59 protein-coding genes, 1 tRNA gene and 3 pseudogenes (1 of these 63 running past the window's edge) are annotated in these 57,671 nt (G+C 39.2%); 31 read left to right on the forward strand and 32 right to left on the reverse strand.

Annotated features, from left to right (window positions below; genetic code table 11):
* The 3 genes from DWW91_RS15035 to DWW91_RS15045 form a co-directional block, all read left to right on the forward strand.
* Window positions 1–957: helicase associated domain-containing protein (locus tag DWW91_RS15035; RefSeq protein WP_199722591.1), on the forward strand; the 957-nt coding region annotated here is incomplete at its 5' end.
* 57 nt (window positions 958–1,014) lie between these two features.
* Entirely contained in the window at window positions 1,015–1,749 is a 735-nt protein-coding gene (locus tag DWW91_RS15040) for a hypothetical protein (protein WP_122328197.1), read from the forward strand.
* A gap of 217 nt (window positions 1,750–1,966) precedes the next feature.
* Window positions 1,967–2,485, forward strand: coding sequence for a GNAT family N-acetyltransferase (locus DWW91_RS15045; RefSeq protein ID WP_122328327.1), 519 nt, complete (start codon window positions 1,967–1,969; stop codon window positions 2,483–2,485).
* Window positions 2,486–2,527: 42 nt separating this feature from the next.
* On the opposite strand, the gene DWW91_RS15050 is transcribed toward DWW91_RS15045, so the two are convergent.
* Window positions 2,528–3,091: a DapH/DapD/GlmU-related protein gene (locus DWW91_RS15050; RefSeq protein ID WP_028728333.1), complete on the reverse strand. Its 564-nt coding sequence runs from the start codon at window positions 3,089–3,091 to the stop codon at window positions 2,528–2,530.
* A gap of 28 nt (window positions 3,092–3,119) precedes the next feature.
* Entirely contained in the window at window positions 3,120–4,190 is a 1,071-nt protein-coding gene (locus tag DWW91_RS15055) for an alpha/beta hydrolase (protein WP_122328198.1), read from the reverse strand.
* Between the two features lie 504 nt (window positions 4,191–4,694).
* Between DWW91_RS15055 and DWW91_RS28080 the strand changes: the two genes are divergently transcribed.
* From DWW91_RS28080 to DWW91_RS15070, 5 genes and pseudogenes are all read left to right on the forward strand, one after another.
* Window positions 4,695–5,228 carry a Fic family protein gene (locus DWW91_RS28080; protein ID WP_233584497.1) on the forward strand — a complete coding sequence of 178 codons (534 nt, stop codon included), beginning with the start codon at window positions 4,695–4,697 and terminating at the stop codon, window positions 5,226–5,228.
* A 21-nt stretch (window positions 5,229–5,249) separates the two neighbouring features.
* Window positions 5,250–5,345: pseudogene (locus DWW91_RS28325) on the forward strand (Fic family protein); the annotation flags it as partial.
* Between the two features lie 93 nt (window positions 5,346–5,438).
* Window positions 5,439–5,789, forward strand: a complete 351-nt coding sequence (locus DWW91_RS28090; RefSeq protein ID WP_233584498.1) for a Fic family protein — start codon at window positions 5,439–5,441, stop codon at window positions 5,787–5,789.
* Window positions 5,790–5,806: 17 nt separating this feature from the next.
* The gene (locus DWW91_RS15065; protein WP_158599451.1) at window positions 5,807–9,490 is read left to right on the forward strand and encodes an AAA domain-containing protein; all 3,684 of its coding nucleotides are present in this window, start codon (window positions 5,807–5,809) and stop codon (window positions 9,488–9,490) included.
* Window positions 9,487–10,626, forward strand: a complete 1,140-nt coding sequence (locus DWW91_RS15070; protein ID WP_122328200.1) for a hypothetical protein — start codon at window positions 9,487–9,489, stop codon at window positions 10,624–10,626. The genes DWW91_RS15065 and DWW91_RS15070 overlap by 4 nt, the downstream gene beginning before the upstream one ends.
* A 279-nt stretch (window positions 10,627–10,905) precedes the next feature.
* On the opposite strand, the gene DWW91_RS15080 is transcribed toward DWW91_RS15070, so the two are convergent.
* Window positions 10,906–10,979 (reverse strand) — tRNA-Asp (locus DWW91_RS15080).
* Between the two features lie 137 nt (window positions 10,980–11,116).
* On the opposite strand from DWW91_RS15080, the gene DWW91_RS15085 reads away from it, so the two are divergent.
* Window positions 11,117–12,430: a pyridoxal phosphate-dependent aminotransferase gene (locus DWW91_RS15085; protein ID WP_122328202.1), complete on the forward strand. Its 1,314-nt coding sequence runs from the start codon at window positions 11,117–11,119 to the stop codon at window positions 12,428–12,430.
* Between the two features lie 119 nt (window positions 12,431–12,549).
* The gene (locus tag DWW91_RS15090; protein WP_122328203.1) at window positions 12,550–13,146 is read left to right on the forward strand and encodes a YqgE/AlgH family protein; all 597 of its coding nucleotides are present in this window, start codon (window positions 12,550–12,552) and stop codon (window positions 13,144–13,146) included.
* A gap of 4 nt (window positions 13,147–13,150) precedes the next feature.
* On the opposite strand, the gene DWW91_RS15095 is transcribed toward DWW91_RS15090, so the two are convergent.
* The 6 genes from DWW91_RS15095 to DWW91_RS28330 form a co-directional block, all read right to left on the reverse strand.
* Window positions 13,151–13,684, reverse strand: coding sequence for a GNAT family N-acetyltransferase (locus DWW91_RS15095; RefSeq protein WP_122328204.1), 534 nt, complete (start codon window positions 13,682–13,684; stop codon window positions 13,151–13,153).
* 1 nt (window position 13,685) lies between these two features.
* The gene (locus DWW91_RS15100) at window positions 13,686–14,861 is read right to left on the reverse strand and encodes a glycosyltransferase family 2 protein (RefSeq protein WP_122328205.1); all 1,176 of its coding nucleotides are present in this window, start codon (window positions 14,859–14,861) and stop codon (window positions 13,686–13,688) included.
* Window positions 14,862–14,871: 10 nt separating this feature from the next.
* Window positions 14,872–15,495, reverse strand: coding sequence for a recombination mediator RecR (recR, locus tag DWW91_RS15105; protein ID WP_122328206.1), 624 nt, complete (start codon window positions 15,493–15,495; stop codon window positions 14,872–14,874).
* Between the two features lie 64 nt (window positions 15,496–15,559).
* Complete coding sequence (locus tag DWW91_RS15110) at window positions 15,560–17,791, reverse strand: glycosyltransferase (protein ID WP_122328207.1); 2,232 nt, start codon at window positions 17,789–17,791, stop codon at window positions 15,560–15,562.
* Complete coding sequence (locus tag DWW91_RS15115) at window positions 17,788–18,819, reverse strand: pesticidal protein Cry7Aa (RefSeq protein ID WP_122328208.1); 1,032 nt, start codon at window positions 18,817–18,819, stop codon at window positions 17,788–17,790. The genes DWW91_RS15110 and DWW91_RS15115 overlap by 4 nt, the downstream gene beginning before the upstream one ends.
* Window positions 18,819–18,953, reverse strand: a complete 135-nt coding sequence (locus DWW91_RS28330; RefSeq protein ID WP_255419980.1) for a hypothetical protein — start codon at window positions 18,951–18,953, stop codon at window positions 18,819–18,821. Before DWW91_RS28330 ends, DWW91_RS15115 begins: the two co-directional genes overlap by 1 nt.
* A 341-nt stretch (window positions 18,954–19,294) precedes the next feature.
* Here DWW91_RS28330 and trxA point away from each other — a divergent pair, with 341 nt between their 5' ends.
* The 4 genes from trxA to DWW91_RS15135 all read left to right on the forward strand — a co-directional run bounded on the left by trxA (window position 19,295) and on the right by DWW91_RS15135 (window position 22,925).
* The gene (trxA, locus tag DWW91_RS15120; protein WP_122328209.1) at window positions 19,295–19,789 is read left to right on the forward strand and encodes a thioredoxin; all 495 of its coding nucleotides are present in this window, start codon (window positions 19,295–19,297) and stop codon (window positions 19,787–19,789) included.
* Window positions 19,790–19,972: 183 nt separating this feature from the next.
* Window positions 19,973–20,788, forward strand: coding sequence for a transglutaminase-like domain-containing protein (locus DWW91_RS15125; RefSeq protein WP_122328210.1), 816 nt, complete (start codon window positions 19,973–19,975; stop codon window positions 20,786–20,788).
* A gap of 5 nt (window positions 20,789–20,793) precedes the next feature.
* Complete coding sequence (locus tag DWW91_RS15130; RefSeq protein WP_122328328.1) at window positions 20,794–21,363, forward strand: YdeI family protein; 570 nt, start codon at window positions 20,794–20,796, stop codon at window positions 21,361–21,363.
* Between the two features lie 233 nt (window positions 21,364–21,596).
* Entirely contained in the window at window positions 21,597–22,925 is a 1,329-nt protein-coding gene (locus tag DWW91_RS15135; RefSeq protein ID WP_122328211.1) for an ATP-binding protein, read from the forward strand.
* A 152-nt stretch (window positions 22,926–23,077) separates the two neighbouring features.
* Here the strand turns inward: DWW91_RS15135 and DWW91_RS15140 are convergent, their stop codons facing one another.
* The 4 genes from DWW91_RS15140 to DWW91_RS15155 are packed head-to-tail and all read right to left on the reverse strand — an operon-like array spanning window position 23,078 to window position 24,638.
* Window positions 23,078–23,521, reverse strand: coding sequence for a hypothetical protein (locus tag DWW91_RS15140; protein WP_122328212.1), 444 nt, complete (start codon window positions 23,519–23,521; stop codon window positions 23,078–23,080).
* A gap of 12 nt (window positions 23,522–23,533) precedes the next feature.
* Complete coding sequence (locus tag DWW91_RS15145) at window positions 23,534–23,944, reverse strand: D-Ala-D-Ala carboxypeptidase family metallohydrolase (RefSeq protein ID WP_122328213.1); 411 nt, start codon at window positions 23,942–23,944, stop codon at window positions 23,534–23,536.
* Complete coding sequence (locus DWW91_RS15150; protein ID WP_007659354.1) at window positions 23,925–24,143, reverse strand: hypothetical protein; 219 nt, start codon at window positions 24,141–24,143, stop codon at window positions 23,925–23,927. Before DWW91_RS15150 ends, DWW91_RS15145 begins: the two co-directional genes overlap by 20 nt.
* 51 nt (window positions 24,144–24,194) lie before the next feature.
* Window positions 24,195–24,638: an HU family DNA-binding protein gene (locus DWW91_RS15155; protein WP_122328214.1), complete on the reverse strand. Its 444-nt coding sequence runs from the start codon at window positions 24,636–24,638 to the stop codon at window positions 24,195–24,197.
* A gap of 377 nt (window positions 24,639–25,015) precedes the next feature.
* Here DWW91_RS15155 and DWW91_RS15160 point away from each other — a divergent pair, with 377 nt between their 5' ends.
* The 3 genes from DWW91_RS15160 to DWW91_RS15170 are packed head-to-tail and all read left to right on the forward strand — an operon-like array spanning window position 25,016 to window position 26,499.
* Window positions 25,016–25,240: a helix-turn-helix domain-containing protein gene (locus DWW91_RS15160; RefSeq protein ID WP_044214648.1), complete on the forward strand. Its 225-nt coding sequence runs from the start codon at window positions 25,016–25,018 to the stop codon at window positions 25,238–25,240.
* On the forward strand, window positions 25,237–25,551 hold the full coding sequence (locus tag DWW91_RS15165) for a HipA N-terminal domain-containing protein (protein ID WP_122328215.1): 315 nt from the start codon (window positions 25,237–25,239) through the stop codon (window positions 25,549–25,551). Before DWW91_RS15160 ends, DWW91_RS15165 begins: the two co-directional genes overlap by 4 nt.
* A 9-nt stretch (window positions 25,552–25,560) precedes the next feature.
* The gene (locus tag DWW91_RS15170) at window positions 25,561–26,499 is read left to right on the forward strand and encodes a HipA domain-containing protein (protein ID WP_122328216.1); all 939 of its coding nucleotides are present in this window, start codon (window positions 25,561–25,563) and stop codon (window positions 26,497–26,499) included.
* Between the two features lie 215 nt (window positions 26,500–26,714).
* Here DWW91_RS15170 and DWW91_RS15175 read toward each other — a convergent pair whose 3' ends face one another.
* On the reverse strand, window positions 26,715–27,155 hold the full coding sequence (locus DWW91_RS15175; protein ID WP_122328217.1) for an HU family DNA-binding protein: 441 nt from the start codon (window positions 27,153–27,155) through the stop codon (window positions 26,715–26,717).
* Between the two features lie 453 nt (window positions 27,156–27,608).
* Window positions 27,609–28,712 (reverse strand): Fic family protein, encoded by a 1,104-nt coding sequence (locus tag DWW91_RS15180; RefSeq protein WP_122328218.1) that lies wholly within the window; start codon window positions 28,710–28,712, stop codon window positions 27,609–27,611.
* Between the two features lie 121 nt (window positions 28,713–28,833).
* On the opposite strand from DWW91_RS15180, the gene DWW91_RS15185 reads away from it, so the two are divergent.
* A complete protein-coding gene (locus DWW91_RS15185; protein WP_122328219.1) occupies window positions 28,834–29,856 on the forward strand; it encodes a hypothetical protein in 1,023 nt (340 codons plus the stop codon).
* Window positions 29,853–30,407: a hypothetical protein gene (locus DWW91_RS15190; protein ID WP_122328220.1), complete on the forward strand. Its 555-nt coding sequence runs from the start codon at window positions 29,853–29,855 to the stop codon at window positions 30,405–30,407. Before DWW91_RS15185 ends, DWW91_RS15190 begins: the two co-directional genes overlap by 4 nt.
* Window positions 30,408–30,680: 273 nt before the next feature.
* On the opposite strand, the gene DWW91_RS15200 is transcribed toward DWW91_RS15190, so the two are convergent.
* From DWW91_RS15200 to DWW91_RS15255, 12 genes are all read right to left on the reverse strand, one after another.
* A complete protein-coding gene (locus tag DWW91_RS15200; RefSeq protein ID WP_122328222.1) occupies window positions 30,681–31,169 on the reverse strand; it encodes a hypothetical protein in 489 nt (162 codons plus the stop codon).
* Between the two features lie 105 nt (window positions 31,170–31,274).
* Window positions 31,275–31,553 carry an HU family DNA-binding protein gene (locus tag DWW91_RS15205; RefSeq protein ID WP_122328223.1) on the reverse strand — a complete coding sequence of 93 codons (279 nt, stop codon included), beginning with the start codon at window positions 31,551–31,553 and terminating at the stop codon, window positions 31,275–31,277.
* Window positions 31,554–31,672: 119 nt separating this feature from the next.
* Window positions 31,673–34,234 carry a BACON domain-containing protein gene (locus DWW91_RS15210; protein ID WP_158599452.1) on the reverse strand — a complete coding sequence of 854 codons (2,562 nt, stop codon included), beginning with the start codon at window positions 34,232–34,234 and terminating at the stop codon, window positions 31,673–31,675.
* Between the two features lie 58 nt (window positions 34,235–34,292).
* Window positions 34,293–36,848 (reverse strand): BACON domain-containing protein, encoded by a 2,556-nt coding sequence (locus tag DWW91_RS15215; protein ID WP_122328225.1) that lies wholly within the window; start codon window positions 36,846–36,848, stop codon window positions 34,293–34,295.
* A 27-nt stretch (window positions 36,849–36,875) separates the two neighbouring features.
* Window positions 36,876–38,051, reverse strand: a complete 1,176-nt coding sequence (locus tag DWW91_RS15220) for a fimbrillin family protein (RefSeq protein WP_122328226.1) — start codon at window positions 38,049–38,051, stop codon at window positions 36,876–36,878.
* A gap of 31 nt (window positions 38,052–38,082) precedes the next feature.
* Window positions 38,083–39,204 carry a fimbrillin family protein gene (locus DWW91_RS15225; protein ID WP_122328227.1) on the reverse strand — a complete coding sequence of 374 codons (1,122 nt, stop codon included), beginning with the start codon at window positions 39,202–39,204 and terminating at the stop codon, window positions 38,083–38,085.
* A gap of 21 nt (window positions 39,205–39,225) precedes the next feature.
* Window positions 39,226–40,518, reverse strand: coding sequence for a fimbrillin family protein (locus tag DWW91_RS15230; protein ID WP_122328228.1), 1,293 nt, complete (start codon window positions 40,516–40,518; stop codon window positions 39,226–39,228).
* Between the two features lie 61 nt (window positions 40,519–40,579).
* On the reverse strand, window positions 40,580–41,533 hold the full coding sequence (locus DWW91_RS15235) for a fimbrillin family protein (RefSeq protein WP_122328229.1): 954 nt from the start codon (window positions 41,531–41,533) through the stop codon (window positions 40,580–40,582).
* A 22-nt stretch (window positions 41,534–41,555) separates the two neighbouring features.
* Window positions 41,556–42,512, reverse strand: coding sequence for a fimbrillin family protein (locus tag DWW91_RS15240; RefSeq protein ID WP_122328230.1), 957 nt, complete (start codon window positions 42,510–42,512; stop codon window positions 41,556–41,558).
* A 30-nt stretch (window positions 42,513–42,542) separates the two neighbouring features.
* Window positions 42,543–43,463 (reverse strand): DUF5119 domain-containing protein, encoded by a 921-nt coding sequence (locus DWW91_RS15245; RefSeq protein WP_122328231.1) that lies wholly within the window; start codon window positions 43,461–43,463, stop codon window positions 42,543–42,545.
* A gap of 14 nt (window positions 43,464–43,477) precedes the next feature.
* A complete protein-coding gene (locus DWW91_RS15250) occupies window positions 43,478–44,737 on the reverse strand; it encodes a DUF3575 domain-containing protein (protein WP_233584499.1) in 1,260 nt (419 codons plus the stop codon).
* A 551-nt stretch (window positions 44,738–45,288) separates the two neighbouring features.
* Entirely contained in the window at window positions 45,289–46,209 is a 921-nt protein-coding gene (locus DWW91_RS15255; RefSeq protein ID WP_122328233.1) for a site-specific integrase, read from the reverse strand.
* Between the two features lie 446 nt (window positions 46,210–46,655).
* Between DWW91_RS15255 and DWW91_RS15260 the strand changes: the two genes are divergently transcribed.
* Window positions 46,656–46,847, forward strand: a complete 192-nt coding sequence (locus tag DWW91_RS15260; RefSeq protein ID WP_122328234.1) for a hypothetical protein — start codon at window positions 46,656–46,658, stop codon at window positions 46,845–46,847.
* 236 nt (window positions 46,848–47,083) lie between these two features.
* Here DWW91_RS15260 and DWW91_RS15265 read toward each other — a convergent pair whose 3' ends face one another.
* Complete coding sequence (locus DWW91_RS15265) at window positions 47,084–48,022, reverse strand: GyrI-like domain-containing protein (RefSeq protein ID WP_122328235.1); 939 nt, start codon at window positions 48,020–48,022, stop codon at window positions 47,084–47,086.
* 93 nt (window positions 48,023–48,115) lie between these two features.
* On the opposite strand from DWW91_RS15265, the gene DWW91_RS15270 reads away from it, so the two are divergent.
* The 7 genes and pseudogenes from DWW91_RS15270 (at window position 48,116) to DWW91_RS15300 (ending at window position 52,906) form a co-directional block, all read left to right on the forward strand.
* Complete coding sequence (locus DWW91_RS15270) at window positions 48,116–49,147, forward strand: EFR1 family ferrodoxin (RefSeq protein WP_122328236.1); 1,032 nt, start codon at window positions 48,116–48,118, stop codon at window positions 49,145–49,147.
* 196 nt (window positions 49,148–49,343) lie between these two features.
* Window positions 49,344–49,650 (forward strand): annotated as a pseudogene (locus DWW91_RS15275) (helix-turn-helix domain-containing protein); the annotation flags it as partial.
* Window positions 49,642–49,890, forward strand: a pseudogene (locus DWW91_RS28095) (GNAT family N-acetyltransferase); the annotation flags it as partial. The pseudogenes DWW91_RS15275 and DWW91_RS28095, both read left to right, overlap by 9 nt.
* 279 nt (window positions 49,891–50,169) lie before the next feature.
* The gene (locus DWW91_RS15285; RefSeq protein WP_122328237.1) at window positions 50,170–50,373 is read left to right on the forward strand and encodes a hypothetical protein; all 204 of its coding nucleotides are present in this window, start codon (window positions 50,170–50,172) and stop codon (window positions 50,371–50,373) included.
* Window position 50,374: 1 nt separating this feature from the next.
* Window positions 50,375–51,316: a RimK family alpha-L-glutamate ligase gene (locus DWW91_RS15290; RefSeq protein WP_122328238.1), complete on the forward strand. Its 942-nt coding sequence runs from the start codon at window positions 50,375–50,377 to the stop codon at window positions 51,314–51,316.
* Window positions 51,309–52,010: a hypothetical protein gene (locus DWW91_RS15295; protein ID WP_122328239.1), complete on the forward strand. Its 702-nt coding sequence runs from the start codon at window positions 51,309–51,311 to the stop codon at window positions 52,008–52,010. Before DWW91_RS15290 ends, DWW91_RS15295 begins: the two co-directional genes overlap by 8 nt.
* Window positions 52,011–52,093: 83 nt before the next feature.
* Window positions 52,094–52,906 (forward strand): hypothetical protein, encoded by an 813-nt coding sequence (locus tag DWW91_RS15300; RefSeq protein WP_122328240.1) that lies wholly within the window; start codon window positions 52,094–52,096, stop codon window positions 52,904–52,906.
* Window positions 52,907–52,970: 64 nt separating this feature from the next.
* On the opposite strand, the gene DWW91_RS28410 is transcribed toward DWW91_RS15300, so the two are convergent.
* Entirely contained in the window at window positions 52,971–53,327 is a 357-nt protein-coding gene (locus DWW91_RS28410; RefSeq protein ID WP_158599453.1) for a tyrosine-type recombinase/integrase, read from the reverse strand.
* 90 nt (window positions 53,328–53,417) lie between these two features.
* The gene (locus tag DWW91_RS15310; protein WP_122328242.1) at window positions 53,418–54,131 is read right to left on the reverse strand and encodes a phage integrase SAM-like domain and Arm DNA-binding domain-containing protein; all 714 of its coding nucleotides are present in this window, start codon (window positions 54,129–54,131) and stop codon (window positions 53,418–53,420) included.
* A gap of 528 nt (window positions 54,132–54,659) precedes the next feature.
* Here DWW91_RS15310 and DWW91_RS15315 point away from each other — a divergent pair.
* Window positions 54,660–55,019: a helix-turn-helix transcriptional regulator gene (locus DWW91_RS15315; RefSeq protein ID WP_122328243.1), complete on the forward strand. Its 360-nt coding sequence runs from the start codon at window positions 54,660–54,662 to the stop codon at window positions 55,017–55,019.
* Between the two features lie 6 nt (window positions 55,020–55,025).
* Window positions 55,026–56,060 (forward strand): C45 family autoproteolytic acyltransferase/hydolase, encoded by a 1,035-nt coding sequence (locus tag DWW91_RS15320; RefSeq protein WP_122328244.1) that lies wholly within the window; start codon window positions 55,026–55,028, stop codon window positions 56,058–56,060.
* 81 nt (window positions 56,061–56,141) lie between these two features.
* Here the strand turns inward: DWW91_RS15320 and DWW91_RS27665 are convergent, their stop codons facing one another.
* Complete coding sequence (locus DWW91_RS27665; protein WP_158599455.1) at window positions 56,142–56,291, reverse strand: hypothetical protein; 150 nt, start codon at window positions 56,289–56,291, stop codon at window positions 56,142–56,144.
* A gap of 7 nt (window positions 56,292–56,298) precedes the next feature.
* Window positions 56,299–56,439, reverse strand: a complete 141-nt coding sequence (locus DWW91_RS27670; RefSeq protein ID WP_158599456.1) for a hypothetical protein — start codon at window positions 56,437–56,439, stop codon at window positions 56,299–56,301.
* Between the two features lie 448 nt (window positions 56,440–56,887).
* Between DWW91_RS27670 and DWW91_RS27860 the strand changes: the two genes are divergently transcribed.
* Window positions 56,888–57,028 carry a hypothetical protein gene (locus tag DWW91_RS27860; protein ID WP_199722592.1) on the forward strand — a complete coding sequence of 47 codons (141 nt, stop codon included), beginning with the start codon at window positions 56,888–56,890 and terminating at the stop codon, window positions 57,026–57,028.
* A 588-nt stretch (window positions 57,029–57,616) separates the two neighbouring features.
* Window positions 57,617–57,671: the start of an IS66 family insertion sequence element accessory protein TnpB gene (gene tnpB, locus DWW91_RS15330; RefSeq protein ID WP_233584500.1), read on the forward strand. It continues 158 nt past the right edge of the window; the window shows 55 of its 213 coding nt (coding positions 1–55); it begins with the start codon at window positions 57,617–57,619; its stop codon lies beyond the right edge, outside the window.

Here is a 57,671-nt window from a genome sequence, read left to right on the forward strand (position 1 = left end):
GCAGGTTCGGACCGTCATCCGGTAGTGCTTGACTTTGTCAATAACCTTTCGGGCCGTTCTGTTTATGAGGCTATGTCGAGGGAATTGGTTTATCATCCGGCGATCCGTGCTCCGAAGAGCTTTAAAGGCTTTATGGAGTTTGAGGTAACTGGATTTTTGTCTGATATCCGTGCCCGTGTGGATGATATGCTGGCGGAACTGGATGCATGGCCGGTGATGTATGAACGTTTGATCGAATATAAGGAACGTGAAGGGCGCTGGCCGCAGGCAGCCGAAGGAAAGTTGGGAAACTGGTGCAACACCCAACGGATTGCCCGGAAGAAAGGGACGTTGTCGGAAGATTATATCTCACAGCTGGACCGGATTGGTTTCGAATGGGAAGTACAGGATAGTCGTTGGATGAACTGCTTTGAAGAACTGAAAGCATTTATGGCTATAGAACACCGTTGTCCCAAACGCGGTGAAAACAAACTGAATACCTGGTGCAACACCCAACGGCAGGCACGAAAGAAAGGTATCCTTTCCAATGAAAGAATCCGGTTGCTCGATTCGATCGGGTTCTGGTGGGAACAGGATCTGGATTCGCTTTGGACGGAGAACTGGCAGCAAGTACTTGCCTACTACAAAAAACATAAACGCTGGCCCAAAAGCAATGAAGGTAAAGCCGGCAGCTGGTGTAACACCCAGCGCAAGAACCGGAAACAAGGTTTACTTTCAGCTGAATGCATCGCCCGGATGGAAGCCGAAGGTTTTATCTGGACTATCGATGATATCTGGATGGAAAACTATGAAAAACTACAACAATTCTTCTCTGAAAACAACCGCTGGCCAACCGCCCGTGAGAACAAACTCGGCAGTTGGTGTTTCGTACAACGCAGAGCCTTAAAAAAAGGTGAACTCCCTCCTACCCGTAAAGAGCTTCTGGATAAGATTGCATTCCCCTGGAGTCTGAAATAATTTATCTTTAATCATATAATAACATATGGTTTAAGCGTAATTTCATATATTTGCCGCATGACAAAGATTTATCGCTGCAAAGATTTGGAGAAGCTCGTTGCAAAGATGGGATTTTTACCCTTCTTTGCGAATGGCATTGAGGATTTTTCCATTGAAGAATTTACCCCGCAGGAATTATGGTTTTCCGATGAAGAAGAGGGTCCGTGGGAATGGAAAGGGCCTGTTATCCGAAATTTCAATTGTGTTTATGGGAAACTCTTTCAGAAGAAAGCAGGGTTTGTCAGCATGGAATGGTTTCCGGAACTTGTAAACTACCGACGTGCTATGTACAATCTGAAAGCAGAACCTTTACAAAGTATGGGTAACGTTATTTATAAGACAGTCACAGAGCATGAGTCCCTCCTATCCAAAGAGATAAAAGCGTTGTGCGGTTACAAGAAGCAGCCGGTCAAAAGAAGTGTCAATCCGTTCGACTCATGGGAGACAAGCGAAACACAGGCTTTACTTAAAAAGACAAAACCTAAAGGAGATGGATTTGAAACAGTCATAACCCGCTTGCAAATGGGAACATGGCTCGTTGTGGCTGATTTCGAATACCGATATGACAAGAAGGGAGAGCCTTACGGATGGGGTATCGCCAGATATACAACGCCGGAAGTACTGTTCGGCAAAGAAAAAGTACAGGCTGCCGGCAACCGGTCACCGGAAGAGTCAAAACAACGCTTGATAGATTACCTCACACAATTATTGCCGCAAGCAACACCGGAACAAATTCTGAAAATACTAGGATAAAGTGCAGTACATAGCGCACAACTGTGCCAAGCCTATGGCACAGTTGCCTCTTTTTATATCAAAATAGGCGAACTACCTACCAGGCGTAAATCTGTCTATGGATTCTCTTTTGTATGGGTATGAGTTTTGTACCTTCCTGATATTTACTAACTTTGAAGAGATAACAAATATAAAAACAGGAGCTTACAGAGTAAATCGCTTCAAAAGCAATAAGTCAATGATAATAAATAACAACGAAATTGTAATAAAATCTATCCAGGAAGAAGATATTCCATTATTTGATAAATGGCTAGATAAAGAATATATAAAAAAATGGTTTGGAGAAAAAGAGGATTGGCTAAACGAAATAAATGAGAGGAATGGGCAATACAGTTTTTTAAAACACTTTATTGTTTACTATAACGACCGGAAAATAGGATATTGTCTTTATGCTGATTGCTTTTTTCTAAAGTATCTGGAAAAAGAAGGACACGATTTCCAGGAGATGTATGGAGATGTGGAAGAACAAAATCACACTTATGAAATCGGATATCTGATTGGTGAAGAAGAGTTTTTAAATCGGGGTATCGGAAAAAGAATCATTCAGATACTGGAAGATAGAATTATTGAAATCGGCGGAAAAGAAATAGCCGCAGACCCGGCGGAAGAAAATATTATTTCAATAAAGGCATTACTAAGTAATGGTTTTAAGAAAAAAAACGACGGAGACTACAGGAAGATCTGCAAAATGCGGTAAAGATGATTTCCACAGTAAACTACCGTGGAAATCGTTCTATCCTTACTCTATATTACGGATATATTTGGCAGGAACGCCGCCCACAACCGTATTTGCCGCCACATCTTTCGTAACCACCGCACCGGCAGCTATGATGGCGTTATCACCGACCGTCACTCCTTGAAGAATAGTCGAATTGGCGCCTACCCATACATTCCGTCCCAATACAATAGGGGCAGGATGCATCGAAGCTCGTTTTTCCGGATTGAAATCGTGATTGAGCGTGGCGAATACTACATTATGTCCGATCAGGCATCCATCTCCTAATGTTATGCCTCCATGATCCTGAAAATGGCAACAGGCGTTGATAAAAACATTCTTACCTATGGTCATATTCTTGCCGAAGTCCGTGTAAAACGGAGGAAAAACACGGAAAGAGGGTTCTACCGGCTTGCCGAACAGTTTGGCAAACAATACCCGAAGCTCGTCCTGAGTATGATAAGAACCGTTCAGTTCAAAAGTGATACGCCGCGCTTCATCGCTCATTTCATCCATGAAACGACTGATTTCAGGTGTATCGAGTGGCCTGCCCTCTTTTACATGTTCCAAAAAATTATCGAGTGTCATTTACTTCTATTTTGTAAGAGTTATTTTATTATTTGAGATATTCACGAAAGAACTGTTCAAGTTTGTCGAACGGAATGATATTCATTCGGTCGTACAAATCCGTATGATTTGCATCGGGGATAATCAATAGTTCCTTGTTATCACCTTTCAACTTCTTGAACGCATCCTCGCTGAAATAACGTGAATGTGCCTTCTCTCCGTGAATCATCAATACCGCACTACGGATTTCATCGCTGTATGATAGTATCGGCATATTGATGAATGAGAGTGATGAAGTCTTGTTCCAGCCGCCATTCGAGTTAAGCGAACGCTTATGGTAACCACGCTGAGTTTTATAATAACTGTGATAATCCTTCAGAAATTGGGGAGCGTCGGAAGGTAACGGGTCCACGACTCCTCCGGCAAGAGTATACGTACCGTTTCTGTAATCTTCCGTGCGTTGTGCATTAAGCTGTTTGCGAAGTTCATAACGTGCATCGGCATCCATTGCATCGAAATAGCCATTGGCATTTACACGACTCATGTCGTACATCGTTGAAGTGACGGTCGCTTTGATACGTGTATCGATAGCCGCAGCATTGAGTGCCATGCCGCCCCATCCGCAAATACCGAGAATACCGATACGTTCCGCATCCACATCGTCGCGTGTGGAAAGATAGTCAACCGCCGCACTAAAATCCTCCGTATTGATATCCGGGGAAGCGACGTAACGGGGTTCACCACTACTCTCGCCGGTATAAGACGGATCAAAAACGATGGTAAGGAAACCACGTTCCGCCAAAGTCTGCGCATATAAACCGGATGACTGTTCTTTCACCGCCCCAAACGGGCCGCTCACAGCGATGGCCGGTAACTTACCTCCGGCATTTTTCGGAATATACAGATCGGCAGCAAGAGTAATGCCGTACCGGTTGTGGAAAGTCACTTTCGTGTGATTCACTTTATCACTCTGCGGGAACACCTTATCCCACTCTTCTGTTAAATTCAAATTCTTTTCCATACTATCGTTATTTAAATGATTGTCTGCTGCAAATAGATTTGCCGTGAAGCAAAGACATACAGCCATTGCCATACACTTGTTTTTCAATATTTCCTTCATCTGGTTTATTATTTATGTTCATAAGGCAAAGGTAAAGGCTTATATCGCATTGTCTTGTAGACAAATTACAGATATTATAACCTTAATTACTGAATGTGGGTGTATAAAATATAACTTGATATGAAACACCTAAAGATGGGCATAACCACATAAAAAAATCCCACAAAACGAATGTTTTGCAGGATTTATCTATGCTTATATAAGATGAGCGGTCTGGACGAGTGTCGAACGAAAACAACAATCTACTGTTAACCAATACTTTACGATAGCATAAAATCAAGTCCAACGCCTAATCCAACGTGCAAACTTTACTAATTTTAAGTACTTTACAATAATTTCAAAAAGTTTGGATATCACTATGATATCTAATGCAGAGGTATATAAAATATTGATAATGCCAACTCTTTTATTGGTTTTCTTTGCAAAGTATGCGAAGAAAATTTGTAATGCGGAGAAAAAGGAGTATATTTGTCGCAATAATTGCGTAGAATAAAACTGTACTTTATGTATATATATCAGACTAAGGATTGGCCGAATTTTACATGGAACAATGGCAAACTGCTTACATTGTTAGCTAATGTAAGACATTTGCAAGGTCGTTTATTGGGACAAATGGGAAGTTTAGGGTTTAAATTAAAAGAAGAAGCCGTGCTTTCCACGTTGACTTTGGATGTTCTGAAATCAACTGAAATAGAAGGAGAAATCCTGAATAAAGACCAGGTGCGTTCGTCTATTGCTCGTAAATTAGGCTTAGAGGTATCCGGTCTTGTCGATTCGCCCAGAAATGTGGATGGTGTTGTAGAAATGATGCTTGATGCCACGCAAAATTATGCTAAGCCGATAACCACAGAAAGGCTATTGGGTTGGCATGCCGCACTTTTCCCAACCGGTTTTAGTGGTATGTATAAAATAGAGGTCGGCAAGTATCGGAGTGGTGATATGCAAGTCGTTTCCGGAGCAATGGGCAAAGAGAAAGTTCATTATGAAGCTCCTAAACCGGATCAGGTGGAAGCCGAAATGAATTTATTCTTGAAATGATTTAATGATACATCATCAGATATAGACCCTGTACTGAAAGCTGCAATCGCACACTTCTGGTTTGTTACTATTCACCCATTCGATGATGGGAATGGTCGTATTGCGCGTGCTATAACAGACCTTCAACTTGCTCGAAGCGATGGAAGTTCACAGCGTTTCTACAGCATGTCAAACCAGATACTTGTTGAGCGAAAGAGATACTATGAAGTTTTGGAAAAGTCTCAACATGGAACAAGCGATATAACAGAATGGTTGGTTTGGTTTTTAGCTTGCCTTGAAAATACCTTGCTCAATAGTACTGATGCGTTAGACTCCGTTCTGAAAAAAGCTCGTTTCTGGGAAAAACACAGCCAAACTCCACTGAATGATCGCCAGCGGTTGATGCTTAACAAATTATTAGATGGGTTTGATGGAAAACTGACATCTTCCAAATGGGCAAAGATAGCTAAATGCTCACAAGATACAGCCATACGGGATATACAAGACCTCATAAACAAGGATATTTTGCAGAAAGAGGCGCAGGGAGGAAGAAGCACGAATTATGAATTGGTTGTAGAATGAACACTATTTATAGTATTATGGAACACTACAAACGAGTTACTAAATATTGGAGAGATTCTCTTGTAGATAAACAGTTTTCACAAGGAAAATATAAGTTTTCGAATTTAGCAAAATCTTTTTTGCTAAATGATAAAAATAATTTCTTCAGAGTAAATAATAAAAATGTACTTTGCAATTTATTCTCCGGTGAAGATAGCACTGTTGAAACTTTTTATATTCCATTCTCCCATAAGAAAATCACCAGCCACAATAAACATGAGAAAGATTATCGCCCCGAAATACTTTTTCCTATAATATTTAAAGTACAAGTTTCTGAAAACGGTTTTATCTACCCTATTGAAAAACCAATAATTCCAAGAGACTTATTACTCCCTTTGGACAAAGAAGATTTTTTCATTGGTAATATGGATGACTATGATTTGTTTGTAACCCAAAATGACATTCCTAAGTTTGAATTCTCGGAAACTTCTGAATGGGAAAAATATTATTCAGAAAATATCGAATCTCAATATCAGAAAGGGTTAATTGAATACTTGCTGAAAGAATCGATTATAGACAATGAGCGTGCACAAGAAGATTGTAAGAAATTAATCAAGTCTTTAAACAGAAATAAAACGGTTAAAAAGAAATTCCTCTGTGCTCAAGGTAAATATAATGAAGATTGGAGTAAAACAATCGAGGACAAATTAACAGATGACGGAATTTTTTATAAACACATTGAATCATATATCACAAAATGGAATGATTATTTTGAATATATAGATAAACTCTTAGATAAAGTTATTGTATCCGGAGATATTTTCAGCGGCTATGAAAAGACCAATTCCGCCTATTTTACCAATGGTGAGTTAAATATTTCTTCTAAAATCACGGCTGTATACGAAGATATCTATACGCGTGATAAAAATCCTGATTTAAGTCTTTTCCAAAATTACGCAACAATTGAAGAAGAAAAAGAAATACCTGTTGCTGATTCAAATCTTTTTTTCTCCAAAAGATTAGGGCATAATAACAACGTATATCCGTTAGCCGATGCTCAGAGAACTGCTGTTTCTGCTTTATTAAGCGGAAAACAGGGGGAAATATTACCGGTCAACGGTCCTCCCGGAACAGGAAAAACAACAATGTTGCTTTCAGTGGTTGCCTGTTTATGGGTAGAAAATGCAGTAAAAGAGGTAGAACCTCCGGTAATCATAGCTAATTCTACAAACAATCAAGCTGTTACAAATATAATAGATGCTTTTGCCAAAGATTTTTCTAAAGGAATAGGAGATTTTGCAGGCAGGTGGATTGATGATGTAAAGAGCTTTGGAAGTTATTTTGTGTCAAGTATGCGGTCGGCTGAAGCTCGGGAAAAGGGTTACATTACAGAGGACGCTGTTAAAGACATGGAAACGGAAGATTTTTACATCAAAGCAAAAGAATCGTTTCTTAGTAGATCCGGGAAAACTTTTATAAATAAGGATATTACTGTTGAAGAGTCGGTTCGGGAATTGCATCAATTGCTGATTGATAAAAAATCGTTACTTGCAGATATTGAAAAAACTTACCGTAATTATCACGAGTTAGGAAATCTAATCAGCGAAACTTTAAAGATTGACTATAAAAATAGAGAGGCCATAATAGAACTTGGTAGAACGCTCACTGAACATAAAAAAGACGTAGAAATAATCGAAGATAAATGGGAAAGGTATTTAGCATCAGAAAGTATGTTACTAACAGCACTTTCATTTCTGCCGTTTATCAGAAAGAAGCGTAACCTTAAAGCTAAAGTTTTTGCTAAAGAGAATAATTTCTCTCTATATATTGATATAAATGATATGGATGCTGAAAGATTTATCTCGAGTATAAAATATAAAAAAGAAGTTCTTCTTTCTGATATCCAAAAATACGATGCATTCATAATGGCATTGAATAATTGTACTGCTACACTTGATAAATTGGAAAATGGTATAGACCCCAATTCAGCGTTTATAGAAATTGACAAAAAAGCAGACACTAAAATAAGGTTTGAAATGTTTCTGATAGCTACCCATTATTGGGAAGGACAATGGTTAATCGAAATGGAAAAACTGATTGAGAAGGGACATTTAAGTAATACTCACTGGAAGTATAAAAATATATGCGAAAATAACTGGCGCAGGAGAATGAAAATTACTCCATGTGCTGTAATGACTTCTTATATGCTGCCCAATTACTTTTCTTTTTCGAGAAAAATCCATGACAATTTGAACAAGTCAGATTATTTGTATGACTTTATCGATTTGTTGATAGTAGATGAAGCAGGACAAGTGTCTCCCGAAGTGGCAGGAGCAGGATTTTCTTTAGCTAAAAAAGCATTGGTGATTGGAGATACCAAACAAATACCTCCGATAAGCAAACTTACCAAAAGTATCGATATCGGAAATCTTCACAAGGCAAATTTGATTTCAAAAAATCAAGGAATTGAGAAGATAGACGAAAACTATAAAGAATTACAGGATAAAGGAATTGCCTCAGATGGGGGCAGTGTAATGAAAATTGCGCAAAACAGAGCGAAATATTATCCTGAAAAGAAATTAGAGAGAGGATTATATTTATATGAGCATAGGAGATGCTACAACAATATCATAGCATATTGTAATGAATTGTGCTACAAAGGAGTTCTAAAACCGATGCGTGGGGAAGCTTTAGAGGATTCTTTACTACCTTCTATGGGATATTTAAACATTGAGGGTAAATGTCAGAATATCTTAGGTAGCAAACAAAATGAATTGGAAGCTAAAGTTATAGCCGGATGGATTATTACTAATTATAAAAAGTTGAGAAAAGCATACAATGGCGAAGAGATTAAGGATATTGTGGCAGTAGTAACTCCATTCAGACAACAATCTATAAAAATAGCGGGATATTTAAAGGAGCCCAAAGACAAGAGTTTAAAAGATGAACTTTCTCAAATAACTGTAGGCACAGTTCATTCGCTGCAAGGTGCGGAAAGAAAAGTAGTGTTATTTTCTCCAACCTATTCAAGACACAACAAAGGGAGTTTCATTGATAATGACAAAAGTATGCTGAATGTTGCCGTATCACGTGCAAAAGATAGTTTTTTAGTATTTGGAGATATGTCATTATTTAACAGGCAATCCATATCCCCGACAGGCTTATTATCTAAATATCTGTTTGAAAATGAAAAAAATGAACTTTCCTATGAGCATCAATACTCAAAGATATTTCTAAGAGAGGACTTAGTATCTAAAGAGAATCCTCCAAAAATTCTAATGAACTACGAAGAGCATGATGCGTTTCTGAAAAATATCTTCAATGAAGCTACCAACAGGATAGTTATCATTTCTCCATGGATTATTTATTCTACGATTGAGAAAAACGGATATGATAAATTACTGTCCGGTAAGAATGCAAAAATTACCATATATACGGATGAAAAATTCAATACTTGTACTCAAAATAAACCTGATAAGAAAAAGGAAGAGGAGTTTGAATTAACCTTGAAAAAATTAAAGGATTTGGGTGTTGAAGTAATTGTCAAAAATAATATCCACAGCAAAATAGTTGTAAAAGATAATGATACGATGTGCATCGGCTCTTTTAATTGGTTTAGTGCTCAGAGGGGAGGCAAATACTGCAATACGGAACATTCTATTGTTTATCAGGGGGAAAATATCAAAGAGGAAATTGACAATGTTATAAATCAATTGAAATGAAAGAGACTGAATTAAAATACTTTTTTCCTTACAGAATTGAAAAACAATATCATTTTAAAGATAAACTACGAAACAGGGATGCTTTCTTTGATGAGATGGAAGGCAAAAATGAATATTTCTATAAAGATGAAGGCAATTACGGATATAGAAGGAATCGCGACCATTTATCTTTATTGGACCATAGCATAAATGATTATATAATTTCTGATTTATATATAAACTGGGAAAGGTGGTATAGGAATGGACGTAACATTTTCGCATTCTCTAAAGAGTTATTGGAAATGTTAAGTTTTACAGATGTCGATGATGTAAGTTATAAATCATTTAGTCTTCCATATGATAACTTTTATCTGTCTTTACGGCCGTTAGGATTAACCATAACAAAAGATTCGGATAAAATAATTGAAGGGGTATATATCCTGGTAGATAGAATGGCAATGGAAAAAATGGTGGATAATAACGGGAACGAGTTCTGGAATGATTATGCAATAAGCTTTCATTTTGTTGGTGACTTTGAGGATTTTATCATAAAATACCACGATAAAGTTTGGAATGAATCGGGGAGCGGAGGACAAAGCTTCTGGAATTTCGCTTTTTATTTTAGTGAAAAGGAAAATATAATTACTATATCTGATGCTGTAAAGGATTGGCAAAGTGTGGAGGAATATTCTTTGTTTCCTGAAAATAAAGAAGAAATTACAGACGAACACTTAGATTTATACACCTATTATCAGGAATTGGTTAACGGCACATACAAGATTATTGTGAACTGCTTACTTTATTTGTCTATGTATAAACAGGATAAAGACATTCAAGCCCATTATGTAGATGACTTACCTCATAATTTTAATAAAAAGCTGGTATTTTCAAAAAGCAAAAAAGAAACAGAAAAGATTGAAAAAAAAATTGCAGAAACAGGATTTTCTAAAATACACTATGTAGGAAACTCTTTCAAGAAGCGTTCTCAAGTAAGCGATAATTCGAGTTTGATTTTGTCTTCACATTGGCGTAGAGGGCATTGGAGAAATCAACGATTTGGTGAAAAGCTGATTTATGAAAAACTGATTTGGATCAAACCTGTTATAGTAAACAAATCTTTAGGAACCCCACAGAAAGGGCACATATATGAAATATAATATGCTTAGCCACTGGTTATCAGAGCATAAAATATTAGGAACGATATAAATGAAATGGCAAGAAAATTAATCACATCACCCACTAAGGGTAAGCCCCCGATAAAGTACCTGTATAAATTAACTTCGGGAGCAAATTTAGTGAAATTTCTTCAGGTTGGGGATATTTTTCTGTATTTCACAATGGTGGGAAAGGAATGGGGCAAATGCGGATTTGCAATACAAGTGCAACACTGTAAAAAAATAAAAACCTGTTAGTCAATAAACTAACAGGTTTTTAAGCGGTCCGGACGGGACTCGAACCCGCGACCCCATGCGTGACAGGCATGTATTCTAACCAACTGAACTACCGAACCAATGTATTTGTATTGCATCTCTCTCGATTGCGGTGCAAAGGTAGATAATATTTTTAATTATACAACAGTTTCACACAAATATTTCACATTGGATTGATTATTTTTTTACTTTTGTCCTCCATATAAATATAACAGACATGAAGAATACTCCAGTAGATTATCAGACTGCCAGACGAATAATAGATGGCTACGGATTACCGGATTTCGGGAAAGCAACGATTCGTGAAGTTGTTGCCATATCCACACAATTGGAACAGGAAACAAATACCGAGTTCATACACATGGAAATGGGTGTTCCCGGATTAAAAGCGGCACAAGTGGGTGTAGACGCAGAAGTCAAAGCATTACAGAACGGCATCGCTTCCATTTACCCGAACATCAACGGTTCGCCGGAAGTAAAAGCAGAAGCCTCCAGATTCATCAAGGCATTCATTAATATAGATATAGCTCCGGAATGTTGTGTTCCGGTAACCGGCTCCATGCAGGGTACATTCGCCTCTTTCCTCACCAGCGGACAATGCACGGAAGGAAAAGACACCATCCTGTTCATCGACCCGGGATTCCCTGTCCAGAAACAACAAATCGTTGTGATGGGCTATAAATACGAATCATTCGACGTATACGAATACCGTGGAGAAAAACTGCGCGCCATCCTGGAAGAACATCTTTCCAAAGGTAATATCGCAGCTATGATCTACTCCAACCCCAACAACCCGGCCTGGTTCTGCCTGACAGACGATGAATTGAAGATTATCGGCGAAATGGCAAACAAATACGATACGATCGTGATCGAAGACCTCGCCTATTTCGCTATGGACTTCCGCAAAGAACTTGGCAAACCGTTTGAAGCACCTTACCAGGCAAGCGTTGCCCATTACACAGATAATTACATCTTACAGATATCCGGTTCCAAAGCATTCAGCTATGCCGGACAGCGTATCGGCGTGACGGCTATCTCCAATAAACTTTACCATCGTGCCTATCCGGGACTGACTAAGCGTTATGGCGGCGGTACTTTCGGTACAGTATATATTCACCGCGTTTTATACGCCCTGTCATCAGGAACCAGCCACTCGGCACAGATTGCATTGGCTGCCATGTTCAAAGCGGCATCCGACGGACAGTTTGATTTTATCTCGGAAGTAAAAGAATATGGACGCCGTGCAGAAAGATTAAAGAAGATCTTTACAGACTATGGCTTTACGATCGTTTACGACCATGACCTGGACGAGCCTATTGCCGACGGTTTCTATTTCACGATCGCCTATCCCGGAATGACCGGCGGACAGCTGATGGAAGAACTGATCTATTACGGCGTAAGTGCTATCTCATTAAGCACGACAGGAAGTAATCAGGAAGGACTTCGCGCCTGCACTTCGTTTATCAAACCGCATCAATATGATCTGCTTGAAGAGCGTTTAAAGCTATTCAAAGAAAATCATACCCTATAATTAACACAAACCCGGCATTTATTTTACACTTATTAACCCAAATGCCGGGTTTTTCGTTTGCTTCTTAACACCAAAAGCCATATATTGTCCCTGTCTAACAACAGTAAGCAATCTTCACTATGGCTACATATAATAACATATTCAAAATTACGCATAATAATCTCCTTCCTGCACAAGGAAGTATACTCATATCAGAACCTTTCCTGCAAGATGCTTACTTCCAGCGCTCTGTTGTTCTACTGGTAGAACACAATACGCAGGGATCGATGGGGTTTGTATTAAATAAAAAAACGGATCTGATTGTAAATACTTTTTTTCCGGAACTGGAAGAGTATCCGGAAATACCAATCTATCTGGGTGGCCCGGTAAGTGCCAACCGGTTGTTCTTTATCCATTCATTAGGAGATCTGATCGTACCCGACTCTGTAAAGATCAAAGACCGCCTGTATTTCGACGGTGATTTCGAAGCATTGAAACGTTATATACAGAATGGCCATTCAATTGAAGGGAAAGTAAAATTTTTCCTCGGTTATTCAGGATGGACGGAAGGACAGTTGGGAAACGAGATCAGTAAAAACTCATGGGTAGTCAGCCACGCAGCTAAAGAAAATGTATTACTTGCCGATGGAGAAAGTTTCTGGAAAAACTCACTCGAACAGTTAGGCAGTAACTACGAAGCATGGACTAAATATCCGAAAGATCCTTATCTGAATTAAATTATCACACAATTTGTTTATTTACTTTTTGCATCATCAGTACATCAGAATATCCGTTTTCTGTGATGATCCAATCTGTCATGATACCTGTAACGGTAAATCCGCAGCGGGTAAAAAGAGCTTTGCTGGCCTCGTTATCGACGGGTATATGCACATATAACTGATGCAGTTTCAGAAAAGAGAACGCATAATCCATCAGTACATTCATTGCTTCGGTAGCCAACCCGTTTCCTTGATAAACAGGTTCCAGTAAAATACCGATACCGGCACGCCGATGATGCGGTTCGAAATCGTACAGGTCGACAGTACCGACAGCTGCCCCGGTTGAACGAAGCTCGATCATCAGACGCAACTGCTTCAGGTCGAAGATATCACGATGCGACTCACGAATATACTCTTTCAATATATAACGCGAATATGGAGACATTGTATTTCCAAGGCTCCAAAGCTCCGGATTATTCTCCCAGCGATACAAAAGTTCCAGATCTTCCGGCTCCAGGGCACGGAGACGGATCATTTCATTTTCCAGTTGTGCCATATTATTTCCCCGGTGATATTAGTTGTCCGCTTTTTTTACAATAAATATGATAAGTAACTTTCTTGTCGACCAGCGTATCCATAAACAGAAGCATCTGTTCAAAACGGGCATCCGGATAACAAAAAGCATAATCAGTAAACTCCTTCATCTGATTGCGGCGGCAGATAGCATCCATTACACGTTCCCCATCCAGATCCCAAAGATTTACATGTTCCAGTTCCGGCATCTGTTTTACACAGGCAGCCTTAATCGCTTCAAAATTTTCCTCAAGGCAAAGAATCAGTAAGCGTTTATGCTTGCTTTTCGACTTTGGCTTTACTCCCAACAAACGCGATAAAGCAGCCAATGAAGCACGCAATCCAATAGCCAGCTTGATAAAAAATCCCATCAGCCAGCCGGAATGAGGATAATATTTCTTGAAGAAGATCAACATGGCACCGTAAAATGCCTTTACATATTTCATATCGCCATGCTTGGTACTTTCTCCTTTATAATGAAGAATACGCTCGGGGATATAATAGTTTTTATAGCCACCCAACACCATCCGGTACGACAAGTCGATGTCCTCGCCATACATAAAGAAATCTTCATCCAGAAGTCCGGTCTTATCCAGCGCTTCATGGCGTAGTAACATAAATGCACCGGCCAGCACATCCACTTTATGTTGTTTCTCCTTATCCAGATACGCCAAGCTATATCTTGAAAACACACGGGATTTCGGAAACAACTTCGACAAACCGAATATCTTACAGAACGAAACCCAGGGAGAAGGAAAGCTCCGTTTACTTTCAGGCAGGAATACCCCATGCCCATCCAGCATCTTTACGCCTATTCCGCCTGCATTCGGATGTTCATCCATAAAAAAACACAAGGTTCGAAGGCTCTCCTCACCTATCATTGTATCCGGATTAAGCAATAACACATACTCTCCGTTACATTGACGAATCGCCTGATTATTGGCCTTGGCAAATCCCGGATTATCCTTATTTTCTATAAACGTCACTTCCGGAAACCGGGGACGGAGATAATCGACAGAACCGTCCGTCGAATTATTGTCCACAACAAAAACTTCAGCATCAAGTCCGGCAACAGCAGCCTGAACCGAATAAAGACATTGTTCCAGGAAATACTTTACATTATAGTTTACGATGATAACGGAAATCTTGGTTTCGTACATAAGAATCAGATTATATTTTTATCGAGTCATTAAAACTGGTGCGGTTCACAATAGAACGTCCCAATGTTATTTCGTCCGCATACTCAATCTCATCACCAATGGAAACACCACGGGCAATGACGGTTATCTTCACATTATAAGGGGATAGCTTGCGATAGATAAAGAAATTGGTCGTGTCCCCTTCCATCGTAGTACTAAGTGCAAGGACAATTTCCTTTACTTCTTCATTGGCTACCCGCTGCACCAGACTGTCTATCTGCAAATCGCCCGGGCCAATACCGTCCATCGGCGAAATAATCCCTCCCAGCACATGATAAACACCACGGAACTGACCGGTATTTTCGATCGCCATAACCTCCTTGATATTTTCAACCACACAAACAGTCGAATGATCGCGCTGCGGATCGGCACAGATGGAACATATCTCGTCATCACAGATATTATGACATACCTGACAATACTTCACTTCTTTCCGCAATGTCAGTAAAGCGGATGCAAAGTTTTCAGTATAACCTTCGTCCCGACGAAGCATATATAAAGCCAGTCGCAAAGCCGTCTTCCTCCCCACCCCGGGAAGCGAAGCCAACTCATTCACTGCATTTTCCAATAAAACTGATGGATATTTTTGAGTCATTGATTACCTTTCTTTGCCACAAAGATAAATAATTTCAACCATATGAAATCCAATCGACCTTTTTTTACTGGAAATCCCCTTTCGGGACGTTACAACTTTGACTGATATTATTTACCACAGACAGCCTGGCCATTAAATAACAGACTGTCGATTCCGCCCCTTGATTCAAGTTTATATTATTTTCTTCCAATCCGTCATAACAGCCCCCTGTTGCCGGGTTATAAAGTATCTGATGTAAATGATTATGACCTAAAAACCAGTCAAAGGCTTTTTTCTGTTTTAACAAATAATCATTTTCCTTGAATACCTTATAAAAGGTAGCCAATGTCATGACCGTGCTAGCCACATCAATCGGTTGTTCACCGTAATTCAATCCTTTCTTTTCTTTATGCAGCCACCCTTGGTTGGATATTACTTTAATCCGATCTTCAACGAAAATCTTACTCAATAAGAAGTCAAAAGACTCTTTTGCTATCATTTTATATTCATCATTTCCGGTTGCCTGATAAGCAAAAAGCAATCCTTCCGACAACACACAATTGTCATAAGTCAGATAAGATTCAAACCATAACCAACTCCCATCAGTACTTTGTTTATAATATCCAACCAGTTTATCAGCCAGGACATTGATTAATGAAATGAGTTCCGGACGTGGGTATCGCCGGTTATAAAAGCACATCCCCTTCAATGCAAAAGCGATACTGCGCGGAGACTGAAACAAAGATAATTTATGAAGCGTTTTCCTGAATATCTGAATCGCCTCGGCAGTCCACTCATCCGGATATTTATCCCCATGCGAGATAAAATAGCCTAAAGCACAAACAGCCCTTCCATTACTGTCTTCCAAACCAACCTCCTGATTTTGGCCAGTAAAAGCCAGTTCTTTATCCACATAATTCAGGAACGAGCCATCCGGCTGCAAACAAAATTTTATGAAATTCAAATAGCTCCTGATATACTTTTCACAAGAAACATCCCTCATTTCCACATATACCTGACAAAGTGCCATTAGAGCCCGGGCATTATCATCCAGTGTATATCCTGTTTTTATATCCGGGCGATTACCCTTCGAGAATTGGATCATAGCAAAACTCCGGCTCATCCTTTTAATATGCGCTATATTTATTGGAGGCAAGGAATAATCCAATCCATCCTTCTCCTCTAATACCTTTTTAAACAATAAAGCATATAAAATGGCAGTATTCTCCCAGGCAGTAGCCGCCGTTTTCTGCAAACCGGCAATCCTCATTTTTGACCGAAGGCTTTCACTCGCCAATAACCGGTTTGTTGCTTCAGCCAATTGTAGCGGATTCTTAAAGTCAAAAATGATTCCCGAATTATCCTTTAAAAGCTCCAATGCATGAGGTATCGGAGTGGCTATAATAGGACACCCACAACTTAATGCATAGACGAACGTTCCACTGACTGCCTGATTAGGATCGCACGACGTAAACAAGTAAACATCTGTTAGTTGCAGATATTCAAGCAATGTCGACAAATCCAAATAAAAGTTTACAAACCGGACATGATCAGTCATTCCCAACTCAGAAACTTTAGCTTTGAGCATTTCCCGGTATTTTTCCCCTTCTTCTTTAAAGACTGTCGGGTGCGTCTTGCCTATGACAACAAACAAAACCGTCGGATTCTCTTTTACAATAGCAGGCAAAGCTTCCAAAGTTGTTTCAATACTCTTTCCGGCACTTAGCAAACCGAATGTTGAAAGAACTCTTCTTCCCGAAACCCGGTATTTATCTTTTAAAAAACGCTTATCCTGATGCGCAACCAGATGCGTTCCGTGAGGGATCACATTAATTTTCTCTTCCTCCATCCCATAATCCAGCAACAAGATTCGTTTGGAAATCTGCGTCATGACAACAATAGCGTCACAGGCCGCAGCCAACTCCCGGAGATAATTCTTTAACGAAATAACAGGATTCGGCAAAACCGTATGAAAAACAATCACAACCGGTTTTGTTATAGATTTTACAAATTGCAGAAACTCATCCTCATGTTCTTTATAAAGACCGAATTCATGTTGTATCAGGACCAGGTTTGTATCCGCATCCTGGTTGATCTTCCTGCCAATGACCGCATAATCATTGGCATCCGAAGTATTCAGCGTATATTTTACCTTATCAGAGTAAATGTGTTTCTCTGAGTCCGATTCCAACGCACACACCTTAAATGAATAAGAGTTCCCGAATTTATAAAGAATTGTCCGGATCAAATCGGCGGAAAAGGTAGCGATACCACACTCCCGCGGAGGATAAGTTGTTATGCATAATATATTATTCATTTCTTATGGGTTATTAATTCATTCACTAACTCTTGCAGTTTCACAGATATACAAGCTATACATTTATCTGCCGCCCCATAATAAATATAAAGTCTGTCATCGAACAAGGCTGTTCCGGTCGGGAAACATACTCTGTTAACTACACCCAGCAATTCATAATCCGTATCAGGAGTAAATAAAGGATAAGGCAATCGCGCCAGTTCTATTGACGGATCATTCAGATCCAATAAAGCAGCACAAGCTGAATAGACATATCCGCCCGGTGTATCATACACGCTATGATAGATCAGTAACCATCCTTCCGGTGTTTCTATCGGAGGACAGCCGGCTCCTATATAACTGGCTTCATGATCATACTGGGGTTTTAAAAGGATCTTGTTGGAGAAGTCTATGAAATAATCAGTCCAAAATTTGGTCGTTAAATCCTCCAACTTCTCCACACAAACCAATTGTATATCCGGTTTGATACGATGCATAAAATAAAATTTCCCATTAATCTTACGCGGGAAAAACACTACGTTCTTATCCGTCAGATAAATCTTCTTGCCAGAATTTGTCTTAGATTCCCGTTTGTTATACGAACGAAAATATTTACCAATCAGATGCTCATGCGACATCATCAATCTTTTGAATTGCCGGAATGTGAATTGTGAAGTGATCACTCCTTTCTTTTCAAAATGAGCCAGATCGCCAGATACGGCATATGCCCCGACAGCACTCATGCCATCATAGGCCGTATAAGTCAGATAATACACATCTCCAATTTTTACTATTCTGGGATCTTCCACTCCCTGGCTTTCATAATCAAATTCAGGACTGATTAAAGGTTCTTTATTTCGTTGAACCACCTTCAATGGTCCTTCCAGCCTGCAATAGCCAATAGTTGAATAATTCCCTTCTCTTACTGCACGGTATAACATATGTACAGTATTTTCTTCGGCTATCACAGCCGGATTCATTACACTTTCGCTTTCAAAATTCAAATCAGTACATTCAAGAATAATACCTTCTCTTTTGATGGTTACCATTATGTTTTAGTTATCAGATTAAAGCCTTTGTCTTGCTTACTTGTCTTTTCACGCTGGTAGTCAGTCTGAGTTTTTGCTTTGTCAGCAGAAGACTTTTCCTTTTTCTTTTCTTTCTTACTCTCTTTACCTTTCATAACACATTGTTTTACAGCAAATTTATAAACTCTATTCTTTGCAAGTTACGGATAATAAACTCCATTCTGTTATATATGCTGAAGTATTATTCTTTAATAACTATAAGAGTTTATAATTTACATTGCACGTTTCGCCTCAAAGTGTTAATGCATTAAAAAGATATAGGCAATAAATCTTTCAAATCTGTAGAATCAAGCCATTTCTGTGAAACTATGTTATCCATAAAAATATTTTCCACTAGAAACTTGTTGTATTAGATAATAGAATATATGTTTGCATTATAATTTCATATAAAAACATTTTATAGTAGAAATAATTATCAACACCAAAATAGAATAAAATGAATACAAAAAGAATCTTCACATTACTGGTTTTAGTTGTGGGTTTCATGACTTTAGTATCCTGTAAAGGACAAGCCAAAAACAACAGCAATGAAACAACTTCAACCACGGAAGTGACTGGAAAGCAGACGGCTGTACCTGTACATATTACAAAGGCGGACTTCCTGAAAAAGATATATAACTATGAAGCGAATCCGAATGAGTGGAAATATCTCGGAGACAAACCTGCCATCATCGACTTTTACGCAGACTGGTGCGGTCCCTGTAAAATGATTGCTCCTTCACTGGAACAGCTTGCCAAAGAATATGCCGGACAGATCAACATTTACAAAGTCGATGTAGATAAAGAAACAGAGTTGGCCCAGGCATTCGGCATTCAGGGAATACCGGCCCTTCTATACATCCCTATGGAAGGAAAACCCCAGATGCTTCAGGGAGCAATGCCTAAAGATCAGTTAAAGGAAAAGATAGAATCAATTTTACTGAAAAAGTAATTTGTTTTTCGCTTACTCTACCAACAAACATTTTCAGGTAAACTTGATAATCTTCTCAAAAAAGATACTTTTTTCAAGTCTACCTGAAAATTTCCCCATCCAAAGGTTTATTCCCCATAATCATCATAACATCTAAATATTTACTAACTTTGTCATCGTTTGTAAATCATAAAACGAAACGTCATGAGTAAATACCCATTTATGCTGATTATGTGTATGTTTATTGCACAGTCAGTTTTTGCACAATCATATTCCAAATACTTCCGCCTGGCTAATCAGGATACCGTCAATTTCACCTTTACAGTGAAGAAGCCCGATATTAAAGCAATAGACTGTTATCCCCAGCGGATTACACAAATTTCGAAAAACGGAGATAATTACGAAATATCACTCACAACTATCAATCCCTACCTGGATGGAAGCAAACTGGCTAAAATGAAAGAAGCCAAGTATGACAAATCACGGGAATACGACAGAGAGATCGCCCGATTTTTACAATCTACCCCGTTAATAGATGCACAAAACGAACACGTTAGACAAATTGCCGATACACTGTTTAAGGATGAAACGCAGACCTTCATTATAATAGAGAAAGCTCTCAAATTTGTTTATACCTATTTATCACCATCCGATTCCATTGCCAAACAGATTGATGCAGGAATTTGCAGAACCGTAGATGTCAATACCGTTATCCAGACAAGGAAAGGTACTTGTAGTGAATACACTAATGTATTTACCGCATTGATGCGTTACATGAATATACCGACTCGTTTTGCTGTAGGATATTGGAATGTTCCCGAATGGAATTCCGAAAGCACCCATGCCTGGCCCGAATGCTACATAGAAGGAGCCGGTTGGTGTTCTGTCGACCCGACTATGCCTTCGTATATCTGCCCGCATTTTGCTGAAATCAGGATGCGTTACGGGATAGATTACGAAGACTGCGACATCAAAACCCTAAATTATGACATCGAACCGATTGAGTTTACCAAAAGATGACCATTATGGCAACAGAGAATAAAATAAAGTACTTTGAAAATCGGGAAGATTGGAGAAAGTGGCTGACGGACAACTTTGAAACCAAAGATGAAATTTGGTTTGTCTTTCCCCAGAAATCATCAGGTAAAAAAAGCATTATATACAATGATGCCGTTGAAGAAGCCCTTTGTTTCGAGTGGATTGACAGTACGATAAAATCACTTGACAAAGAACATAAAATTCAGCGTTTCACGCCTAGAAACCCTAAAAGCACATACTCGCAAGCCAACAAAGAAAGACTTAAATGGTTATTGGAAAATAAAATGATACACCCTAAATTTGAGGATAAAATACGAACTATTTTGTCTGACCCTTTTATTTTTCCAGATGATATAATTGACAGATTGAAAGCAGATAAAACAGCATGGAAAAATTATCAACACTTCTCCGACCCATATAAACGTATCCGAATTGCATACATTGAAGCTGCCAGGAAACGGCCTGAAGAATTTGAAAAACGGCTAAACAACTTTATCAATAAAACGAAAGAGAATAAAATTATAACTGGATTTGGGGGAATCGGAAAATACTATTAATCTCTCATAAAATACCGATGCCTAACTTGCATCCTACCTGCAAGCCCGCTAGCAAGCAGTCACAACTGCGTTGGCTAACAACCCGTTCTCCACCCATCTCTCAAAATATACAGCGGCATAAATTACGGCCATATATTTTCTACTCATAGATAAATACACTATATTTGCAAAATATACAGCCGTAAAGTTTACTGTCGTATATTTTCAAAATAGTATGAACTAAATTTACTATCATGAAATTTTATAATCGTGAAATAGAACTGAAACTGTTGGATAAAACAAGGAAAATCGCTTTTAACAACCATTCACAAATGGCGGTCTTAACCGGACGCAGACGCATTGGAAAAACAAAGCTTATCCTCAAAAGTTGTGAAGAAACACCAACTGTTTATTTCTTTGTAGGCCGAAGCAATGAAGCTCAGCTTTGCAGCCAATTTGCACTAATAGCCAGCAAAGCACTAAATACCTATATTCCGAATGAAATATCCTCTTTCGCAGCACTCTTTGAAATGCTTATGAATATAGGCAAGAACACTTCCTACAACCTGATAATAGATGAATTTCAGGAGTTTTTCTATATCAACCCGACGGTATATAGCCAAATGCAAGACATCTGGGATAGATATAAAGACACGACACATGTCAACTTGATTGCCAGCGGTTCTGTATACACTCTTATGATACAGATATTCCAAAATGCAAAGGAGCCACTATATGGTCGGTGTGACAGTATTATAAAGCTAAAGCCTTTTTCTACATCCGTATTGAAAGAAATACTTTCTGATTATAAACCGAACTATACTCATGAAGATCTACTGGCTCTATATACATTTTCCGGAGGAGTTCCCAAATACATAGACCTGTTTATGCAAAACGGATGTACAGATATGGAAAGCATGGTTAATTACATAGTACGATCTGATTCTCCATTCCTTAGCGAGGGCAAAGCTTTGTTAATACAAGAATTTGGTAAAAAGTATGGTAATTATTTTGCTATTTTATCAGACATCGCTAATGGCCGAAATACATTACCTGAACTTGAAAAAAATATGGGAGAGACCAGTATAGCCGGTCATATAAGAAGACTAGAGGAAGATTACGAATTGATAGCAAAGAAACGGCCTATTTTTGCAAAAGAAGGTACACAAACCGTTCGTTTTGAAATTTCCGACTTATTCCTACGATTCTGGTTTCGATATTTCATCAAATATCATTATCTCATTGAAACAGAAAACCTGGACCAACTTGGAGAAATTATAAAAAAAGACTATCCGACCTATTCAGGGTTAACACTTGAAATGTATTTTAGGCAGATGATGATCGAAAGCAAAGAGTTCAGAAATATTGGTTCATGGTGGCAAAGCAAAAAAGAAAAAGATCCCTGTGAAATAGATATAATAGGCATTTATGCAGATGATAAACGTGCATTAGTCGCCGAAGTAAAACGACAGCGCAAAAACTTCAACCCAGACTATTTCAATGAAAAAGTTGAAATAGTTCGAAATAAAGTGCTTTCGAAATACAAAATTGAAGTGAGAAATTTCTGTATGGAAGATATGTAAATTGTATGCGAACAAATCCGGTTTCTCTTCCGCATACAATCCGATAATATCTATTTCATCCTGATCTTTATGGTTCTTGCCTTGCCACCAAGAACCAATATATGCAAATTCCTTGTTATCAATAAAATAAAAGAATAACTGGATTTGGGAGTTTACTTCTGCTTTCTAAATGCTATACCTATATATAACGAACAAACCAACAACACCGCCCCAATCACCAACATCCGCTTTAGATAAGAAAACTCCACAGTACTACCTTTCTGAAAAAAATCAGAACCGGTAAAACAGTTCTCATCTACAGAACCAGAACTAACAACCGATTCAACAACCTTCTCCCCCTGTTCCTTAATAGCGACATGAGTAACAGACTGTACCCCATTCAACCGGCAGCTATCGAACACGATATGCTCTATATCGATCACCTTATTGCGGGAAGCCTGATACAGATTTTTCAACAACATACTATCACTATGAATGTTATGTACCCCCTCCCTTATTTCCCGATGTTGCACACTACGCCGCCCGGCACTACAACCGGACAGCAAAACAACCAACAAACCAACCGAAACAAGCAAACTTCTACCCCACATATCCATACCTATCCCCCTTCATTTATTAATGATCACCTGATAACGATTCTCTCCATTTACCCGAAACGACAAATGCAGAAACTTCTTTCGTTTATAAAGAATCGCCTGATCGAAAGGCAACTTACAATAAAGCAACACATCCAACAACTCCTTCGGATCAGGCACATAACAATCCGCAGCTTCCCCCTTCACATGCTGGCTCGAAGGCACGCCACCCACCAACCTGTTCACCTCCGGACTCCGGTAACCACTTGTGATCGCAATCGGCTTCCCATAAGCCACCCGCAACGGCTGTAACAACCGTTTCACCAACTCCATCATAGCCTGTTTCACCTCAAACGGCGGCTCATTCAGCAACCCATTCTCCACCGCCACCCGGCTATACGTCATTTCTTCCCAGGTAAAATTCCTACTTATCCTCTCTTTCATTTTGTACCGATTTAATTTTATACGAATAATCCACCCCAAACAAAGCTCCGGCAAATGTGCAGGTTTCCCCGAAAGCCACCAGCACACTATTATGAATCTCCCCTTTCGGAGCAATCCAGAAACCGGAGAAAAGAAGAACAATCCCGCTCATTACGAGCAGGATTGCCATTACCAATTGAATAGTCAGTCTTTTTTTCATACGTTCCCCTTTCCTCTTTCAATCAAGTAATCCTCAATTTACCATTTTCAATTATTCAATTTCCGGTCTGTCATCTCCACCGGAACCTTCTTCTTTTTTAGGTTTCGTATCTTCATCCTCTTCAAACTTCACGATCTCACTCATCCAGCGCAGACTGGTACCCGGCGAGAATATCACCCGTGCCTTTTTTATCAGGGAAGCATTGAAAGCATCCGCCGTCTCCGCACCTTTCGAACGAATCGAAAGACGAAAACTACCGAACTCACCCACCTGTACAATACTACCCGAACGAAGTTCCAGGCTCATCGCCCAGTTCAACGAATCGAGTATCGCCTTCACATCAGCACTCGACATCGCCGAGCGGCTGGAGATCAATTCACACAACTTATCCATATCGCAGTAATTCGATGCCCGCGCCATCGCATAGGTCTTCACCTTATCCTTATCGTCACCGCTAAGAACCTTGCGCTGCACCTTTCTAAATTTCAGTGTCATAGCTTTTTTATTTTAATGATTAATACTACTGTTTCCAGGGGAACGATACAAAGGTACAAGTAGGAATATATGCAAAGATCGGCGCGAGATCATCGTGTAAAACAGTATATAACAAGACTTTAGGAACATTCAAAATCTTAAAATACCATTTTTCGCGAACCATCACACCGATAGATTCAGGTTCTTATTTAACGTTTTTCAGAGAAATAATGATTATTACGTGAGATTCTTAGGGATAGATTTAGGTTATTTAATGACTTCTCGCAACAAATTCGATACCCTTTCGGGTATTTCCTAACCAAAGCCACAAAATAAATACCCGAAAGGGTATCAAACAAGAAATATTCATTATATTTGTACCCGAAGAGGTATCAAAAATGAATAACTTATCATTAAATGAATATGTAAAATCCAAGCGCAAATCGCTTGGATTATCACGTGAAGAGTTCGCGCTGAAAGCAGGTGTCGGACTCCGTTTTCTTCGCGAACTAGAACAAGGAAAAGAAACCTTGAAAATGGATAAAGTAAATCAGGTATTAAAACTGTTCGGAATGCAACTTGGTGCCGTACCTATGGACAGGAATAATTTAATAGAACCATGAAACAAGCTAAAATTTATATGTATAGTAATTTTGCAGGTATTCTTACGGAAGATGAAAACGGTTACAGATTTATCTATAATCCTGAATATCTCTTAAGTAAGGATGCTGAACCGATCAGTTTAACAATGCCTTTAACAGATAAGCCATATATTAGCAATATATTGCATCCGTTTTTTGATGGATTGATTCCTGAAGGTTGGTTATTAAATATTGTTGAAAAGAATTGGAAAATCGACAATAGAGATCGTATGTCTTTATTACTGGCCTGTTGTAAAGATTGCATTGGTGCAGTTAGTGTTCAATCCTTTTAATACACAATTATGGAAAGATGTTTATATTGCTATCAGCCATTAGAACAAAACGAAACAGACTTTCATTCGCGATGTTCAAAAAAAATATTCGGTACAGCTACACCTCCCCTTCTTCCTTATAGTAAAGCCGATATCGAATCGTTAGCTTTAGAAGTTGTACGATCACAAGTTACTATCACAGGTGTACAACCCAAGCTATCTGTTGATTTGGAAAAAGAAAAAGGAGGAGAAAAACGTTTTACAATTGTAGGTTTATGGGGTGGCTATATCCTCAAGCCACAGACTGAACAATATGCCAACCTTCCTGAAAATGAAGACTTAACCATGCATTTAGCCAGATTAGCAAAGATAAATACCGTTCCTCATTCACTCATACGTTTCAAAGATGGTTCGTTAGCATATATTACTAAACGAATAGATCGAGACAAGAAGGGCAATAAAATACCAATGGAAGATATGTGCCAGTTAACAGAGAAACTAACAGAACAGAAATACAAAGGTTCCTATGAACAGATAGCCAAGAAGATTGTAGAGTTTTCAGCGTACCCAGTCCTGGACTTGATCAATTACGTTGAGATTTTATTGTTCTGTTATCTTACAGGTAATGCAGACATGCACCTAAAAAACTTTTCCCTCTATAAAAAGATAAAAGAAACCACACTAACGCCTGCTTATGATCTCTTATCGACTAAGCTGGTCATACCTGAAGACACAGAAGAACTTGCTCTGACTCTGAACGGAAAAAAACGAAAATTAAAGAGATCTGACTTTGACAATCTACTAAAAACAATGAAAGTTGAAGATAAGATTATTGAAAATACATACAACAAATTTAGAAAAGTATTACCGCTATGGTATGATTTTATTGAAATTTCATTTTTGCCAAATCAAATGAAAATAGATTATAAGGCTTTAATAGAACACAGATCTTCCATATTAAACAAGTGATAATAGGCAAATGGCAATTCCACATCCCGTTCTATCACATCAAACAGGATTTCACTTTGCTTAATAGCAATCAGCGATTTGAGAACCTCTTTCCTCATAAGTTTTCCTTTATTTTAGGACAAAAAAACATTTTCTTTCCTAAAATAAAGGAAACTTTTTTCATACGTCCCCCCCTTTCTCTTTCAATCAGGTAATCCCCTATTTACCATTTTTAATTATTCAATCACCGGTCTGTCATCATCCGGATTTTCTTCTTTTTTAGGTTTTGTGTCATCATCCTCTTCAAACTTCACGATCTCACTCATCCAGCGCAGACTGGTACCCGGCGAGAATATCACCCGTGCCTTTTTTATCAGGGAAGCATTGAAAGCATCCGCCGTCTCCGCACCTTTCGAACGAATCGAAAGACGAAAACTACCGAACTCACCCACCTGTACAATACTACCCGAACGAAGCTCCAGGCTCATCGCCCAGTTCAATGAATCGAGTATCGCCTTCACATCAGCACTCGACATCGCCGAGCGGCTGGAGATCAATTCACACAACTTATCCATATCGCAATAGTTCGACGACCGCGCCATCGCATAAGTCTTCACCTTATCCTTATCGTCACCGCTAAGAACCTTGCGCTGCACCTTTCTAAATTTCAGTGTCATAGCTTTTTTGTTTTAATAATTAATACTACTGTTTCCAGGGGAACGATACAAAGGTATAGGTAGGAATATATGTAAAGATCGGCGCCACAGCATCATATAAAACAGTATATAATAAGACTTTAGAAACATTCAAAATCTTAAAATACCATTTTTCGCGAACCATCACACCGATAGATTCAGGTTCTTATTTAACGTTTTTCAGAGAAATAATGATTATTACGTGAGATTCTTAGGGATAGATTTAGGTTATTTACAACTTCCAACAACATTCTTAATACCCTTTCGGGTACTCTTTTTAATATAATCACAGAATAAATACCCGAAAGGGTATCGAATAACAGAATATAAGTCATTTATAGAAAACAAGTGGTACCAGTATACTGTATGCGGAGATTTGCACTTATATTCTCCGCATATTATACGGCAAATACAAACATTAATCTCCGCAAACAATCACATTACAAGTTCATAATTGGTACTTCTTCCACCTTCATCCGTTTTACGCAACACACCTTTGGTCATCAAATCCTGTATATCACGTAAAGCCGTATCAGCAGAACATTTTGTAATCTTAGCCCATTTAGAAGAGGTTAATTTTCCATCAAAACCATCCCAAAGCAAATTCACCATTTTTATTTGCCGTTCATTCATGGAGACTAACCGATACCTATCCCAGAAAGCGGCTTTCTGTAAAACCGTACTGATTGATTTTTCAGTATTGACCAATGCCGCTTCCAAACAATCAAGAAACCATTCAAGCCACCCCGTTATATCTACACCACCTTTTTGTGTTTTCTCCAATATCTCATAATAGCCTTTACGCAGCTTACGTATCTCTGCCGACATACTATAAAAACGATGTGGCATTTCATCGGCACGGGCTAAGAATAAATCCATTATAGTGCGAGCTATACGTCCGTTTCCGTCATCGAACGGATGAATAGTCACAAACCACAAATGAGCAATAGCAGCTTTCAAAACTGGGTCTATCTTCTGATCATCATTCACCCAATCCAAAAACAATTTCATTTGGAAAGGTATATTATCCGAATCAGGAGCTTGATAATGAACTTTCTCTTTCCCCATCGCACCCGATATAACCTGCATAGGTTCTACACCTTGTCTCCAATCTGCAACCGTAATTTTATACATGCCACTTCTACCTGTTGGAAACAACGCTGCATGCCAGTTAAAAAGACGTTCATCCGTTAACGGCTTCATATAATTTTGAGTCGCATCCATCATTAGCTGCACTACTCCATCGACATAACGATCAGCTTCAGGTAGCCCTTCAGTTTCTATACCCAAATGACGAGCTACAGAAGAACGCACCTGATCACTATTCAATATTTCTCCCTCAATTTCTGAAGATTTGGTGATATCAGCCGTCAATGTATCAAGTATTGCACTATTTTTCAGATCAAAGCCTAACGCACTCATTTTACCTACAAGTTTACCTTGTAGCCCTCGTACCTTACCTAATTTATAGGATAGCTTTGCATCATCCCAGGTAAAATTAGGCCAGTCTGTCCGTTGCCAAATATAGATAGCATTCATATTCTCCGTATATTTTGCGGTAAATGTACAAAAAAACACGATCAATACAAAATGAAAAAGAATTATGTCTACTAATTAAAACATAGTCAATATATTTGTATACGAAATAAAAAATATAAATATGGGACATACTTTAAAATTAGATATATATTATTTTACACTAAAAAAGATCACAGAGGAATACTCTAGAAAAGTCAGAGGTGGAGAAATTAGAACTTGTTATAAAACAGAAGAAAAAGAATCTATTTTTAAAGATGTACTTTCTTCCTTGTATCCAACTAAAGATAAAAAAGAATGTTTTCGATCATTTCTTCAAGATTTTATCTCCATTTTTAGTGATAAATTCACTAAAAATGAAACAAATACTCAAGCAATGAGTATTACTAATGACCTTTATCGAGGTTTATCTGAAAATGATTATACAATATGGGGAGAATTCATAGGAGGTCCTACAGGTATTGATTGGGATATTTATAAAGCTAATGATGCAAAAAGGAAAAAAGACACATTAGGGAACGATAGTGTTGCCTCATTATCTTTTTTCTATAAAATATGGATGCCTTATGATGACAATACAGGAATTTTAATGTTACAAAGTTATACAACATCAGGATGCAGCTATTTGTATAGAAATTTATTAAGTGATTTTTTTGTTTCTAAAGGGTATTCTATAACATGGACAAAATGTATTCCTAAACAATATATAGACAAATATATATCGAATAGCTTTATACATTCTATTAGAATTCTAACTAAAAAACGTATAGACAATTCATTTACACCTACTTTTTCAGCATTTAAAGAAGCCAAACGTAGTACATGTATTAAAAATATAAGTTTAACTATAGATAAATTATTATCATATACCAATTATATTGATGTTCTTAAATCTCAAATCGCAGCAATAGACCTTAATTTTGATAAGGAAAATGATGAATTAATGCTATATTATAAAGATCATCAAGGTAGGAAAGCACATTCTACACTTTCAAACATAGAGAATATGCTTCCATCTATCATTCTGGATGACACATTAAAAGATCCTACAACTCAAAAACCGTTATGGAATGAATTACATTTATTCACCCAATTGCTTCTAGAAAAAATAAAAAAAGAAATTTCATATACTCCTACTCAGCGATGATTGTAAATATATGGAAAATAATAAAAGAAGGATATATCTCATTATATTATAATATCAATGGAGATAAACGACCAATTGCACCTATTGTATTATGGTACATAATTTTACCACTTGCAATTGGAATTTATAGCTACATTAATCAAACTATATTTACTGAAAACACTATAAATTTATTAATTTCAGTTTTTAGTATTTTTACAGCTTTAATTTTTGGTATAATTTTTATAGCACCTGACAAGTTTGCTAAAAGAATAGAAGTATACAAAAAAAGTATAGCAGACGAATCTATATCAAACTATCTAATCAGATATGAAAATTTCACAAAAGGATTTGTTAAACAAATCGCATTACTTATTGTTTATAGCATAGTTATTATTATTTTACTAGTAATTACACAAATTCATGATGTCAGCCTGTTCAAAATTATAATACACTCTATAGTTATAACCTTTTTCTCAGAATTTATTTTATTAACATTTACTCTATTATCCAATATCTATATTTTATTAATTGATGATATTGAAAATTCGAGTAAAAACAAACGAGAATAAATAATTATTTCTTCCAAATTTTCAAAAAAAAATCATCAGGATCAATATAGTTTCTCCAAACAACCCGTTCAAATTCTAACCTTGACAGCTTAAAACCTACAAATTCTTCTTCCAACCTTTCAATATAAGAAGATTCGTATGTGGCGGTACGAAAAACAAATTCTTTAACATAATCCTTAAGTTGATTATATAATACTATTAATCCCAATAAAATACTGGCATCTATAACTTGTAACCATACCAGAAAGCAGGCTAAAATGCAAAATTTCTCATTCAATACCCCCCACAATAATCCCCCACCCTCACCTTCCCCGCCAACACCAGCACCTCCCCACTAGTAATCCCCCCTTTACTAATATGTCCGGCAAGCGTACCGATCTTGCCACAAATTAGGAAACAGATAAGAACAGACATTGATAAATGATTTATTGAAGTTTGCGCAGTACGCTCTACTACTTCCGTTAAATGGAGCATCCGGATAAACAAGACAGGAAACCGGAGGGGGCAACGGAGACAGGTCATCACTGTTTTTTCAATGATGAAATCAACGTATGATTGCCGATCATGGACGATAACTTCTTCAATAAACTTCTGGTACTTTTTAGGCAAAGTTGACCATACAGTAAATGCAATTTTGTAAATCTTTTCAAGCAAATGGTTACGACCTTCCTTGGACATTTTATCAAGATTGCGGTTAAACTCGTTCACTTCCGGGACTTTTCCGTTGGGAAATAAGGCTTCTAATTTGTTTTGTTTCTTCATGATATATCTAATAGGCGTTAATTAATAATTGAGGGAAATCAAAAAAAACAGGGAGACACAAAGTCTATTTTTATATGGTCAACACTTGTGTCTCCCTTTTGCTCTCTATTTGGAAGAATTCAAATCTCGAAGTAAAAATTTTCCAGGTTTGAATTTAACACTTTTGCGGGGAGCAATCATACAAGTGACACCGGTACGAGGATTACGCCCCTGCCGCTCTTTCTGATTCCAAGGCTCAAATGTCCCGAATCCTTGAAGGGCTATAGGACCCTGTTTCAATATTTCTGTCAACACTTCCTGGAAAGCATTGAGAAACAGACGAGACTGGTACTGCGGAATATTCAGCTTCGCCGCTAGTTCATTTACTAAATCTGCTTTGTTCATAATATATGTTTTAAATGTTTTTTTATTTGTATTGTTAAGTTGCCATTAAAAAGGTATTCTAACACCTTCCAAACCTCAGTTGTCACTCCATCATCTTTAGCCAAGTTTGCAGGGTATACCTACTTATACCTAACACAGCGAATAAAGGTAGGGGTGTTGTCGTTAGCGTAGTATTGATCGCAATCGCTCATGCGCGTCATCCAGTGGAAACCACTACCGGCAGCATCTGAACTCCAGTACCAAATGCCTCCTCCAACCGGCTCGAAGCCGCTCACAGCTTGTAATGAAGCTTTATTACTACACACAGTTCCTAACTGAGCCAAAGAAGGCATAAACCAATCACTCTTACCCTCTTTTGTAGAATTATTACAGCTTGTATATGCTGCACTCCAAGTAGCATTTGCTTCGTTTGTCTTACAAACCTGTAAATTTTCAACATAAGCCGGGGCCGTTTGCTTAGCCGTAACCTTCACTGTGCGTGCCGGACTCCCCGTAACTGTCACTGTAAATGAGCCTGTACGCTCAACAGCTGTAGAGTTAGTATTGTCAGAAGCTGTAAACGTTAACGTAGCATTACCCGAACCTTCGATTGGACTCACAGTTATTCCATTACTTGTTTCGGGAGATATAGTCCATTCCAAACCTGTAGTCGCCGTTATTGAACCGGTGACACTGCTAGTGGCCTCCGCATCTATTATCGTAGTCGCACCAGTAGCCTCAAAAGAGGAACCACGCTGATTTACCGTAATTGTTCCCGTCGGACCATCAGTCTCATCTCCCGCACGAACAACAATTTCACCACTTCGTTGAGTTGAAGACGGATTAACAGAAACATCAAAAGTTATGTACTGTAAATCTCCGGTGGTCGGATAACCCGATGTTGTTCCGGTGAGTGAAATCCAATTACCATTCGTTACATTAGCTGCCCAGTCCAAATTTGCTGTGGCAGTAAAGGTTGATGCCTGATTATTTACAGCTTCTGCATTCATATTTACGGTTGATCCGGTCACAATAGAACCCATTTGTAAAACTTTTATTTCCTGAATCAAATTTGTATAATCAACGTCTCCCACCGAGGCTCCGGCTTTCACCGTTATTTTACCACTACGCACCCGAGTAAATGGATTACTGGTAGTAGACTTTACTTTTAACGGTTGTGCATCAGCCGGTGCTTCAGGACCGGCTGATGCTGAATTGGACCAATTCAGCCAGTCACCACCGCTTAGGGAAGCTAACCACTGCAACCCCTCGGTTGCTGTAAAAGAAGAAGCCCCTTCAGAACCAGCTTCTGCATCCAGTGAGATATCATCCCCTTTTGTCAGGGTAGAACCCTCCTGAACGATCTTTATCTCCTGATCGACTCCATTAACTTCAATATTAAAAGAAAAAGACCTGCTTTCTGCTCTTGGGTTTGCTTCCATAGCTCTAAATATAACATTGGCAGGCCCCTGATGCCTAATAGTGGCACTCGAAGGTATATTCTGACCGTCCAACAAGGCGGATAACCAATCAGGCATACTGAACTCCCACGGCTGACCCGGACGAGCTGTGATCTGTATCTCTTTTTCTCCCCCTTTTTTAGCAGGCATTTTAGTAGAATCGACTTCAATAGGAGGTATCTCACCGACGGTAATGCGTTCATCGAAAATATCTATACCTATCAAAGTTACGTCCATCGTATAACGGGAGTTACGCACGATATCGTAATTGTTTTTATCACTACCCGGATAGAAACGGAAAGTTACATCCCCATACGTCACACCTCCTTGTACGGCTGTTCCTGTCAGCTCGATACAGGTTGCATTCGTCACACCCTGACCAGTCTTCTTTTTCTCCGAATCGACAGCGTTTGCTTCACTGACAGTACCCGCCATATTCTCCGGCAAATACCAATAAATGGTAGCGCCTCCCTGGTTAGCCGTACCTGTATATGTTTTATAATCGATCTCCTCTGTTTTCAACTGCTCCGTTGGTGCTTCCACCTGCGATATGGTCGGGACATTTTTCAATACAACAGAAGCAGGCTTGAATGTAAAATCAACACCTGTCGAATAAGTAAACGTAATCGTTGCAACAAGGCGGGTTAGTTCCACTCTTATATCCCTTATGCCACCAGCCGTCACTTCCCCCTCCCAGTACCCCATCATTTTACATAAATTATTGTCAGGCAACCCCTCAGGTGTAGAAGTATAAGCCAACGTATGTTTTTTCAAGATCGCTTCAGTAGTTATCTCCTCCAGATCACCGGCATTCGACACGAAATAGACACGACTCCTGCTACCATTCTGACTCTGTTTCAGTTTCAGATTGACCGTAGTACCACTCATAGAAGGAATATACCGGTTAAACAAACACTCACCCGTTGTTACATCGTACTGCCCGACCCACAGGCTGGCGATCTGGCTTTCCTGTATTTCTGACAATGGAGCGGCGGCCTTCGTTCGTACCGAATCCCCTGCACCTACTGCCAGCGTATCCGACTCGATCGTGCCGTCAGGAGTAAAAGTGATGCTACGGGTAACGGGAGTCCGGTTAGCCAGCACACTCAGGATAAACCCGGCATCCACTTCCTTCTGAGCATGAAGCGGAATATCATCTTCTTCCACATTCGTCTCCGTACAACCTCCTGCAAACAGCAGAAACAACAGTGCAAACAGCCTTGTTTTACTTACTCGTTTCATTGTATTTCGTTTTTTATTGTTTCGATATTTGTCTGTTTTGAACCTAATAGACGCACACTTACCGAGTACGAACACAACGAACATACACATTTCCTGCGTCGTTGGTATTACTATTATGACTACCATTGCTAAAGTCTACATAATAGTGGTTATTTCTAGGACCAGGTGTAGAAGTCGCATAGCAACCACGGATGAACCCTGCAAAGCCACTTACGACCGTTAAGGTACTTTGGTTCCAATATATATTTTTCGCCTCGTCCAGCGATGGTAAACGCCAATCAGTATGACCTTCCGCATCTAGATTATTGCAATATGAATTGGCAGAGCTCCAAGGATAGGAAGAAGGCTCTGTTTTCACAACCTGCATATTACCAATATAAGCACCACCAGTCTGCTTAACCGTGACCGTAGCCGTACGTACCGGATTTGTACCTGTAACTGATACTGTAAATGTACCCGTACGAGGTGCATCAAGATTGACAGAAGCCGTAAATGTTAACGTAGCATCCCCCGAACCTCCGGTTGGACTTACAGTTATACCATTGTCTGTTTCAGGAGATATAGTCCAATCCAAACCGGGAGTAGCAATAACCGAACCGGTTGCAGTTTTAAGACCTTCTACGTCTATTTCAGGTTCAGCATCAGTAGTACTAAAAGAAGAAGGTTGTTGTTTTATAATAATTTTTCCTGTCGGACCTCCAATCTCATCACCTGCACGAACAGTTATTTCACCGGTTCGCAAAGAAGAGTTCGGATTCACCTCTACATCAAAAGTTATGTCCTGGGCATTACCGGTTGTCAGATTACCCGACGTTGTTCCGATGAGTGTAATCCAATCATCATTCGTTACACTAGCTGCCCAGTCCAAACCGGCTGTGGCAATAAACGCTGATGCCTGATGACTTACCGCTTCCGCACTCAGATTCACGGTTGATCCGGTTACAATAGAACCCGCTTGTAAAACTTCTATTTCCTGAGCTAAGTTTGTATAACCGACGTCCCCCACCGACGCCCCGGCTTTTACTGTTATTTTACCGCTACGTACCTGGGCAAGTGGATTACTGGTTGTTGCCTTTACTTTTAGTGGCTGCGATCCGGCCGGTGCTTCAGTTCCCGAAGAACCCGGATTAGATGCAGCCCAGTCCAGCCAGCCATCGCCACTTAAAGATGCCAACCATTGTAAGCCTTCTGTAGCCGTAAATGCAGAAGCCCCTTCAGAGTCGGCTTCTGCTTCCAGTGATATATCACTGCCTTTTGTCAGGATAGAACCTGCCTGAACGATCTTTATCTCCTGATCGACTCCATTAACTTTAATATTAAAAGAAACAGACCTGCTTTCTGCTCTTGGGTTTGCTTCCATAGCTCTAAATATAACATAGGCAGGCCCCTGATGCATAATAGTGGCACCCGGAGGTATATTCTGACCATCCAGCAATGCAGATAACCAATCAGGCATATTGAACTCCCACGGCTGACCCGGACGAGCTGTGATCTGTATCTCTTTCTCTCCCCCTTTTTTAGCAGGCATTTCAGCAGGATCGACTTCAATAGGAGGTATCTTACCGACGGTAATGCGTTCATCGGAAATATCTATACCTATCAAAGTAACGTCCATCGTATAACGGGAGTTACGCACGATATCGTAATTGTTTTTATCACTACCCGGATAAAAACGGAAAGTTACATCCCCATACGTCACACCTCCTTGTACGGCTGTTCCTGTCAGCTCGATACATGTTGCATTCGTCACACCCTGACCAGTCTTCTTTTTCTCCGAATCGACGGCTTTTTCTCCACTGACAGTACCTGCCATATTCTCCGGCAAATACCAATAAATGGTAGCGCCTCCCTGGTTAGCCGTACCCGTATATGTTTTATAATCGATCTCCTCTGTTTTCAACTGCTCCGTTGGCGCTTCCACCTGCGATATGGTCGGGACATTCTTCAATATAATAGAAGTAGAACTGAATGTAAAATCAGCACCTGTCGAATAAGTAAACACAATCGTTGCAATAAGACGGGTTAGTTCCACCCCTATATCTTTTATGCCATCAGCCGTCACTTCACCCTCCCAGTATCCCATCATTTTACATAAATTATTGTCAGGCAACCCCTCAGGTGTAGAAGTATAAGCCAACGTATGTTTTTTCAAACTTGCTTCAGTATCTATTGCTCCCAGGTCACCGGCATTCGATATAAAATAGACACGGTTCCTGTTGCCATTATGCTTCAATTTCAAATTAACTGTAGTTCCTGTCATAGAAGGAATATACTGGTTAAACAAACACTCACCCGTTGTTACATCATACTGCCCGACCCACAGGCTGGCAATCTGGCTTTCCTGTATTTCAGACAATGGAGTGGCGGCCTTCGTTCGTATCGAGTCATTTGTACCTACCGCCAGCGTATCCGACTCGGTCGTGCCGTCGGGAGTAAAAGTGATGCTACGGGTAACAGGAGTCCGGTTAGCCTGCACATTCAGGATAAATCCGGCATCCACTTCCTTCTGAGCATGAAGCGGAATATCATCTTCTTCCACATCCGTCTCCGTACAACTACCTGCCACCAACAGAAACAACAATACAAACAACCTTGTTTTACTTATTCGTTTCATTGTATTTCGTTTTTAAACTATATTCGTTCAACTATCTCCGCCGACATTTCCATTACCGCTCCAGGTTATTTCCGTCCATCGGGCAACAGTAACGGTTGTACCTATTCCTTCGTTGATATCAGGGTCGGGATAAGGAGTGTCGGGGCCTCCCACATTGTCGTCTCTGAAAACTATTGCATTCCAATCGAGTACCTTCATGATCAGACTACTTTCATTATTCTTCACTTCGAGGGTAAAAATATACCGCTTGCCTTCGTCGAAAGAGATATTCTGGTCGATAGTAGCCTTGAGGATCGCTGTCTCATCGTCTCTTACCACGGTTATTTCCACCTCGAAAGGTTGGTTGTCTTTGGGAAGGACGACACCTTTTGTTTTGTTCAGGCCGCAATTATCCGGATCAGAATCAGGATCGACCGGTTCAAATTCTTCTGTAGTAAATGTAACTTCCGCATCCGCCTCGGTACCGCCTCCCGTAGGAAGAATACCCGTATCCGTACCTGCCAGCAGGACAGCCCCCGAAGACGATATCTTTCTTATTACAAGAGAAGTTCCGTATAACCGATCAAAAGGAAGAGCATTACCAGGTGAAGGGGCCACATTGAATACCAACATCGCACATTTCCGGCTAAAAGTTCGGAGTGTCACTTGTCTGGCAATCTTCGTCACAGCCACACCACGAACAAAAGAGGTCATTACATCCTCTTTGTGGGGAATACCGGTTACCCTATAGAAACCGTCATTCCCTTGCAATAGCGGCCGTGCCGGGGAGACGGCATAGAAATCGTATATACCGTTCCTGACAATCAAACCCTTGGCTGTACCCTCCGTTTGCTCTCCGTTCCCATTCACGCAGCAAGGGGATAAACTGCCGTCATCCCCTACCACGTAGGTTGCTTCAAACGAGGGGGCTACCGTAGAGAAGGAAGCTTCTGCCGACACATCTCCTACATTACCGGTGAAATAAGCCCCGATACGTACGGTTGCCCCGGCTGGTAAAGGCGTTGGAGGTGGGGTGGCAACCTCTCCGACACGGGTCAGGAGTTCCGGCACGCCCAAATTAGGCTTGCCGAAACTAAGGGCTACCGGCTGGCTCTCTTCCGGTACGATCTCCTCTACCGGTTCCGCCGTACACCCAACCAGCAATATACCAGCCAGTAGCCACAACAAGTATAACAGATATAACAGTACTCGATTCCGTTCCATTTTATTTCGTCTTTCGCATTATTTTGTTTCACTATTCCACAGGAACATCCGTTGCACCGCCCTCTGCCCAACCAGCTACTTCAACATTAGTAATACTGATACCTTGCGGAGATAGCTGGATGTTGTAGATATAATTGTTCCCCTTCAACCAGTTGGCAATAAATGTACTTACACCGCCGCCTGTCGCCGGAGCCATCGTAAAAACAGAACCATTGTCAAGCGTCAGCTCCAACGTCACAGGGACGTCCGCCACAGGTATAACCATCCCGAAAGCCTGTATGGCAACCTTACGGATATCATCCTCACCAGCACCAACCCCCGTTCCAACTCTTCGCAGGTCACCGTCTGCTGTAAACCACAACTCACCCACTGTCGCCATCGTTCCTCCCAATTCCCCCGTTGCCAGGTTCAGCTTCGCGGAAGTCGACTTTTTAAAACCGCTGTTACTTTTCAACACGACCTTCTTCACCCGGCTACCGGCAAACTCCGAACCGCCATCCGTTTCCAGCACACGGAAACTCACTTTTGCCAATGCATGATTCATCGTCAAAGAAACCTCCGGATGCCAGCGGTCTACCTCTACGGGCACTTTACAATACAGATAATCATCCTGATCGGTTTCCCACTGTATATCGGTCGATGCATCTACCGGATCACTGGTGTCGCTAAAGTAAAACTTCTGTTTATCCAGTACCTTTACACCACTCATGACAGGTACTTTCGGTGTTCCTGACAAAGACACGCTTTTCTCTGCCGGAGCATATCCGTATACGGTTCCTTTCTCCGAAAACAACAAAAGCCTCTCCTCACCCTCCGCCAACTCCCAGCCAGGCAAAACGGCCGCTGTATTGTAAACAAACACCTGTGTATGAGTACCGCTGGCATAGGCGGAACCATTCGCTTTCGTAACCGAAACTCCTACCTGCATAAGCGGATTGGGGTTCACCGGACTAGCTACCGCCCCTCCCGTTGCGATACTTCTCGATTCTATCTCGACCGATAAGCCCAGATTCTTTACGCTCAAAGGAACACCCTCCTCCACATCGCCTTTGCCTTCATTTCCCCCGTCACCCATAAAGATCGTGGCCTCCGTACAAGCGTTAGCCAGCAGGAAGAAAACAACTGTCGAAAGTGTATATATGAATTGTTTCATGGGCTTTGTTTTTATGTATGATTACAGAGGTATTTCGTCCTGTTCGTTGTCCGCCCAGGCTTCAACACTGACATCCATCACCGTGAGTTTGTTACGCCCTGCAGAAAGTGTATAGATGTAATTGTTGTTGGGTTCCCATTGATTACCGGTCAGCGTTACGGGATACACGACGGGAGTATTATCACCTTCTTGAAGCGTGATCTCCAGGTCGATTTCATTTTCACCGAAATTGACAGGATACACAATTGCACTGACCGATTTGGAAACTGTCTTACCATTTATCCCGCCGGTCGTAGTCCCGGTCTGTATAAAGGCATACTGTCCTTCTCCTGCTTCCACTTGCCGCATCAGGACATAATTAGTGATCGTACGACTCAATTCCGCCGTTGCAACTGTCTCTGTTATAGTACCGTCCGTCAAAGACATTTTTCCGTTACCGGTCTTGAACAGATTTGTACCACCGATATGATTCTTAATCGTAAATTTCGTAAAATTCACATTATTACCGCTTAAACGTCCGCCATCATACACCCGGAAAGAGACCATCGCCATCGCATGTTTCATATCCAGGTTGATCTTGTAACCGGGATTATCCGTATCCAGATTATTAGGTTCATCCTCCGGTGTCACAGGCGAAAATCCGTCGGCACGTCCGTTATTTACATAGCGTCCGCCATCCGCACCAAAATACAGGTAGTCTTTTTCTGTCGGCAAACTGAGATTGACCAGGTCAGTCCTCGCTGTAGATGCCCATGCACCCGCGTTCCAATACTTCTTCGCATTATTTCTTTGAGCGTTTATCTCACCGCTACTCAAAACCGTTACGGGTATTTTAAGGTCGGCTTCCGCATTTACATTTGTAAGAGTATTGGTTATAGTTACATCATACGGATAATAAGCATATACTCTACCTATATCCTTCGTCAGATAATAAGGAGACTCGTTCGTATCCGCAAAAGTGGCTCCTTTTGTTTGTATGGAGATCCAATTCGCTCCCCTTTCATCACCCATATACCATACATGGTGGCCGGTATAGTCCGTTCCATCAGGTGTATACCAGCCATTTGCAGCCTTATTCGTTATCAATACGCCTAATCCCGGAGCTTCAGTCGTATAATTGGCATAGGTAATAAGGTCACCGCTCACGACCGATTTAGTTGCCGATCTGGTTCCGGCTTCCACCTTTAGATTAGGTGAAATACCTAAAGCTACCTGATCGTCGCCGCCGGAATCGATCACTTCCGTTTCTGTTTCCGAGCAACCTGTTGCTGCCACCAGGGCTATAGCTATAACCCACATTGTTGTTGTTTTCATTTTCGTTTGTTTTTTAATTATACATTAAAGAAAATCATACTTAATTATGTCAGCCATCCTTTCAGATGGGTAATTCATCAGCATCGTGATCCGTCCAGGGTTCTACGCCGACAAAAGATGTTTGTATACGGGTACCCGTTGTGAAAAAAAGCGAAACGACATGTCGTTTGCCAATCTGAAAACCATCTTCTACGGTAATGGATACAGACGTTATCGTTTCTATCTCATTCCCTTTTCCGTCTTTCGTCGTGGTTATCTCCAACCGGAGCGGATTCCCGTCCGTCCCTACAGGCAGCGATGCGGGAAGCAGGATATATCCTTGCGCATCAAGCAGTGCGTCCCCTTCATCCACCTGCGGGAGAAATAATCCGGTTATCCCTTGCACGATCACATTTTTTATTACTTCAGCGGAAGATACATCCGTCAACCGGGGAGACTCATCCGTACAATCGAGCTCCTGACGGGTATGGACTCCCACTGCTTCGATCTTTACGACCTCTCCCCACAGCACCGCCCGGTCGCTATAGCAAACCAACCCGACCTGTGTCAGCAAATGACGAAACAGGCAGATCCTCACAGGAGCATAAGCGGTTGCAGAAAGGCATCCCGTTGCCATGATATCCGTCATCCCGTCTAAAGTAAAAATCACCTTACCTGTTACCGGATCGACCTCATTCTCCTCCGGATAATAACCGTGCAGGCGGATATGGCTTCCATCAGCCGGATAAAACTGGGGTATTTCAAACCGGATCGGACGGTTCCCTCTCCCTCCGCTACGGACGGCTTTGTACAGACTCCACGCACCGTAGGTATTACCTGTTTCATCCTGACGCACAAAACAGATATCCAGATCCGTTTCATAACCGGAATCGATTACAACGCGGGTAGACAAGCCGATCGCCCCTTCCAGGTTGACCACCGTTTCAGGAACTAACTGCGGTGTAGGATTGCTGTCCGAACAGGCGGTGATACCTGAAAGGATAACGACGGTTGCTATGACTATCGGTTTATTCATTCTATTACTATTCGATTTTTTATTATTCTCCGGGGGTTATAATGGAACTTCCGCCATTACCCGGCTGCCAGACGGCAATACCGGCCTCTGCTATGATCGTGCCGTCCTCCGCAAAGGTGAGCGTGATCAGGTGAGATTGTCCCGCCTGTACCCCACCATCAATATTCGTGATAGAAACAGGCAGTGTTTTTACCTCTCCGCCGTAAGTAGCTTTCACTTCCAGGTCGATCGCAGCCACAACCGTTCCCATATCCGCTACCGGATAAAGCATCAGGTAGCCGGTCCGGGGAGTAGCCTGACCGACAACCGAGACAGCCGCCGGACAGTTCTTTACCAATAAACTCTTATTGGCAACACCGGTAGCCGTTAAGCTGGCGCCCGTCGTTTTATCGAGCGAAAGTGTCAATTCTGTGGATATATTTTTTACCATTATAGATGTGACTGCCGTCCATTTGGCAACGGCTTCAGCAGACCCCACACAAACAAATTGCAATTGGGTAAGCAAGTGGTTAAAGGTGAATACTTCGAACGGGGCCGCCAACCATCCCGTCTGTATCTCCGTTGCCATAATATCTTCATCTCCGGTAATCGTATAAACGACACGTAACGGATTGGCCGTCCCTGCTTCCGGAGTCTTGCGGGGATAGTAGCCGATCAGGGCCGACACTCCGTTTGCCGCCAGATAGTTTTGTTCCTGCTCGAAAGTAATCGCTGTATTACCTGCACCACCGGTACGGATGGCATCGATCGACGGTGTATTCCAGTTCATCCCTGCGGGCTGGTTATCGATCCGGGCAAACGACACATTCAGATCTGCGCCATAACCGGCATCTATTACCGCACGGGTAGGTTCTCCGATACCCGCCGTTATGCGGATCGCTTCTTCACTATTTGCCGTCACCGGCTCTTCTGTGTTGGTACAACCCGCCAGAAAAGCAACAGCCAACATACTTGTTACAAAAAATCCATTTGTTCTCATATCATACCAGTGTTTAATTGTTATTCTTTTTCAGGGATCGACAACGCCCGAACCCTCATTTCCTTTTTTCCATTCCGCCAGCAAGACAGTCAAGCCGTTTATTTCGTCGTACTTGACAGTCAGGTCGAGTATCACCGAAAACGTGTTCTCTATGAATGCCTTACCGATCTCCTCCGTAATATCGATCGACGTGAAAACTTCTTTTCCGTCCGCCAGTTCCATGTCCAACAGAAGACAGATCGGACTGCTACCGGCATCCTTTTCCGGCAAGCTGAACAGATTCTGTATCGTGGTATATACTCCGGAAGAGGTTAACTCAGACTCGAATACCATAAAGGCAGATGTACTGGAAAAAGGTTTGCCACTTGAAAGATATACGCCCGGAGATAGACCGGTGAGCCGCCCGGTCAGTTTTTCACATTGAACCACCTCACCCGTCTCTCCGCTTGTGATCTTTATATTCAGCTCCAGCCTGCGAACCAGACTGGCGGGACTTAATTCCCGTACTGCAATTTCTTCGCCCCCAATATCGATTTGTTCACAACCGGTACTGTACAAATTACCCGGTTGTGCGATCAAGACCGGTGACGATTTCAGGGAAGATACCTGCCGGGCCCTCCCACAAGCCCCGTCATATCCGTTTTCCGTCTCTAGCAAAACATTCTCACAGTCGGTATTACAAACAACCACTTTATAATATCCCGACGGAAGTGTTCCTTCATATCCCCAAGCATCCCCACGTCGCACAACGGGACTGCCTGTTCCATCTTTATAGAAATGGTAAGTCATAACCGAAGGCTGTGCTCGGGTTTGCCAATCGAGAAGCAAGCGCACCCTCCCATTTTTCTCCCAGTCTTCATCCGGCGTATGATAGGTACATGCCGCCAAGGCTAGGGCGCCGACCAGGCATATTACCCATTTCTTTATTCTATTGTTTTTATGTTTACCCATATTCCCTCCTTTCCTTATCTGATTTGAAAACGATATACCAAGCTGACATTCAACCCAATCATAAAACCTGTCGACGAAAAACGGGTTTCCAGATAATTCTTATCGTCCATTTTATCATAACGGTATTTCTTTCCCTCCGACACCGAACGATAACCTGCCCGTACCCCAGCCTCCATACAGAAACCTTTCCCGAAAAGAATCAGACAACCAACACTGGCACCTGCCGTCCGGAAACGACCGGTCCGACCATAGAGAATATCCTTATCCGGATCGATCGCACTGCCTCGTATGTCAAAATCGCCGTACTCGCCGAACAATCCGGTATTAAGCCATACAAACTCACCCGGACGCAATGGCCACACACGGGGTTCGATGGAAAAAGAAGAGACAGACCAGTGGTCGCGTACCTTATTCTTATAAGAGAAATCGGAATACATGCCTGATACGGCGATCGACCAACGGTCGGCAAAAAAGTATTCCAGTGCCAGATTCGGCATGAAAGACCCGGTTTCTATCTTTGTTTCACCGGTTCCCAGACGCACCGAAGGGACTACTGTACACCACGGAAGCAGATTGGTTTTAATGGCAAGATATGCAGCTTTGCGTTCCGCTTTCCCTACAACGACTGGCTGTTCCACCAGTGTCGCTCTTGTTTCTTCCGGTACAATTATCTTACGCTCTGTTTTTACCCGCAGGGTATCCGCTACCGATGCCAGCCGGTAATCTTCCAGTTCCGTCCGGTCAAAAAGAGGATCGTCTATACGATACACTTCACGGTCATAACCTCCCTTCTCTCCACGGCGGTACAGGTCGACATAAGGAACGACACCATATCGGTCGATCGCCGCTTTTATCGCAACCGGGTAACGGCTCTCACTGTAATGGATCGAGGTATTGGCAAACCACGGAAGTGGTTTATACACCTCATACACATGCACCCGGTCACGATAACTACCGCTACGGTCGATATAAAAAGCAACACATTCGTGAGGAATATCGAAACGGACCTTCAGATAAGCACGGATACGGTTCGCGCGCAGGGAAGCTTCGTTGATCACCGACTCTTCTTCACCACCGTAAGCATCCACATGCGAAACGATTAAAAGGTGGGAGTTGCCTTTCAGCAAACGGTTGCGGGAAGCATCGAGTAATCGCCCCATCCGTTCCAGTTGGTAAGCATTGTCGCCATAGTCTGCCAGGAACATATCGCTGTTCTCTTTAAAAGAAAATAAAAAGGACTCCGCCTTATGATAAGTCGTTGTCTGCGCAGTCATACCAGTTTCTAGCAAACAGTAAACCAGCAACAGAAAAATCCGTTTCAACGGGATTTGACAATATGGTATTTTTATCCTATACATATATTATATCAATACTAGCCTTTGATTATCCGTTCGACCTCTAAATAGCTTCCTTATTTATATAATAAGGGAAAGGATAAAAAGCACCTCGGTTTTAAGGGGGATTTAATGAGTTTTGCCCCTGGGATATTTTGGATTGATGTCTTATTTCAATATTTTGTGGAGTAAAAACATGTAAAAATGATAACAGTTTTTTTCAAACGGATATTAATAAGACAGCAGTCTTCACCCGCCTTATGTCTTATTCTTTGAAAATTATGATTTAAAGGTCACAAGCAGGAAACTAGGTTAATTAATACAAATTCTATATGTTTTTTTTAGGATTTTACTCAAAAGCTTTGTTTTTCCACAAGATTCTTCCTATGTTTGCAGAGCATTCAAACTCTTTTGCGAAATCCACAAGTTGTAAAGGCTTGGATATGAAACAAAAAGAGAGGGAATTACCTTATTATATAAATAAGGATAATTTATGCAGCCATCAGTTCCTTCACACCTTCAGAAACCCTTTTATTTGCTTCTCCTACTTTACCTGCATCAAAAGCAGACAAGTAAATGCGTGTCATTTTCTCGGAAGAATGCCCCAGGGCTTGGCTGATAATAGCGATCGGTATCCCCAGATGATAAGCCGCAGATGCCCAGCTATGGCGAAAAACATACGTCGTCAATTTTGCAGATAAACCCAATAAGACCTGCACATCTGCCAGATATTGATTTTCCTGTGCCAGACATTGTTTATACTGTTCATGTGTGGCTCCCTCCTGTAACACAGGAAAAAGATATTTGGAACCCGCCCGCCTGTAACGATCGATCAGTAACTGCATAGGCTCCGAAACATCCATCTCGATCAGTGCACCTGTTTTTTGCCGGCGATACGACAACACTTTTCCTTCTTCAACCAGGTTCTCCCCTCCTAGACGAACGATATCCGCAAAAGGCATACCGCAAGCCAAAAAAGAAAACAGGGCCATATCCACCGCCAGCTTTTTCTCCGGTTCCTCTTCCAGATCAAGTGCAGCCATCTGCTTAATCACTTCCACCGGAACTGCCCGTTTAACAGTCTCCTCCCGTTGCAACTGCATCCCCTCGAACGGCCGTTCCTCAGGCCGCCCTTTCCAACCCCGGCAAGCACGGTTGTACATCGCCCGCAAGTTACTAATATAACTATTCACCGAATTCACACGCAGTTTCTTTCCCTTCAAATACAAGACAAACTCCTGTACAACATCCTGCGTCACATCCCCCAGCAACCCGCTCTTTCCTCCCTCACGAATGAATGCTGCAAAATGATTTCGGGTAGCACGATACAGATCGGCCGTACTTTCATCCCCGTTACTGCGCTTCTGGTTTTCCTGCTCGAGCATCAGTATGCAAAAATCTTTATTTCTCATAACTTATTCCTTCTTTATCGTTATTAATCAAAAAGATAAAGATAAACATTCCCAGCTTGCAGATTGTTCGGTTTTCGCAGTTTCCGCTAACGGCAGCATCTCTAAAAAAGCATGTTTTAGAAAGAAAACCACATCTTTCACCATCATTTCCTACCCTCATTTCCACCCTTACACAAATTCATTACAATGATTCTTCCCGATCATCATAATGCCTTGGGGAAGTCATCACAATGACTTCATGCACTTATCACAATGAATTGGACTGATCATTACAATGAAATTTTTAACATTGCAGAATATTAGGAAATTTACTTCGTGATTATCTCATAAAACGGGGGTAATACACCTTTCAGAAAGCTGGAAGGTATTTCCGGACAGCTTGTTTCCATGTAACAGATTGCAGCAAGTTTTGTCCTATCTCTGTCACCCACTCTAAAAACATTGCGATGATTGTATTTGCAGCTATCCAAATGTCAGCTCCAAAAAGAAAATCCCCTCAATCTGTCATTATTAAACTCCAGATTGAGGGGATAAATGTTTTTGAACTGTCCTTTACCTCTATATATAGCAAAGAAAGAGTATATGAATTAACAGAATGTCAAAAGGATATAAATTCTGGTTCTTCAATCAATAGATAAGAAATTCTCATTAAGAAGATGAGATAAAGTCGTATTCTTCTATAAAACAGCAATTTAACTAGTCACAAATAGACAATAGGTAATGATTTAGAAACGAGCGAACTACTTTAGTTAGCTATGTTTTTCCATCGCTTCAAATAACTTCTTACAAAGATAGAGTATCTTCAATAAACTAACAAATATTCAGTCTGATTTTATTTTTCACTGTGATTACTATGAAAAAACACATAAGTATATTATTCAATAGGAAGGCACATATAGACTTTATAGGGTTCTGAAAACAGGTCATTATCTTTTGCTTCATACATTTCATAAAGATAGGCATCACGAAATTTATAACCTTTATTCATTACGGTTAAATACATTGTATTCCACGCTTTATCATATTCCGAACCGAGTAGTTCAAAATAACCAACCAAATATTTTCCTTCAGAAATCGTTAGCTTTCCAATTTTCCCTTTTACCTTAATATTGTTAGACATAGTAATACCTACACTTTGACGATTTTTTTCTAATTTAGTAACAGCAGAATCATCGTGATAGATAGTGAATAGCCTACAATCAGAAACATCTAATACTTGGTTCTGTTTTGCCCAATCAAAAAGGGTGATATAAGCATTCTCTATTTCATAGAAGTCACCAATATAAGATATATAGGCAACATTAAAATTAGGCATCCACTTTATTTGAATGTTTGCATTTTGAATGAAAGAAATCTTTTCAAGTATAGAGGAAGCAGGTTGTTGATGCTTTATAGTACTTTCGGTTCTCTCTATCAATTTTCCTAAAGAATTATAGAACTGTTTATTACTGGAAAACACAGCCTTTTCTTTCTTGCGGAATTCATGAGCTGTCATACTGAAAGACTTTCTAAATGCACGGCTAAATGATGTTTGATTAGTAAAGCCACATTTATAGGCTATTTCTACAATTGGAATATTTTTATCTTCTTGAAGTAACTTTGCAGCCTTCTCCGTTCGTAGCCTTAAAACAAAATCAGCAAGTGTTTCCCCTATCAAAGCTGTGAATATTCGATGGAAATGAAAAGGAGAAAAATTTGCATGGCGAGATACAACGTCAAGACTCAACACTTTATCTAAGTTTTTCTCTATGTAGAGAATTACAGAGTTTATTCTTGACAAGTAGTCTTCTGCACTTTTTTCCAAATTACTCATACATTTATAATATAGCCATAAAGTTAGCAAGAAATGTAAAATGTAGCAATAAAGAGATGCCTATATTTACATATTAATAAGACTTAAGGCAGTATGAAGCAATTTGAGAAAATAATAATATTCTATTTTTCAGGAACAGGGAATGCCCGAATGATAGCTTCATGTTTTTCAAAGTGTGCTTTGGAGAATAAAGTACGCTGTCAGATTATTAATATTGCTTCAAAAGATGAACTGCATTTGAAAGGTATAGATTCTGAATCTCTTATTGTTTTCATATCTCCCATACATGGGTTTAATTATCCGAAAATCACATTAGATTTTATTTGTAGTTTTCCAAAGGGAGATAATCAAGTAGTGTTAATGAACACCAGAGCAGGAATGAAAGTCGGCAAAATGATTACTCCGGGATTAACGGGTATTGCGTTCTTTCTATCCTCACTCATCCTAAAGAAAAAGGGATATAACATCATCGGGCAAATACCTTTTGATATGCCATCCAATTGGCTGTCAATACACCCTGCACTCCACAAAGAACCTATCAGATTTATTTATAAGAAGAATTATAATTACATGAAAAGCCATTTTGAGAAACTACATACAGGAAAAACAGACTTTGCTTCTAACAAGGATATAATACAGGATTTATTAATATCTCCTATTGCTTTGGCATACTATATAGTTGGTAGATATTTTTTTGCAAAATCTTTTTATGCATCAAGCAAATGCGATAATTGTAATCTTTGCATTAGACAATGCCCTGTCCAAGCAATCAGAATGATTAATGCCCGTCCGTTTTGGAACTTGAAGTGTGAAAGTTGTATGAAGTGTATGAATAACTGTCCTTTGCGAGCAATAGAAACAACACATGGTTTATGGCTCGTTATTATAGTTTTGACATTAACCGTATGTACATTTTTATTCCAATACTTATTACCTAATGCATATTGGATAATAAGATTTTTAGTTTTCAATCTAATATTATTTATTTTTTTATTGGTTTTATATCATGTACAGCATTGGATATTAAGAAATAAGTTCATAGCGAAAGTAATTTCATTAACTTCTCTGAGATATTATAAATTCTGGAGAAGATATAAAGCAAATCAAAATCATACAGCGCAGTAAAGTTCTATTCAATATTAACAAATAAAACTCAAATGCTTATAAAAGACAACTTCATAATAGACTGATAATTAGTTATTTGTATTTAATATATAGAAGAATCAATACCGGACTCCTCTATTTTAATTTCTCTATTCTGCCGAACTTTGCTTCATCAATCGGTTGAGAACAATAATGTTAAACTAAAAATTGAAGCAAAATGTATGTAGATAATGAAAATTTCGATAAGTGGATGGAACTGTTATCAAAGAAGCTCACCGAAGTAGGGCAAGACCTGAAATCACTTATCAATACCGACAAGGTAATGAATGAGAACGACAAACTTTTAAGATAATCAGGATTTAGCTTTTCTGCTGAAAGTATCTTTCCGAACCTTGCAAAGGTATCGGGCAAGTGGTAAACTCCCTTATTTTACGATAAGCCATAAGACCTATTACCGTGCCGCCGATATTCGGGCATTTGTTCAAGAAAATGCAGATTGTAGGACCTATGAACGTATAGCCCGATTGGGTTTTAGTAAAAAACGGATAGGACACGGAACGGACTTTATCCGATTTCTAACTGAAGTAGCCCGAAAGTATAGTTTCAACCATATCGACATCGAGTGTGCCAATACTAAAAGCAGCGCACTTGCTGAGAAGTTGGCCTTTTATTCCATAGATGGCGAGAACTACGCCATAGCAGCAACCAATCTAATCTTTTGTTTTTTCAATGGAATAATTTCAATTAATCCTTTCTTTCTCTGAACACAAAGGTATATTCCAAGAATAAAACAGCAACACCAAGCCCTACGGGTTTTGATAAATTTCTTCCTTTTTCGTTCCTCAAAAGAGTAAATTTATCAAAAGTACTCCTTATTCATTCTCTCCATATATGAGATGTTTATCAGAGAAAAAAATATGTTGGTTGGGGTTGACTCTTTGTGATTAGTTTGGACTGGCAAATTTTTTTTCGTTGCATTTCTGGCTGTTTATCAAAAGTTTGTTACTTTTGCGAAGTAAATAAACTTAAATATAAAAAACATTATGAAGCATATTCTTCTTCAGAAAGCACTTACGTACAAAAAAAGAGAAAAAATAACCGCACCTACAGGTTATGAATTTGATTGCTTTTTAGGTGCATGGATTTCAGTTTCCGATAAGTCATTACTGGTAAATCACAAAGACTTCCCAGGATATGGAACTAAAAAAAATGACATTGAAACAGGTGAGGATATGAAAGGACAATAAAATGATTCATCCAAATATTTTAATTATCTCAAGTCTGTATGATTTCTCTACAGACTTGGTTTGTGCCGAATTAAATGCATTAGGAGCTTGCTATTTAAGAGTTAATAGAGATCAATTCAAAACATATGATATAGTTTTCGACCCTATCAGGGTAGAACTATTCATTGATATTAAGGATGTTAAGTTTCAGATAGAAGAGAAATCGTTGAAAACCATTTATTATAGAGCACCAACTTTTCTTAGGGAAATATTTGTTTCTGATATAACAGAAGAGGAGCAATTAGAACAAACCCAATGGGCTGCTTTTTTGCGTTCATTGATTGTGTTTAATAAAGCAACATGGTATAATAATCCTTCTGATACATATAAGGCGGAAATAAAATCTTATCAACTCAACATCGCATCTAAAATAGGGTTTCTTGTTCCAGATACTATTATAACCAATTATGTAAATTCTACAAATTACGAGTACAAGAGAGCTGCAATAAAATCAATTGATACAGCATTAGTTAGTAGTAAAGGTAAAGAAGGATTCGTATATACGAATATTTATCCTGTTGAGGAACTAACAAATGCTCATTATACTTCTCCCTTTTTTATCCAAGAAGCACTACTTCCTAAGGTTGATATTAGAGTCACTGTAGTAAAGGACTATGTTATAGGCATTGACATTCGAGGGCATGAATTTCTTGATGAAGATTGGCGAAAATATAAATATCATTTGACTTACAACTTAATATCACTACCTAAGGAAATAGAATCTAAGTGTATTAGGTTATTAGAAGAATTAAATCTGAATTTTGGTGCTATTGATTTGGTATTAGTAGATGATAGATATTATTTCATAGAAATCAACCCTACAGGGGAATGGTCGTGGTTACAACAAAGCACTGGTTACAAATTTGACGCTTTAATCGCTGAACATCTTACTAAATATGTATAAAATAGTTGACATCCTATTCCCTTTGTGGAGAGCTGATAAATATATTGACAAAAAAATAAAAGAGATAACTTTTGATTATTCTGTTGATATATTGAAATCTGTAGACAAGAAAAAGTATTTTGAAATATTAGAAAAAGAATTAAAGGCTCAATTGGAGCGAAAAAAAGGAATAGAAGATAAAGCTAAATCAATATTGTTTGCTATTACTTTGACTGTGACAATATTAATATTCTCTTTAAACTCTTTAAAATTAAGTTACAATAATTGGTTTGACTATATTCCTTTATCTATTTTAATAATTTCTGTTTTTTGTTTGATAACAAGTGCATGTTTATCATTAAAAGCTTTAGAATTAAAAGAGTATAATTATCTATTTATTATAAAAGATGATGATAGCTTGCAAAAAATAGAACTAAATATCAAAGATGATGAAACATCTCTAATTGATGCAATAAAAACAAAAGCACTTAATGACCTTCGCATTACTAAGATAGGGAACTATGTGAATATTGCATATTCATCAATAAGAAATGGAATCATAGGCTTTGCTCTTGTATTGATAATTTTAATGCTTCATTCATTCTTCAATCCGCCACAAAAGATATTACCACATCCATTAAAAGGCACAATTGAAACGTCTATTAATGATTCTACAACGATTAAATCAAATATAGATTTGAAATTTAACAATTGAATCAGGTGCAATTATACAAAATGATTGCGTATAAATGCACTTGCCTTTGTAGAAAATAAAAACAAAAAACGGGGGAATTAAATATGAAAATTGAAGAAATTAAACCAGAAGATAGATTAGGTAAAGAGTATACAGAACATTCAATATTTGAACAATTGAAGTATTACTCAGGATTCTATGATTCTCTATCATTTTCAATAATGAGATGGTCTTCAATGGGGACAAAAGCTATTTTAAACCTTGATACATATACCTATTCTTCCATCAAAGGAACTATTAACTCTATTACTGAAATATTATCAAAGGGAAGAATAAACGACGCATATGCATTACTCAGAAAATATTATGATTCAACAATTATCAATGTATACACAAATCTATACTTAATGGATAACTTTAGTATTGATAATTTTATAGTTGAAAAAATAGACAATTGGCGACAAGGAACAGATACAATACCTGAATATAGGGTAATATCAAAATATATTAAAGAATCTCCAAAACTCGTTTCAATAAATAATTTGCTTAATGTAGATGATAGATATAAAAAGATTAGGGATAGATGCAATAACAATACCCACTATAATTTTTACAGTAATATACTTTTGAATGACAATCAAATACATAATCCAAATAGAATTAAATGGTTAAATGTTTTTTCTAAAGATATTGAAGCCATCTTCATTCAACACATTGCTTATGTTTTTTATCTCAATGAACATTACATGATGTCAAGTGATTATATAGATTGCTTGGATATAGGTATGCAACCAGAGGAGGGATCTCAATATTGGGTTGCTTCTTTTGTTCAAGAAGTATTTGATAAAATAATAAAAATAAAAAGAAATGATATTGCAGAGGAATTAAGAAAAAGTACTACAATGCAACTTATGTAAGCAATATAAAAAAGCTATTCTCTTTTATGCTTTGAAAAAGAATAGCTTTTTAATGCTCTATTTATTATAATTTGTATTGACTACCTGCCAACCGATAACAATCCTCAATCTTTTGGGATAACCGTTGTATATCTTCCTCTATTTTCGCCCCTGTTATCTCTGCATAAATCTGAGTAGTTTTTATATTTCGATGCCCCATCATTTGGCTAAGTATTTCTATTGTAACGCCTTGCGTCAGACAAATGGACGTTCCGAAACTATGGCGGCTTTGATGATAAGTGAGAGACTTGTTTATATCACATATTTCGACAATATATTTGAGATTTATATCAACAATTGAATATCCGGGAACAGAAAAGATTTTTTCGCAAACCCTATCCTTTTTGTACTTCTCGATGATTTGCAGAGGTATATCTAACAACGTTATACGGGATATTGTACGTCGGCAAATGCTAATCCACAGAAAGAGGAGAAAACAAACAAATCACGGATAAGTGTACGGTTCGGGGAATCAAACGTAGCGTTCATTATCTTTTACAGTTCCTCGCTCGTTAGGGTGCGGTGTTCGCTTCGTCCCCCGTTCAGGTTTATACTCCGTAAATAGGTCACGGGTAATAAATCCCTTGTTTAGAGCAATGCGAACTACTTTTCTGAACGGAATAATGTAACCTAATATAGTATTTGGTTTCATTTTCAAATCTACCCGTAGATAAAAATCATAGGCTTCGATAAAAGAGAATGTCAGTTGATTAAACGACATATCCCGAACATGATATTTCTTTTGCAGGAAGTCAGCCAAATGACTGTAAGCATTACAATAACCTTTGTAGGTTCTTTTCACTCTGCCTATTCCGATACGTTTACCGTAAACCTCGTTATGTTCCGCAAATACTTTCAGCAGGGTTTCCTGTGTTGTGGCAATGCCTTGAAAGGCGTTTTTCAATTCTTCGGCTGTTACACTCCCCCGATTGGTTAGATACTCTTTGAAACGGGCGTTAATGCTTAGATTGATTTTATCAATCTGACGGTTTACTTGTAAAGCGTGACTACCCTTTCCATTCATTCGCCCTGCTTTGACATCCCATTTTGATGGTTCGGCTTCTATCTTTGCCGAAAACTGCTCCATCGACCGCCCGATGGTAATGCACCCCATTACAGAACATAGCCCACTGGCATTTACTTGATTCTTTTTGAGGTAGAATAACACTTTTAATTCTTCTTTCATGCGCTCACTTTTAATTAGTTACCAAATTATTACTTAAGTGAGTTACTTGAAAAATGGAAACTACAGCCAAAGAAAGCCACCTACAGACAAATGAAGTAATGCTTCTTTCAGTTTTGTCAATCAGCCCTAAAATCCGTTGTTCTGCCTTGTCGCTCCTAATGAAAAGTAGGTAATGACTTAGTAACGGAACTCAGACCTTTTCTGTCTGTTCTTGACATTTCGCCCTGTCTTACCATTATGCCACCAAAAGACATAAAATACTAACAAATAAACAGTTGCTTCGTTTGTCATTTTCTGTCCTATCAACTATTGATGTTCATCAAAAAAATGCGTTTATTTCATATTTCTCTATCTAACATTTATTCAATAAACTGCAAAAATTATTTCAAAGATACGATTTATCATAGTTTTATACATCTCACTATTTAAAATCAAAGTTCGAAAGTAAGAATCACAAAATTAAAAGCAAGAAATAGCAAAATTAAAATTGCTTTCATATTTACTTTTGCAGATATATAGTGAAAATTAATGCCAAAAAGAGACAAAAGTGGTGAGGTGCACAAAGAAATAGTCAAAAGAATGACAGACTATATTCTGAATAATCTGCATGAGGCTTTAGATTTAAAGCAGCTTGCGGATAATGCCAGCCTGTCTTGTTTTCATTTTCACAGGATTTTCACTCAGCTTAAAGGCGAAACTCTGCATAATTTTATAAGGCGTTGCCGTGCAGAGAAAGCAGCGAAACTAATCTTATCACAACAAAACCTATATCTGCATGAAATTGCTTATGAATGCGGTTTTTCTACACAGTCTTTATTTGTAAGAACGTTTAGAAAATTTTATGGAATATCGCCACATGAATTTAGGAAAACAATTAAAACAGTATAGAATATAGTGTATTTAGATTTAGAAGGAACACACTACGAAATTGGTCAGGAGTTAGGCAATTTCTTTCAGGAACAGAAAACAACTTTCCCAATCAAACTAAACAAATGGCAGAAAGAACGGGGAGTTGAAAGCTTGCAACTTCTCGAAAAATTCTTCCCCGAAGCTGTTGACGAAATAAAAGGCATAACAGAAACCATAAATTACGATTATGAACTTTTCGGTGCATGGCTAATGACTATGGGATGTTGCCTGATAATGAGAGAAAACCACAATGTAGAAGTCAGAGGTTGTACGGCATTTTGTTTTACCGATAATGACAAGATATATTACGGACGGGATAACGACCTTCCGCCATACCTGAAAGAGGTCAGCAAAAGTATATACTACCGCCCCATTGGCAAAAATCGATTTTTGCTAAATACGTCTTCTTTCACAAATGGAGAGGAAGGTATCAACGAACACGGACTTGTCGCAGCCATGACATTTGTTGTTCCACATAAGGAAGAAGTAAAATCAGGTTTCAACTCCGTATTCTTGGTGCGCTACCTATTGGAAAACTGTTCAACAGTACAAAAAAGTATCGAAGCGTTGAAAAAATTGCCAATTGCTTCAAGTTGTAACATTCTTTTGGCGGATAAGTCAAAAAAAATGTTAGTTGCCGAATGCTCCCCGTTTGAGATAAATCTGCGTCAACCCGAAACGAATACTAAAGGAGAAAAATTTATTGTGACAGTAAATCATTTTACTTCTCCCCAAATGCAGAAGTATGACAGGAGTAAGCAAAATTTATATTCTTCAAAAGTGAGGTATGAAACAGCTTATAAAGCCCTTAATAAAGCTGATTACGATAATACCATTCTGTATGCCAAGAATCTTTTAAGCGGGAAATACGGCTTTATGTGCCAATACCGTAAAGTCAAATTTGAAACAATTTGGTCAACGATATTCGACATAGTGAATCTCAATATGTTTTTGGCAGAAGGTAATCCTGAATATATAGAATATCAGGAAAGACAATTACCTATACAAATAATACAATGATTTCCTATCCTTAGAATAATAGTTCGTTTTATTTAATCGGCAGGATAACCGAACGCACGCATCTCATCAAGAGATCGTAAATCACCCCCTACCAAAAATGATATTTTTGGTAGATACTTTTTTCATGGAGATCAATTTTTCTCCGAACTTAGGAATAGTTTCATCAATAATCTGAGCTGATAAAAATACAGTCAGAATGGAAAGCAAGAAAATACTTAATAATTTTCTCATGGCAATTTCACGATTTTTTTTCTACATAATTGGATAAGTAATCAACTTTACTATCCAATAAGTCAAGCAGTATCTTCAAATCACAGCGAGTAGATATATCAATATCATCCATTTCGCCTTTTTCTACTTTTTTCGCTAACTCTTTCATAAACTTCTCTTTTTCAAGATGTAGTCTTAATGGAAGAACTTTACCATCATATACAAAATCCTCTTCAAAAAAAATAATCCATTCCTTTCTCCGGTAACTGTAAATTTGGCATCATTACCTCTACTATCAGTTTGTACGATTGTTAATACAGTTTTGTTCATACCTTTATAATTTATCTTTATTTACCTATCTTAATATATGTTGTGAATATTTGTTGATAAGACAAACTGTCAAGCAATATGCCAAAGAAGCCTTGTCTTTTATGCTAAATTGTCAGTATTTATGTTTGGCATATAGTTTGTTTTTGAAGATAGTAGGATATTTGTCCTTATTGGTGACTACAGACACTAACCCATGAGGGATTGTAGCAGGCTTTTATAGATTCTTCCCCTGTAATCTGAAGATAAGCGAACGTTTTTCATATTTATTAATAAATCAAAGTCATTTTATGGGAAATGAAAAGAAGGTGACAAGCTCTAAAGCTGCCACTGCTGCTTCAAAAGTTCTTCGTGACGGAAGAACCAGTAAAGCTAGCAAGACAGCAGCAGGAAGTGCATTGTCACAAAAACCACCAAAGAAGAGCAAATAGTCTCTTCAAATAAGGTCTGCTCTACCTTTTTTACTGAGCGGCTGAAGCAAACCGGCCATGAGTTTGCATAGTGTTAATTCATAATCGTAATTATCTATGATGCAACGATACGCAAATTTGAGAGGAAACTCTCCTGTCGTAGGCTATGAGATCGAACCAACTCGTATTACAGTGTGGTTCAAAGGTAACAAACCGTATTCTTATAGCTACGCAAGCGCAGGTGCAGATAACGTGGAAAGAATGAAAGAGCTTGCTCGTGGTGGATCAGGACTCAGTGCATTCATTACACGAAATGTTCGTTATGACTACGAATAATCTCAGCATTGTGCATACACAACCTCTGTAAAGATATTATTTACAGAGGTTTCTTTTTTATATAACTTTGTAGGATATAAAAACGTTCATCCGACAAAAATTATATATTTAGAAATTAATATAATGTATATGTAACGGTATAAATATAAGTTTAGTATATGTAAGGTTACTTTTTATTTAGAAAAATAGGGAGTTATCGTATATAATTACCATAATTAATTATGGCCGAATCTCATGCGGCTATGCAGTTACTCACTCAAATTTGCGGTCAACATGTTTTGTCTGAATGATAAGATGGTCTACATCGTCCGTTTAGGTGACGTATTCA

It is taken from the genome of Parabacteroides sp. AF17-3, assembly GCF_003635445.1.
GTDB lineage: Bacteria > Bacteroidota > Bacteroidia > Bacteroidales > Tannerellaceae > Parabacteroides > Parabacteroides goldsteinii.

Bases quoted from the DNA above. Each gene is read 5' to 3' on its own strand.
- DWW91_RS15040 (WP_122328197.1), top strand. From the start codon at position 1,015: ATGACAAAGATTTATCGCTGCAAAGATTTGGAGAAGCTCGTTGCAAAG.
- DWW91_RS15045 (WP_122328327.1), top strand. From the start codon at position 1,967: ATGATAATAAATAACAACGAAATTGTAATAAAATCTATCCAGGAAGAA.
- DWW91_RS15050 (WP_028728333.1), bottom strand. From the start codon at position 3,091: ATGACACTCGATAATTTTTTGGAACATGTAAAAGAGGGCAGGCCACTC.
- DWW91_RS15055 (WP_122328198.1), bottom strand. From the start codon at position 4,190: ATGAAGGAAATATTGAAAAACAAGTGTATGGCAATGGCTGTATGTCTT.
- DWW91_RS28080 (WP_233584497.1), top strand. From the start codon at position 4,695: ATGTATATATATCAGACTAAGGATTGGCCGAATTTTACATGGAACAAT.
- DWW91_RS15065 (WP_158599451.1), top strand. From the start codon at position 5,807: ATGGAACACTACAAACGAGTTACTAAATATTGGAGAGATTCTCTTGTA.
- DWW91_RS15070 (WP_122328200.1), top strand. From the start codon at position 9,487: ATGAAAGAGACTGAATTAAAATACTTTTTTCCTTACAGAATTGAAAAA.
- DWW91_RS15085 (WP_122328202.1), top strand. From the start codon at position 11,117: ATGAAGAATACTCCAGTAGATTATCAGACTGCCAGACGAATAATAGAT.
- DWW91_RS15090 (WP_122328203.1), top strand. From the start codon at position 12,550: ATGGCTACATATAATAACATATTCAAAATTACGCATAATAATCTCCTT.
- DWW91_RS15095 (WP_122328204.1), bottom strand. From the start codon at position 13,684: ATGGCACAACTGGAAAATGAAATGATCCGTCTCCGTGCCCTGGAGCCG.
- DWW91_RS15100 (WP_122328205.1), bottom strand. From the start codon at position 14,861: ATGTACGAAACCAAGATTTCCGTTATCATCGTAAACTATAATGTAAAG.
- recR (WP_122328206.1), bottom strand. From the start codon at position 15,495: ATGACTCAAAAATATCCATCAGTTTTATTGGAAAATGCAGTGAATGAG.
- DWW91_RS15110 (WP_122328207.1), bottom strand. From the start codon at position 17,791: ATGAATAATATATTATGCATAACAACTTATCCTCCGCGGGAGTGTGGT.
- DWW91_RS15115 (WP_122328208.1), bottom strand. From the start codon at position 18,819: ATGGTAACCATCAAAAGAGAAGGTATTATTCTTGAATGTACTGATTTG.
- DWW91_RS28330 (WP_255419980.1), bottom strand. From the start codon at position 18,953: ATGAAAGGTAAAGAGAGTAAGAAAGAAAAGAAAAAGGAAAAGTCTTCT.
- trxA (WP_122328209.1), top strand. From the start codon at position 19,295: ATGAATACAAAAAGAATCTTCACATTACTGGTTTTAGTTGTGGGTTTC.
- DWW91_RS15125 (WP_122328210.1), top strand. From the start codon at position 19,973: ATGAGTAAATACCCATTTATGCTGATTATGTGTATGTTTATTGCACAG.
- DWW91_RS15130 (WP_122328328.1), top strand. From the start codon at position 20,794: ATGGCAACAGAGAATAAAATAAAGTACTTTGAAAATCGGGAAGATTGG.
- DWW91_RS15135 (WP_122328211.1), top strand. From the start codon at position 21,597: ATGAAATTTTATAATCGTGAAATAGAACTGAAACTGTTGGATAAAACA.
- DWW91_RS15140 (WP_122328212.1), bottom strand. From the start codon at position 23,521: ATGGATATGTGGGGTAGAAGTTTGCTTGTTTCGGTTGGTTTGTTGGTT.
- DWW91_RS15145 (WP_122328213.1), bottom strand. From the start codon at position 23,944: ATGAAAGAGAGGATAAGTAGGAATTTTACCTGGGAAGAAATGACGTAT.
- DWW91_RS15150 (WP_007659354.1), bottom strand. From the start codon at position 24,143: ATGAAAAAAAGACTGACTATTCAATTGGTAATGGCAATCCTGCTCGTA.
- DWW91_RS15155 (WP_122328214.1), bottom strand. From the start codon at position 24,638: ATGACACTGAAATTTAGAAAGGTGCAGCGCAAGGTTCTTAGCGGTGAC.
- DWW91_RS15160 (WP_044214648.1), top strand. From the start codon at position 25,016: ATGAATAACTTATCATTAAATGAATATGTAAAATCCAAGCGCAAATCG.
- DWW91_RS15165 (WP_122328215.1), top strand. From the start codon at position 25,237: ATGAAACAAGCTAAAATTTATATGTATAGTAATTTTGCAGGTATTCTT.
- DWW91_RS15170 (WP_122328216.1), top strand. From the start codon at position 25,561: ATGGAAAGATGTTTATATTGCTATCAGCCATTAGAACAAAACGAAACA.
- DWW91_RS15175 (WP_122328217.1), bottom strand. From the start codon at position 27,155: ATGACACTGAAATTTAGAAAGGTGCAGCGCAAGGTTCTTAGCGGTGAC.
- DWW91_RS15180 (WP_122328218.1), bottom strand. From the start codon at position 28,712: ATGAATGCTATCTATATTTGGCAACGGACAGACTGGCCTAATTTTACC.
- DWW91_RS15185 (WP_122328219.1), top strand. From the start codon at position 28,834: ATGGGACATACTTTAAAATTAGATATATATTATTTTACACTAAAAAAG.
- DWW91_RS15190 (WP_122328220.1), top strand. From the start codon at position 29,853: ATGATTGTAAATATATGGAAAATAATAAAAGAAGGATATATCTCATTA.
- DWW91_RS15200 (WP_122328222.1), bottom strand. From the start codon at position 31,169: ATGAAGAAACAAAACAAATTAGAAGCCTTATTTCCCAACGGAAAAGTC.
- DWW91_RS15205 (WP_122328223.1), bottom strand. From the start codon at position 31,553: ATGAACAAAGCAGATTTAGTAAATGAACTAGCGGCGAAGCTGAATATT.
- DWW91_RS15210 (WP_158599452.1), bottom strand. From the start codon at position 34,234: ATGAAACGAGTAAGTAAAACAAGGCTGTTTGCACTGTTGTTTCTGCTG.
- DWW91_RS15215 (WP_122328225.1), bottom strand. From the start codon at position 36,848: ATGAAACGAATAAGTAAAACAAGGTTGTTTGTATTGTTGTTTCTGTTG.
- DWW91_RS15220 (WP_122328226.1), bottom strand. From the start codon at position 38,051: ATGGAACGGAATCGAGTACTGTTATATCTGTTATACTTGTTGTGGCTA.
- DWW91_RS15225 (WP_122328227.1), bottom strand. From the start codon at position 39,204: ATGAAACAATTCATATATACACTTTCGACAGTTGTTTTCTTCCTGCTG.
- DWW91_RS15230 (WP_122328228.1), bottom strand. From the start codon at position 40,518: ATGAAAACAACAACAATGTGGGTTATAGCTATAGCCCTGGTGGCAGCA.
- DWW91_RS15235 (WP_122328229.1), bottom strand. From the start codon at position 41,533: ATGAATAAACCGATAGTCATAGCAACCGTCGTTATCCTTTCAGGTATC.
- DWW91_RS15240 (WP_122328230.1), bottom strand. From the start codon at position 42,512: ATGAGAACAAATGGATTTTTTGTAACAAGTATGTTGGCTGTTGCTTTT.
- DWW91_RS15245 (WP_122328231.1), bottom strand. From the start codon at position 43,463: ATGGGTAAACATAAAAACAATAGAATAAAGAAATGGGTAATATGCCTG.
- DWW91_RS15250 (WP_233584499.1), bottom strand. From the start codon at position 44,737: ATGACTGCGCAGACAACGACTTATCATAAGGCGGAGTCCTTTTTATTT.
- DWW91_RS15255 (WP_122328233.1), bottom strand. From the start codon at position 46,209: ATGAGAAATAAAGATTTTTGCATACTGATGCTCGAGCAGGAAAACCAG.
- DWW91_RS15260 (WP_122328234.1), top strand. From the start codon at position 46,656: ATGATTGTATTTGCAGCTATCCAAATGTCAGCTCCAAAAAGAAAATCC.
- DWW91_RS15265 (WP_122328235.1), bottom strand. From the start codon at position 48,022: ATGAGTAATTTGGAAAAAAGTGCAGAAGACTACTTGTCAAGAATAAAC.
- DWW91_RS15270 (WP_122328236.1), top strand. From the start codon at position 48,116: ATGAAGCAATTTGAGAAAATAATAATATTCTATTTTTCAGGAACAGGG.
- DWW91_RS15285 (WP_122328237.1), top strand. From the start codon at position 50,170: ATGAAGCATATTCTTCTTCAGAAAGCACTTACGTACAAAAAAAGAGAA.
- DWW91_RS15290 (WP_122328238.1), top strand. From the start codon at position 50,375: ATGATTCATCCAAATATTTTAATTATCTCAAGTCTGTATGATTTCTCT.
- DWW91_RS15295 (WP_122328239.1), top strand. From the start codon at position 51,309: ATGTATAAAATAGTTGACATCCTATTCCCTTTGTGGAGAGCTGATAAA.
- DWW91_RS15300 (WP_122328240.1), top strand. From the start codon at position 52,094: ATGAAAATTGAAGAAATTAAACCAGAAGATAGATTAGGTAAAGAGTAT.
- DWW91_RS15310 (WP_122328242.1), bottom strand. From the start codon at position 54,131: ATGAAAGAAGAATTAAAAGTGTTATTCTACCTCAAAAAGAATCAAGTA.
- DWW91_RS15315 (WP_122328243.1), top strand. From the start codon at position 54,660: ATGCCAAAAAGAGACAAAAGTGGTGAGGTGCACAAAGAAATAGTCAAA.
- DWW91_RS27665 (WP_158599455.1), bottom strand. From the start codon at position 56,291: ATGAGAAAATTATTAAGTATTTTCTTGCTTTCCATTCTGACTGTATTT.
- DWW91_RS27670 (WP_158599456.1), bottom strand. From the start codon at position 56,439: ATGAAAGAGTTAGCGAAAAAAGTAGAAAAAGGCGAAATGGATGATATT.
- DWW91_RS27860 (WP_199722592.1), top strand. From the start codon at position 56,888: ATGGGAAATGAAAAGAAGGTGACAAGCTCTAAAGCTGCCACTGCTGCT.